Origin of the sequence: Mesorhizobium sp. L2C084A000 (assembly GCF_000502875.1) — a bacterium.
Classification (GTDB): domain Bacteria; phylum Pseudomonadota; class Alphaproteobacteria; order Rhizobiales; family Rhizobiaceae; genus Mesorhizobium.
Genome location: NZ_AYWX01000007.1, coordinates 115,343 through 173,013, shown reverse-complemented (window position 1 = coordinate 173,013; position 57,671 = coordinate 115,343). Strand labels below are relative to the sequence as shown.

The following is a 57,671-nucleotide window of genomic DNA, read 5'->3' as shown; positions in this document are numbered from 1 at the left end:
TGCCGGCGTGCTTGGCGTTTTCCTTGATGACGTCGTCGCGTCCGAGCAGGATGGCGGTGCCGAGCCGCTGGTTCACATAGGAGACGGCGGCGCGCATGACCTGCTCCTCCTCGCCCTCGGCGAAGACGATGCGCTTGGGCTGGCGGCGCACGCGGTCGTAGATGCGCTGCAGGGTCGATGCGATCGGGTCGCGGCGGGCCGACAGTTCCTGCGCGTAACGATCGAGATCGAGGATCGGCTTGCGGGCGACGCCGGAATCCATCGCCGCCTTGGCCACCGCAATCGGGATGGCCGAGATCAGGCGCGGGTCGAACGGCACCGGGATGATGTAGTTGGGGCCGAATTTCGGCCGGTTGCCCTGATAGGCGGCGGCGACGTCGTCGGGCACATCCTGGCGTGCCAATGCCGCCAGCGCCTGCGCGGCGGCGATCTTCATGTCGTCATTGATGGTGGTTGCCCTGACATCCAGCGCGCCGCGGAAGATGTAGGGGAAGCCGAGCACGTTGTTGACCTGGTTGGGGTAATCAGAACGCCCTGTGGCCATGATGGCGTCGGTGCGGATTTCGGCGACCTCCTCCGGCGTGATTTCCGGATCGGGATTGGCCATGGCGAAGATGATCGGGTTCTTGGCCATCGACTGCACCATGGCGGTGGTCAGCGCGCCCTTGGCGGAGAGGCCGAGGAAGACGTCGGCGCCGTCGAGCGCCTCGGCGAGGCTGCGCGCCTCGGTCTTGACCGCATGCGCCGACTTCCACTGGTTCATGCCTTCGGTGCGGCCCTGGAACACCACACCCTTGGTGTCGCACAAAGTGATGTTTTCGGGGGCAAAACCCATCGCCTTCATCAGCTCGATACAGGCGATGCCGGCTGCACCGGCGCCGTTGCAGACCATTTTTGTGGTCTTCATGTCGCGGCCGGTGATTTCCAGCGCGTTGATCAGGCCGGCGGCCGAGATGATCGCAGTGCCGTGCTGGTCGTCATGGAAGACCGGGATGTCCATCAATTCGCGCAGGCGCTGCTCGATGATGAAGCATTCCGGCGCCTTGATGTCCTCGAGATTGATGCCGCCGAAAGAGGGCCCGAGGAAACGCACACAGTTGATGAACTCGTCGGCGTCCTCGGTATCGACCTCGAGGTCGATGGAATCGACATCGGCGAAGCGCTTGAACAGCACCGCCTTGCCCTCCATCACCGGCTTGGAGGCCAGCGCGCCGAGATTGCCAAGGCCGAGAATGGCGGTGCCGTTGGAGATGACGGCGACCATATTGCCGCGCGTCGTGTAGTCGAAGGCGCGCGAGGGGTCTTCGGCGATGGCCAGAACAGGAACCGCGACGCCAGGCGAATAGGCGAGGCTGAGGTCGCGTTGCGTCGCCATCGGCTTGGTGGCAACGACCTCCAGCTTGCCGGGGCGACCCATGGCGTGGAATTCGAGCGCTTCCTGCGCACTGACGGACGGACCGTTGTTCTCGGTTTTCCTGGCCATGATGTTCTTGATTTCCTCACCGGTGCAGCACCTCGTTGAAGCGGGTGCTTTGTGTCGGACCGAATTAAGACCACGCGCCGCCGCGTGTAAACCGCCAGCGCGCTGGAATCGCCGTCCGCATCGGCAATTGCGGACAAGCTGCCGTCCCGTCGTCCCCTGTTTTTCGAAGCTCTGGCATTAAACCGCATCATCACATCTGCTAGCGTGCCGCGCATGAACATGCACAGCCCGAACGAGCCAGACGCCCCCGAGGCGATGACGCCGGTGCCGACCGCCCACGCCGGCGCCACGCCGATGATCGAGCAATTCATCGAGATCAAGGCGGCGAACCCCGATTCGCTGCTGTTCTATCGCATGGGCGATTTCTACGAGCTGTTCTTCGACGATGCCGAGAAGGCGAGCCGGGCGTTGGGCATCGTGCTGACCAAACGCGGCAAGTATCAAGGGCTCGACATTCCGATGTGCGGCGTGCCGGTGCATGCCGCCGACGATTATCTGCAAAAGCTGATCGGCCAGGGTTTCCGCGTTGCCGTCTGCGAACAGATCGAGGATCCGGCCGAGGCCAAGAAACGCGGCGGCAAATCGGTGGTGCGCCGCGACGTGGTGCGGCTGGTGACACCGGGCACCATCACCGAGGACAAATTGCTGGCGCCGTCGGAATCGAGTTTCCTGATGGCGCTGGGGCGGGTGAAAGGCGGAGCGGACCACTCCTTTGCGCTGGCCTGGATCGATATCTCGACGGGCGCCTTCCGCGTCACCGACACCACCGCCGACCGGCTTTTGGCCGACATTTTCCGCGTCGATCCGCGCGAGCTGATCGTCGCCGAGCCGGTGTTCCACGATCCGGAGTTGAAACCGGTGTTCGACGTGCTTGGCCGCGTCGCCAGCCCGCAGCCGCCGTCGCTGTTTGATTCGGCCTCGGCCACGGGACGCATCGCCCGCTTCTTCGATGTGGCGACACCGGATAGTTTTGGCGCCTTTTCGCGCGCCGAACTGTCGGCGATCTCCGGCGCCATCGCCTATGTCGAGAAGACGCAGAAGGCGGAGCGCCCGCCGCTATCGCGGCCCGAGCGCGAAGAGCAAGGATCGACCCTGTTCATCGATCCGGCCACGCGCGGCAATCTGGAACTCTTACGCACTCTGTCGGGTAGCCGCGAAGGCTCGCTGTTCAAGGCGATCGACCGCACGGTGACGGGCGGCGGCGCAAGGCTGCTCGCCGACCGGCTGATGGCGCCACTGACCGACCCGGTGGCGATCGGCGGCAGGCTGGACTCGGTTTCGTTCTTCCGTGCCGAAACGCGGCTGTGCCAGGCGGTACGGTCGAGCCTGAAGAGCGTCGCCGACATGCCGCGCGCGCTGTCCAGGCTGGCGCTCAACCGGGGCGGCCCGCGCGACCTTGGCGCGCTGCGCGCCGGTTTCGAGGCTGCCGGCGCGATCGCCGAGATCTTTGCCGCGACCGCCCTGCCCAGGGAATTGACGGCGGCACTCGCTGCCATCCACGCGCTGCCCCAGGCGCTGGCCCAGCACCTGACACAGGCGCTTGGCGACGAACTGCCGCTGCTCAAGCGTGACGGCGGCTTCGTTCGCGGCGGCTATCACCCCGATCTCGACGAGATGCGGGCGCTGCGCGATGAGTCGCGCAAAGTGATCGCCGGGCTGGAGCGCTCGCTGATCGACGAGACCGGCATCCGCTCGCTGAAGATCCGCCACAACAATGTGCTTGGCTACTACATCGAGGTGACCGCCAATCACCACGCGATCATGACCGGCAGCGACGGCGCCAAGGCTCGCTTCATCCACCGCCAGACCATGGCCAACGCCATGCGCTTCACGACGACCGAGCTTGCCGAACTCGAGACCAAGATCGCCAACGCCGCCGACCGGGCGCTCAGCATCGAGCTTGCCGCCTTCGACGCGCTGACGGCGGAAGCGGTCGGCGAAGCGGAGAAGATCCGCGCCGGTGCGGATGCGCTGGCCGTGCTCGATGTCTCGGCGGCACTTGCGCTTCTCTCGGAAAGCGAAGCCTGGTGCCGGCCGGTGGTGGATTCGAGCCTTGCTTTCGACATTTTGGGGGGCCGGCATCCGGTGGTCGAGCAGGCCTTGCGCCGTTCGGGCGAAGGCCCGTTCGTCGCCAATGATTGCGACCTGTCGCCGGAGGGCAGCGCCAAGAATGGCGCGATCTGGCTTCTGACCGGCCCCAACATGGGCGGCAAGTCGACGTTCCTGCGGCAAAACGCGCTGATCGCCATCCTGGCGCAGACCGGCTCGTTCGTGCCAGCGACCTCGGCCCATATCGGCGTCGTCGACCGGCTGTTCTCGCGTGTCGGCGCCTCGGACGATCTGGCGCGCGGCCGCTCGACCTTCATGGTCGAGATGGTCGAGACGGCGGCAATCCTCAACCAGGCCGGCGAGCGCGCCCTGGTGATCCTCGACGAGATCGGCCGCGGCACCGCCACCTTCGACGGCCTGTCGATCGCCTGGGCGGCGGTCGAATATCTGCATGAGAAGAACCGCTGCCGGGCGATCTTCGCTACTCACTTTCACGAAATGACCTCGCTGGCCGGCAAGCTGGCGCGGCTCCACAACGTCACCATGCGGGTCAAGGAATGGGAAAACGACGTCGTCTTCCTGCACGAGGTCGGCAAGGGCGCCGCCGACCGCTCCTACGGTGTGCAGGTGGCGCGGCTGGCCGGGCTGCCGGAAGCGGTGGTCGACCGGGCCAAGGAAGTCCTGCACCAGTTGGAGGAAGGCGAGGTTTCCGGCAAGACCAACCGGCTGGTCGACGACCTGCCGCTGTTTTCGGTGGCGGTGAAGCGGGAAGCGGCGAAGCCGGCCAAGGGCGACGCGTTGGGTGCCGCGCTCGGCGACATCAATCCCGACGAGATGACGCCAAGGGAAGCGCTGGAGGCGCTTTACCGGCTTAAGGGACTGGCGTAGCCAGTAAAGGTCGGCGGGACAGCACCCCCCTCTGCCCTACCGGGCATCTCCCCCGCAAGGGGGGAGATCGGACGTCACCTTGGCTTTCGCCAATCACCATGCAAGGAGAGCGGAGCGCGGAAGCTGCCTATCTCCCCCTTGCGGGGGAGATGGCCGGCAGGCCAGAGGGGGGTGTGACGGAACGCGGCCTTCGCTATCTGCGCGCCTAAATCATCTCCAGCCCGCGTTTGCGCGTCGGTGGCGGAAAGCCACGGTCGAGATCGGCGATGTCCTGCGGCGTAAGCTTGATGTCGAGCGCCGCGACGTTCTGGCGGACATGCTCTTGGCTGCTGGCCTTCGGGATGGCGATGACGCCCTCCTGATGCATCACCCAGGCCAGGGCGATCTGTGCCGCCGTGGCCTTGTGGCGGGCGGCAATGGCTTCCAGCCTGGCATTGCGCGCCAGCGCGCCCTGCTCGACCGGCGAATAAGCCATTAGCGGAATGCCGCGCTGCCGGCTCCACGGCGCCAGGTCGAATTCGAGGCCGCGCCGGACCAGATTGTAGAGCACCTGGTTGGTCTGGACATTGCCGCCATCCGACAAGCCGATCAGCTCTTCCATCTCGTCGGTGTCGAAATTGCTGACGCCCCAGTGACGGATCTTGCCCGCCTTTTTCAGGGCCTCGAAGGCCGCGACCGTTTCCGCCAGCGGCACGCTGCCCGGCCAATGCAGCAGATAGAGATCGATGCGGTCAGTGCGCAGGCGCTTCAGGCTGTTTTCGCAGGCGCGCTGCACGCCCGCGCGCGAAGCGTTCGATGGCAGAACTTTCGAGACCAGGAAGGTCTCGTCACGGCGCCCGGCAATAGCCTCTGCCACCACCTCCTCGGCGCCGCCGCTGGCATACATTTCGGCAGTGTCGATCAGTGTGATGCCGAGGTCGAGGCCGAGCTTGAGGGCATTCACCTCATCGGCACGGCGACTGATATCCTCGCCCATCTTCCATGTGCCCTGGCCAAGCACCTGAACGGCTTCGCCTGAGGGCAGTTTGGTGGTTCTGATGGTCGGCGGCATGGCGGGCTCCATTTGGGCCGATCGCATCACAGGCTGGACGAGAAATCCAGAGGCGTTCTCGCCGAGCTGGCGATGGCTGAAGACTTACTTCACCGGATGGGCGGCGAGCCAGGCCTGCATCTGCTTGATCTCGGCTTCCTGCGCGGCGATGACGCCTTCGGCCAGCTTGCGGATTTCCGGATCCTTGCCGTTGGCAAGCTCGACCTTGGCCATGTCGATGGCACCCTGATGGTGCGGGATCATGCCCTTGACGAAATCGACATCGGCATTGCCGGTATATTCAGATGCCATCATGTCGGCATGCATCTTGTCCATCGCTGCCTTGTAGCCCTCGGTCGAGGGGCTGGTCGCATCCGTCGCCATGGCGCCCATGTCGTGTTTCATCTCCTCACTTTGCGCCGGAACACTTTCGAGGAAGACGGCAACCAGCATTCCGGCCGCCATCAGCAGCAGCACGAGTTTTTTGGCCAAGGTCATTCATGGTCTCCTGTTGAGTGGGTTTCGTATTTGGGGGCTTTGGTCAGAGTTTCAATGTTCTCAGCCGCAATGCGTTTGCGATCACCGACACCGAAGACAGGCTCATCGCCGCCGCCGCCAGCATCGGCGACAGAAGCGTGCCGGTGAGCGGATAGAGCACGCCGGCGGCGACCGGCACGCCAAGCACATTGTAGAGGAAGGCGAAGAACAGGTTCTGGCGGATGTTGCGGATCGTCGCCTGCGCCAGCGTGCGGGCGCGCACGATACCGTTGAGGTCGCCCTTGACCAGAGTGATACCGGCGCTTTCGACGGCGACATCGGCGCCGGTGCCCATGGCGATGCCGACATCGGCAGCGGCAAGGGCCGGTGCGTCGTTGACGCCGTCGCCGGCCATGGCAACGCCGGCGCCTTTTGCGCGCAGTTCCTCGACAAGGGCTGCCTTCTGTTCCGGCAGCAGGCCGGCGCGGACCTCGTCGATGCCGAGGCTTCTGGCGATCGCGTTGGCCGTGCGTTCATTGTCGCCGGTTGCCATGATGATCCGCAAGCCGCTTTCATGCAGCGCCTTGATCGCCTCGGCCGTCGTTGCCTTGATAAGGTCGGCGACGGCGACGATGCCGGCCAGTTTTTTGTCGACAGCGACGAACATCGCCGTCTTGCCTTCGAGTTGCAACGCCTCGGCCTTGGCCGAGATGGATGCGATGTCGACGCCAAGGTCGGCCATCATCGCGGCATTGCCGAGCGCGACCGTCTTTCCCGAGACCGAACCGGACACGCCCTTGCCGGTGACCGCCTCGAAGGCGCTGGCCTCGGCAACTGTCACGCCGCGCGTAGCGGCGCCGTCGACGATGGCTTCAGCCAGCGGATGCTCCGACCCCTTCTCCAGACCGGCGGCAAGCGCCAGCAATTCCTCCTCGGAAAAACCGTTTGCCGCAACGACATCGGTCAGCTTCGGCCGGCCTTCGGTCAGCGTCCCCGTCTTGTCGACGATCAGCGTGTCGACGGAAGCAAAGCGTTCGAGTGCTGCGGCCTCCTTGATCAGCACACCGGCATGCGCTCCGCGCCCGGTGGCGGTCATGATCGACATCGGCGTGGCAAGGCCGAGCGCACAGGGGCAAGCGATAATCAGCACCGACACCGCCGAGACGATGGCAAAGATCAGGCTGGGCTCGGGTCCAAACACGGCCCAGGCGGTGAAAGCGACAATCGCGACAAGGACGACGGCCGGGACAAAGTAGAAAGAAACGCGATCGGCCAACCCTTGAATCGGGGCGCGCGAGCGCTGCGCCTTGGCGACGAGCTCGACGATGCGCGCCAGCGTCGTCTCGGCGCCAACCTTCTCAGCGCGCATGATCAGCGCACCATTCTTGTTGAGCGTGCCGCCGGTCAGCGCATCGCCCTCGACCTTCTCGACCGGCAACGGCTCGCCCGTGATCATCGATTCGTCGATCGAGGACCGCCCTTCCAGCACCGTGCCATCGACCGGCACGGCGTCACCGGGGCGTATGCGCAGGCGATCGCCGGCCTTGACGGCGTCGAGGGGCACGTCGTTTTCGGAACCATCGGCGGCAATCAGCCGCGCGGTCTTCGGCGCCAGATCGAGCAAGGCGCGGATCGCCGAACCGGTCTTTTCACGGGCGCGCAGCTCCAGCACCTGACCAAGGAAGACCAGCGCAACGATGACGGCGGCAGCCTCGAAATAGACGGGCACCGCACCGCCATGGCCGCGGAACTGATGCGGGAAAATGTCCGGAAACAGCGTGGCGACGACGCTGTAGAGATAGGCAGCGCCAACGCCGAGCGAGATCAGCGTCCACATGTTGGGGCTGCGGTTGACCAGCGAGTCCCAGCCGCGGTGGAAGAAGGGAAAGGCGGCCCAAAGCACCACCGGACTTGCCAGGACCAGTTCGATCCAGACCTTTGTCCGGTCCTCGACCAGGCCTTCAAACATCAAGCCGATCATGGGCGCCATTGCGATGATCAGAAGGGGGACCGAAAGGACAGCGCTCACCCAAAACCGCCTGGTGAAATCGACCAGCTCGGGATTTGGCCCTTCATCGCCCGTCGGCACGCCCATCGGCTCCAGCGCCATGCCACAGATCGGGCAGGATCCTGGCTTGTCGCGGATGATTTCAGGATGCATCGGGCAGGTGTATTGCGTGCCTTTGGGCATCGGCTGCGGTGCCGGCCTGTCGCCGAGATATTTTTGCGGCTCCGCCTCGAATTTCGCCTGGCAGGCGGCCGAGCAGAAGTAAAAGCCCTGGCCTTCGTGGCGGGCAAAGTGCCTGGCTGTCGCGCGATCGACGCTCATACCGCAGACCGGATCGGTGGCCGTCAGGAATTTTTCCGGCTCGGCGACGAATTTCGTGCGGCAGCCCTGGCTGCAGAAATGATAGGGATGGCCATCATGCTCGGTCGTCGGCTTGCCGGCGACCGGATCGACAGTCATGCCGCAGACCGGATCGCGGACGACGCTCTTCGTGGTGGGCACGGCGCCTTGTGTCGAGCAGCAGCTACTATGCGCGTGATGATCGTGATCGGAATGCGTCATTCGAAAATGCCTTGATTTATCGGCGTGTGACGTGGAGATAGGGCTTCCAGTAACTGGAAGGTCAAGGGCTGTTTCGACTTTTCTTCTCCGGTCCATGGCGCGTCCATCCTCCCCCAGAAAAAGTCTCACGCGGCAACACCACGCCTGCTAGAGAGCGAGCGTCCCGGGGGTGAGATTTTCTTTGGCAATGAAGCGTCTGGTCATCAATCTCGATCGGTCTCCCGATCGCCTTGCCCGTGTGACGGCGGAGTTTGCCCGCATCGGCGTCCCGTTCGAACGCGTTCAGGCCATCGACGCACGGGATCGGCCGGACCTGGACCAGCTGCCGCAAAATGTCGGATATCGGAACAGGCTGCCATTGACTGACGGCGAGATCGCCTGCCTGCTCAGTCACCGGGCCTGCTGGGCCGCCATAGCGCAAGGTCTTCAACCCCGAGTTTTCGGTTTTGCGAGGCGAGACAATCTATCAGCTTGTTCCTGCGCTCTGCGCGCAAGATCAGTTCCTTGGCGACAGGGCGCTCCAATTGCCAAGCCTGCTCAGGGAAAAGCGGGATATCCAGTGCGCCGCCGGGACCGGGAAACGCAGAAAGACAGCCATAGCGAAGGTCAAAGCCGAGGCTCGGCGGATAGGCAAGCGCATTGTCGATTTCTGTCGACTGAAGCGGAGAATGGTTATTCCATTTACTTATCCGAGCCAAAGCTCAACCGGGTCTTGAACCGGCTTTCAACGCCCCATACCCAGCGCCACGAAAACGCGCTATAGACGCCGCCGAACGGCAAGGCCGACTGGATATATGGCAAGAATCTCCCTGAAGCTCGACGAATTGATCGACGGCGAAGCCTTGCGCCGCGAGATGACCGCGCTGACCGCGGCCACGGCGGATGATGGCTCAGGGCAGGCCGCGCGCAATGGCGTGCTCCAACTGCTCAAGGGACGACTGGCGGAAGGGCGCGCCATTGCCGAACGAATGCTGATGGACGATGGCGGCGGCAGCGCCTGCGCGGCGCGGCTGTCGCATCTCATGGACGAGATCATCCGGGCGCTTTACGATTTCGCCGTCACCCATGTCTACCGGGTCAAGAACCCGTCCTCGGCGGAGCGCATGGCCGTCGTCGCTGTCGGCGGCTACGGCCGTGGAACGCTGGCGCCCGGATCCGACATCGACCTTCTGTTCCTGCTGCCCTACAAGCAGACGCCGTGGGGCGAACAGACAGTCGAATACATGCTCTACATGCTGTGGGACCTGGGGCTGAAGGTCGGCCACGCCACCCGTAACATCGACGAATGCCTGCGCCTGTCGCGCACCGATGTCACCATTCGCACCTCGATCCTCGAAGCACGTTTCCTGTGGGGCGAGGAAAAGCTCTATGATGAACTGATGCTGCGGTTCGATCATGAGGTGGTGCGCACGACCGGCCCCGAATATGTCCAGGCCAAGCTTGCCGAACGCGATGACCGCCATGCCAAGGCCGGCGAAAGCCGCTATCTGGTCGAGCCCAACGTCAAGGACGGCAAGGGCGGCCTGCGCGACCTGCAGACGCTGTTCTGGATCGGCAAATATTTCTATCGGGTGCGTACCGGCGAGGAACTGGTCGACAAGGGCGTCTTCACCGAGGGCGAATACCGCGAGTTCCAGAAGGCGGAGGATTTCCTGTGGGCGGTACGCTGCCACATGCATTTCCTCACCGGCAAGGCCGAAGAGCGGTTGCATTTCGACATCCAGCGCGAGATCGCCGAACGGCTCGGCTACACCACACACCCCGGCCTGTCGGCGGTCGAGCGCTTCATGAAGCACTACTTCCTCGTTGCCAAGGACGTCGGCGACCTGACCCGCATCTTCTGCGCGGCGCTCGAGGAGGAGCAGGCCAAGCACGTTCCTGGCTTCAACCGCATCTTCCTGACTTTCTCCAGGCGCAAACGCAAGCTGGCCGGCACCTCCGATTTCATTGTCGACAACCACCGCATCAACATCGCCGACGACCAGGTGTTCGAGCGCGATCCGGTCAATCTGCTCAGGCTGTTCTGGTTCGCCGACAAGCACGGTCTGGAATTCCACCCTGACGCGCTCAAGCTGCTGACCCGTTCGCTCGGCCTGGTCAACAAGTCGCTGCGGCGCGACGAGGAGGCCAACCGGCTGTTCCTCGACATATTGACCTCGGATCGCAATGCCGAACTCAATCTGCGTCGCATGAACGAAGCCGGACTGCTCGGCAAGCTGATCCCGGATTTCGGCAAGATCGTCGCCATGATGCAGTTCTCGATGTACCACCACTACACGGTGGACGAGCATCTGATCCGCTGCATCGGCGTGCTGGCCGAGATCGAGCGCGGCGACGGCGAAAAGGTCCACCCCCTCTCGCACACGCTGATGCCGAGCCTGAAGAAGAGCCGCGAAGCGCTCTATGTCGCCGTACTGCTGCACGACATCGCCAAGGGCAGGCCGGAGGACCATTCCGAGGCGGGGGCCAGGATCGCCCGTCGGATCTGCCCGCATATGGGGCTGTCGCCTGCCGATACCGAAACCGTGGCCTGGCTGGTCGAGAACCACCTCGTGATGTCGATGACGGCGCAGACCCGCGACCTCAACGACCGCAAGACCATCGAGGATTTTGCCGCGATCGTGCAGTCGGTCGAGCGGCTGAAGCTGCTTTTGATCCTCACCGTCTGCGACATCAGGGGCGTCGGACCCGGTGTCTGGAACGGCTGGAAGGGCCAGCTGCTGCGCACGCTCTACTACGAGACCGAATTGCTGCTGACCGGCGGGTTTTCGGAAGTGTCGCGCGCGCAGCGCACGGCGGCGGCGCGCGAGCGCCTGGCCGAGGCGCTTGCCGACTGGCCGGACAAGGCCCGCAAGCGCTATGTCGGCCAACACTACGAGAATTACCTTTTGACCGTCGATCTCGCAGACCAGTTGCGCCATGCCGAGTTCATCCGCGAAGCGGACGTGTCAGGCAACAAGCTTGCCACCATGGTCAAGACCCACCAGTTCGAGGCGGTGACCGAAATCACCGTGCTGGCGCAGGACCACCCCCGCCTGCTCTCTGTCATCGCCGGGGCTTGCGCCGGAGCCGGCGGCAACATTGTCGACGCGCAGATCTTCACGACGTCGGATGGCCGCGCGCTCGACACGATCCTGATCAGCAGAGAATTCGATCGCGACGAGGACGAGCGCCGGCGCGCCGAACGTGTCGGCCGGCTAATCGAGGACGTGCTGTCGGGCAAGAGCTGGCTGCCGGAAATGATCGAGAAGCGCACCAAGCCGCGGCGCGGCTCCAAGGTGTTCAAGATCCCACCGCGTGCCGAAATCCGCAACACGCTGTCGAACCGTTTTTCGGTCATCGAGGTCGAGGGCCTCGACCGGCCGGGACTGCTGTCGGAGATCACCGGAACGCTTTCCGACCTGTCGCTCGACATCGCATCGGCCCACATCACCACCTTCGGCGAAAAGGTCATCGACACTTTCTATGTCACCGATCTCACTGGCCAGAAGATAGATAGCCCGGCCCGCATCGCCACCATCCGCAATCGGCTGATGGCAACGCTCGAAGGCATCGTGCCCGAACGCGGCGGCAAGCCCAGGGCGGCGGCCGAGTGACAACGACCATCACTTTGTCCCAATTGCGCAGGCAGTTCCCAAAAGCATGAGCCTCGTCAAGAAATTCGCAACGGTCGCTTCCGGCACGCTGATGAGCCGCGCGCTCGGTTTCGGCCGCGAGATGCTGATGGCTGCTGCACTCGGTACCGGACCGGTTGCCGATGCCTTCAACGCCGCTTTCCAGTTTCCCAACACCTTTCGCCGGCTGTTTGCCGAGGGGGCCTTCAACGCCGCCTTCGTGCCGCTGTTCGCCAAGGAGATCGAGACCCACGGTACCGAAGGCGCCAAGCGCTTTTCCGAGGAAGTGTTCGGCGTGCTGTTCACGGCGCTGCTGGCGCTGACGATCATCATGGAACTGTCGATGCCGCTGATCGTGCGCTATCTGGTGGCGCCGGGTTTTGCCGGCACGCCGGGGAAGTTCGACACCACGGTGACGCTGGCAACGATCATGTTTCCCTATCTGATCTGCATGTCGCTGGGCGCGATGATGGCGGGCATGCTGAATTCGCTGCGCCGCTATTTCGCCGCCGCGGTGGCCCCGGTGTTCCTCAACATCATCCTGATCGGCGTGCTCGCCTATGCCTGGTACAAGGGCTCGGATGCCCTCACCGTCGGCTACGGGCTGTCCTGGGGCGTGCTTGCCGCCGGACTGGTGCAACTGGCGATCGTCTGGGTGGCGGTGCGCCACGCCGGCATCTCGATCGGCTTCCGCCGGCCGAAAATGACGCCCGCGGTCAAGCGGCTGCTGATCCTGGCGCTGCCGGCGGCCATCACCGGCGGCATCACCCAGATCAACCAGCTGATCGGCACGGCGATCGCCTCGGCACAGAACAGCGCGGTGTCCTCGCTCGCCTATGCCGACCGCATCTACCAGTTGCCGCTCGGCGTGGTCGGTGTTGCGGTGGCGATCGTGCTGTTGCCCGAACTGTCGCGGGCGCTGAAGTCGGGCAATCTGATCGAGGCGGCCAATCTGCAGAACCGCTCGGTCGAGTTCACGCTGTTCCTGACCTTGCCGGCAGCCGCGGCACTCTGGGTGATGTCTGAGCCGATCGTGCGGCTGGTCTATGAGCGCGGCGCGTTCGCCGCCAACGGATCGACGCCGACGGTGGCGGCGATCCTGGCGATCTTCGGCCTCGGCCTGCCGGCCTTCGTGCTGATCAAGGCGTTCACCCCAGGCTATTTCGCCCGCGAGGACACGCGCACGCCGATGATCTTTGCCGCCATCTCGGTGGCGGTGAACGTCACCACGGCGCTGACGCTGTTTCCACGGATGGGGGCGCCCGGCATTGCGGTGGCCTCGGCCGTCGCCGGCTGGGTCAACGCGGTGATGCTGCTCGGCGTCTTGATCCGGCGCGGCCATTGGGGCCGCGACGTACCGCTGATGAAGCGCATTCCACGTCTGGTGCTGTCCGCCGTGGTGATGGGCGCTGCGCTCTATTTTGCCGAACACTGGTTCGCCATCAGGCTTGGGCCGGGCTCGCCGCTGGTGGTCAAGGCGGCGACGCTGCTGTCGCTGGTTGCCGGTGGGGCGCTGCTTTATTTCATCACCGCGTTTGCCACCGGCGGCGCCGATTTCGGGATGATCCGGCGCAATGTCGGACGGAAAGGATCGCCGCCGACTAGGGAACAGTCTCCAGATCCGTGAGCCGGAATTTATTGCAATGTCCCACCCCTCATTGCGACGATAGCGGCTGCTTCGACAAACATTAGTCTTCTCCAGACAATTCGTCGTAGACGGAGGGTGGCAAGGTGTTGCGCGCCTGCCCCCTCAGTTCAATTCCGAGTTCGGCCCGAAGCCGTGCCGCGGTCTCCAGCGGCGTCTCGCGGCTGCGCCTGCGCTGCAGTGCCTCTTGCATACCGACCACGCCGGCGGGGCGCTTCTGACCTTCAGATCCGGTGGGCATTCAAGGCGTCTCCTCCAAGGTCGCTATGTAATGCACCCGGCTGCCGCTCGCGTACATGATGAAGTGCTTGTTGCCAAAGCGGTCGTTTTTGACAGTGAGCGACGTAGTGAAGCGCGGAGCGTTTCGTGGCAATGGGGTCGTGGCGACGGGTGGCAGATGGCTCGCGGCTAGCCGCGATAGAAGCACGACTAATTGCCCTTCGGCCAGCGACTTCTCTGGGATGGAATCCTCCCATTGATCGGGCGCCCCGTGGCGTACAATCTTCCAAACTCGCGCCAAGTCTCCGGCCCCTGCTTTCCGCGAAGCATATAGGTGCTTTTGCATATTTCAAATTTCAAACTGAGACACTCCCGGTTTCTTGTCTCTGTTCCTTGTAGTCTGCTCCAAGGCCCAATGGCCTCTTGATCCTCTCACCGCTCTCGTCCATAAGCGCGCCGTCGCAAGACTTTCGCCGCGCGCGGTTTCCAGCCGCGTGATTGGCTCCGAAAAGTCTGCAACTTTTCGGAATCACACTTATACGGCCCTCCACAAGCCATGAGGACAATCATGACCGCCTTCAAGCCACTCGTCTTTTCCGGTGTCCAGCCGACCGGCAATCTGCACCTCGGCAACTATCTCGGCGCCATCAAGAAATTCGTCGCCCTGCAGGACACCTCCGATTGCATCTATTGCGTCGTCGACCTGCATTCGCTGACAGCTCAACTCGTTCATGAAGACCTAGCCGACCAGACGCGGTCGATCACCGCTGCGTTCCTGGCCTCGGGCATCGACCCGAAGAAGCACATCGTCTTCAATCAGTCGCGGGTCATGCAGCATGCGGAGCTCGCCTGGATCTTCAATTGCGTGGCGCGCATCGGCTGGATGAACCGCATGACGCAGTTCAAGGACAAGGCCGGCAAGGACCGCGAGAACGCGTCGCTCGGCCTGCTAGCCTATCCTTCGCTGATGGCTGCCGACATCCTGCTCTACCGTGCCACCCACGTGCCGGTGGGCGAGGACCAAAAGCAGCATCTGGAACTCACACGCGACATCGCGCAGAAATTCAACAACGACTTCTCCGACCGCATCGCGGCCCTTGGCATCGGCGTCGAGATGCAGGTCGGCGAAGAGACCGTGAACGGCTATTTCCCGCTGACCGAGCCGGTCATCGGTGGGCCGGCGGCGCGCATCATGTCGCTGCGCGACGGCTCCAAGAAAATGTCCAAATCGGACCCGTCGGATTTGTCGCGCATCAACCTGACCGACGATGCCGATGACATCTCGAAGAAGATTCGCAAGGCCAAAACCGACCCGGAAGCGTTGCCGAGCGAGCTGGACGGCCTGGCCGGCCGGCCCGAGGCGGAGAACCTGGTCGGCATCTATGCGGGTCTCGCCGAGATGTCGAAGGCGGATGTACTCAAGGAATTCGCCGGCCAGCAGTTTTCCGTGTTCAAGCCGGCCTTGGCCGATCTTGCAGTGGAAAAACTGGCGCCGATCGCCAGCGAGATGCGCCGCATTTCGGATGACCGCGCCTATGTCGACGCGGTGCTCAAGGATGGCGGCGAGCGCGCCGGCGTGCTGGCCGAAGCGACGATGAAGACGGTGCGCGACATTATCGGCCTGCTGCAGGGCTGATCGCGACATCGGGTGCACTGGCACAAGGCCGGCGGCTTGCCGCCGGTCCCCCGCAGTGGCAGATTGCGGCCGCACGACACCGAGTAGATAGACATGGTCTCCAAACGCCTCAGCCGCGAAGCCGGCCATCGCAGGAAATTCCTGACGATCATCGACGACACGCCGGAATGCGAGCGCGCCGTCGCCTATGCCTCGAAACGGGCGCAGAGCACCAGCGGCACGCTGGTGCTGCTCTATGTCATCGTGCCGGACGATTTCCAGCATTGGCTGGGTGTCGAGAAGATCATGCGCGAGGAAGCCAACGCCACGGCGCGCGCCGCACTCGACAGCTATGCCAACAAGGTGCGCCAGAAGCTCGGCATCGAGCCCGAGATGGTGGTGCGCGAAGGCAAGCCGACGGAAGAGATCCACAAATTGATCGAGGAAGACCAGGACATCGCCATCCTGGTGCTGGCCGCCGGTGCGGGCAAGGAAGGCCCGGGGCCGCTGGTCGGCGCCGTGGCCGGCAAGGGTGCCGCCTTCCCGATCCCGGTGACTGTCGTGCCGCAGAACCTGTCGGACGAGGAAATAGACAGCCTGGCCTGAGATTTTGCTCTTCAGGTGATGCCGCTCCGATTTTGGGCGCGAAAAAACATTCCGCCAGCCAGCCGTTCCGGCGATGCGTTTCGCTTGAATGTCCATCCAATTGAGCCTATTTAGAATTGTTCCAAACTAGATGCCCAAACGGGCACGGAGACGGCCATGTTCATCCAGACCGAATCGACGCCAAACCCGGCGACGCTGAAATTCCTGCCCGGCAAGGAAGTGCTTCTGGAAGGCACCGCCGATTTCCGCGATGCCGACAGCGCCGCCGTCGCCTCGCCGCTGGCCGGCCGGCTGTTCGAAATTCCTGGCGTCACCGGCGTTTTCTTCGGCTATGACTTCATCACCGTGACCAAGGATGGCCCCGACTGGCAGCATCTGAAGCCGGCGATCCTCGGCGCCATCATGGAGCATTTCATGTCCGGCGCGCCTGTCATGGCCAAGGCTGGCCCGGCCGCAGAGACCAGCCAGACCGGTGAGTTCTACGACAAGGCCGACGAGGAGCTGGTCATCACCATCAAGGAACTGCTCGATACACGGGTGCGCCCGGCGGTCGCCCAGGATGGAGGCGACATCACCTTCCGCGGCTTCGAGAACGGCACGGTGTTCCTGCACATGAAGGGCGCCTGCGCCGGCTGCCCGTCCTCGACGGCGACGCTGAAGCACGGCATCCAGAACCTTCTGCGCCATTTCGTGCCGGAAGTGCAGCAGGTCGAGCAGGTCTCGTAGAGACCTCCTTCTCGAGGCATTAGAGGCAAACAACAAAAAACCGGGCCGAATTGCCCGGTTTTCTGCTTGGGACGTCCGTTGTTGCCTAGACGGTCCGCGTACGAAAACTGCCTCTAGAGAACGATGACCTTGGCGCCGACCGAGGCGCGGTCATAGAGGTCGATAATGTCCTGATTCATTAGGCGGATGCAGCCAGACGACATAGCCTTGCCGATCGAATTCCATTCCGGGCTGCCATGCAGGCGATAGCCCGAATCGCCGCCCTTGTTGAACAGGTACATGGCGCGCGCGCCGAGCGGGTTCTTCAGGCCCGGCTCCATGCCGCCGGCAAACTTTTCCAATTCCGGCTGGCGCTGGATCATCTGCCTCGGCGGTGTCCAGGTCGGCCATTCGCGCTTGAGCGCAATGTGGGCGGTGCCATGCCACTCGAAGCCCTCGCGGCCGACGCCGATGCCGTAGCGAATGGCCCTGCCGTCGCCCTCGATGAAGTAGAGGAACTTGTTCTGCGTATCGACTATGATCGTGCCCGGCTTTTCCGGGCTGTCGTAGTTCACTTCCTGCCGATGGTACTTCATCGGCACTTTCTCGATCGGGATCCGCGGCAGCTGATAACCGGCGTCGGTGACCGCGCCGTAGTCGTTGGAGAAGATCTGCGAGCCGATGGTGCTGCAACCGGCGATAGCAGTGGAGAGCGCCAGTGCGGCGATGATTGCAAACGACTTCATGCGCATCAGGTGATCCGGTGCCCCGCCCAACTTCGGCGGCACGAGTCGGCCGCTCTCTCATCGTCATTCATGCTGGCATTTGCTTTGCTTGCCAAGCGCGCGATGCCTATATGCCTGCCTTGACGTACCGGTAAGCGTATCACTATGGCATTTTGGCAACAGGACTCACAGGATTGTGAAGCAAATTCAAGGGGCCTGCTCCATGGGCTCCTGGAAATCGAGGAGAACCGTCATGAATGTCGGTGACGCCGCCCACCGCTCCGGCCTGCCGGCCAAGACTATCCGCTACTATGAAGAGATCGGCCTGATCGCCCCGGCGCGGGCCGCCAACGGCTACCGCGATTATTCCGGAGACGACATCCATCGGCTGGCCTTCCTGCGCCGCGCGCGCAATCTGGGCTTTTCCATCGACGATTGCCGCCAGTTGATGGCGCTTTACCAGGATCGCAGCCGCGCCAGCCACAACGTGCGCGAAATCGCCGCCGCCCATGTCACGGCGATCGAGGAGAAAGTGCGCGAGTTGCAGTCGATGCGCTCGACGCTGCAGAAACTGATCCATGCCTGCCACGGCGACGAAAGGCCGGATTGTCCGATCCTTGATGACATGGCGGGAGCGGCGTTGCTCAGCGACAGGGGCACCTCTGCGGCTGCATAATGACCCTACGTCGACGAGGCCCGACGCCTGGTCGACTCCTGCCGGGAGGACGTCCACAAATGGTCTCGATGAGCGTCGAACTGCGCAATATGGGGGGCACGCAGGCGGCCATGGGCTGGGCCGGCGGCCACACGATCATCGTCGACCGGCCCGAAGGCAAGGCCGGCGGCATGGGCCTGGGCTTCAATGGCGGCCAGCTGCTCGCCCTGGCGATCGGCGGCTACTTCTGCAACGACCTTCGCTACGTTGCCGAGGAAATGGGCATAACGCTCAACAAGATCGCCGTGACCGTGACGCTGAACCTCGAAGGCAAGCCTTTGCTCGCGACTTCGTCAACCATGACGGTTTCCTGCACGACGCTGGACGGCTCCGACCCGGCGGAGATCATCACAAGGGCCGCGGCGATTTCCACGGTCAGCAACTCCCTGCGCCAGGGCGTGCCGGTGAGCATCGAAACGGACGCAACGGCGACCGGCTTGTCGGAGGAATGATCCCCGGGAACAGGCGCATTTGGCCGCGTGGATTGTCAGAGATCGCTAAATAGGCCCACCGCCGGCACAGCAGAGCGATTGATCCAATTTTCTTCGGCATCTGGGCGCGTCAATCTGACGCGCTATGTCTTCCCTTGTTGCAATGATCAACGATGGAGATTGGCATGGATCGGCGATTGTTTCTGACTAGAATGCTTGGGCTGGCAGGGGCTGCGACCGTCGTCGCAATCGCGCGTCCTGCCACCGCCTTGGCCGGCATCCCCAATACGGGGCCGGGCATTCTCGATGAGCTCGACAAACCGTCCGACGACATTCTCGACCCGGATGGTCCCGATGTCCAGGACGGCGTCGAGTTCGTGCGGCACCGCAGGTGGCACCGCCGCCGTCGTCGACGCGGGTGGAGGCGGGTTTGCCGTCGCTATTGGCGCCACGGTTCCTGGCGCCGCAGGTGTTTCCGCAGATCCTTCTGGATCCACTTCTGACGAGACCTGCAACGCGAAGGTCCCGGAGTCCGCCGGCGCCTTCGCTATCGCTGCAGGCTTGAACCCAATCGGTAAAAAAGGCCCGCCGCCCCTCGGCAGCGGGCAGGTCCTGGAGTGCCGGGGGATCAACCCGGCATGGGTCAACGAGCGGGTCACCGGTTGGTTGCAGGGATCGGCCCGGTAGCCTTCCTTTGGGTGGACCGCCACCGGGCCTGACCGGAGCGGGGTGTATTGGGGGAGCCCCGGCTGCTTCGAAAATATCACCTTTCACTTATATTCGCTCTAGCTAATTAACAGGAGCGACGCAGCCCGGAGTGTAGCTGGGTGGGCCTCATCGGACAGGCGCGCGCCCTTGCAATCGACGAGACTCTGCGCCGCTCGCGGCGAGGCACGATCACGGGAAAGTGAACGTGACGCCATCGTAGCGTTCTGATCATTAGATGCCTCCCGCCACTGGAGGTTCATCGAATGCCAGCTTATGCCATTCTTGCCCTGGCTATTGTCGGTGAGGTCATCGCGACCAGCGCGATGAGGCCTCGGAAGGCTTCACCAGGCTTGGCCCGTCGATGTTGGTGCTGCTCGGTTACGCCACGGCGTTTTTCTTTCTGTCCCAGGTGCTGGACCGCATACCGGTCGGCGTTGCCTATGCAGTATGGGCGGGCGGCGGCATTGTTCTGGTCGCGCTGGTCGCTTGGATTGTCTACGGGCAACGGCCCGACGTGGCAGGTTTTGTCGGCATGGGCCTGATCTTGGCTGGAGTGCTGGTTTTAAACCTGCTGTCCAAAACGGGCGTTCATTGAGGTCCGACAACTACACGATCGCCTACATAAAGGCGGTTATATATTTGACAGGCCTAACGCCAAAATGGCCGGCGCAGGTTGCCGGATGAATGATGATCCGCGCCGGCCACTGCGGCTTCTTTGAGGGGTTGCCGCCTGCCGGGAGCTAGAGCGCGCGAATTGGCCGGCAATTGAGGCCCAGCCGCTTGGTTAAAAATGTACAGTGAATCCTTATTGAAGCCACCTCACAGCGTATTAAAATCCCAAGGTCACCGGCTACGGGTTAACGGCGCACCGGTGATTGAGAGTAACGCTAAGCTCCCGCCCTTATGGATGGGAGGTTGGCCATGTCTCAGTTCGATAGCTCGGTATCGGCTTTTGACTGCGATATTTTGCGCAGCGCGTTCATAAAAATCGTCATCCAGAAGAACATTCCAGAGGACAAATGGCGGGCCGAGGCCGAGCTTTTGATCCGGGAGTATACGGATAGCGACGACATTGAGCCCGGTTTAGCGGAATGGATCGCGCGGAAGTAGCCCGCGATGAAAGAGTGGAAGCCCGACGATTACCTGAAAGCGCCCACATAAAACAGGTTCAAACCGTGAACAGAATCTGGCATGGTGCCTGGCATGCCGATCATCTCCCCCATCCCCATCAATCCTCTCATCGACGGCCGCCAGTCCGAACGCGCCATGCTGGTGCGGCGCGGCGTACAGCGGCTGCTCATGGATATGGGCGCACATGTGTTGCCCGAGCTGTCGCTGGCCACGGGCCGCCGCGCCGACCTCGTCGCGCTGACCCGGCAGGGCGATATCTGGATAATCGAGATCAAATCCTCGATCGAGGATTTCAGGGTCGACCGCAAATGGCCCGACTACCGGCTGCATTCCGACCGCTTCTTCTTCGCCACCCATCCCGGCGTGCCCTCGGAAATCTTTCCGCAGGAATGCGGCTTCATCCTTTCCGACGGCTATGGCGCCGAGATCCTGCGCGATGCGCCCGAGCACCGCATGGCAGCGGCAACGCGCAAGGCGCTGATGCTGCGGGTCGCGCGGGCCGGCGCTTCGCGGCTGCTGGCGGCAGAGCTTGCCGGCGTGTCGGTGCCGGCGCTGGAGGGTGAGAGCGAGTAACGGCCCGTCCTTCAGTCTATGACCGGCTCTGCTCTTCATCGTCCTCCACGCCACCCTTGGCGGGCGCCATGAGCAGCACGGCAGCACCCAGAATGGCGGCGATGAAGGAGCCGGCGAGGATGCCGACCTTGACCGCGTCCTGCAGCGCCACGTCGCCGGCGAAGGCGAGCAGGCCGATGAACAGGCTCATGGTGAAGCCGATGCCGCACAGCAGCGATATGCCGATCATGTGCGTCCAGCCGGCATTGGCGGGCAGGTCGGCAAGACCGAGCCGGATCGCAAGTGCCGAGGAGCCGAACACGCCGACCAGCTTGCCAACCACCAGGCCGGCGGCGACACCCAGCGTCAACGGCTCGATCAGCGCACTGACGCTGAGGCCGGCCAGCGAAACGCCGGCATTGGCAAAGCCGAAGATCGGGATGACGACGAAGGCCACAATCTTGTGCAGGCCGTGCTCGAGCCGGTGCAGCGGCGAATGGTCGAGATCGTGGCCGATGCCGGCGGAGCGCTCAAGCGGGATGGTCAGCGCCAGCGCCACGCCGGCGAGCGTGGCATGGACGCCGGATTTCAGCACCAGCATCCACAAGATGACGCCGAGCACGAGATAGGGAACCAGCGTCATCACCCGCATGCGGTTGAGCACGACAAGCGCGGCAATGACGGCGAAGGCAGCACCCAGATAAGCCAGCGACAGGCCGCTGGTGTAGAAGATGGCGATGATGATGACGGCACCGAGGTCGTCGATGATCGCCAGTGCTGTGAGGAACACCTTCAGCGAAGCCGGCACGCGGCTGCCGAGCAGCGACAGCACGCCGAGCGCGAAAGCGATGTCGGTGGCGGTCGGGATCGCCCAGCCGGACAGGGCGGCCGCATTGTCGCGGTTGACGGCCACATAGACGAGTGCGGGAACCACCATGCCGCCGGCGGCTGCAATGCCGGGCAGCACGCGCCGGGGCCAGGTGGAGAGCTGGCCGTCCAGCATCTCGCGCTTGATCTCCAGTCCGACGAGCAGGAAGAACACCGCCATCAGCCCGTCATTGACCCAATGCGAGACGCTGAGCGGGCCGAGATAGGCGTGGAGCGCGGAGAAATAGGTTTCGGCGAGCGGCGAATTGGCGACGATCAGGGCCAGTGCCGCCGCCACCATCAGGATGATGCCGCCAGCCGCTTCACTATCGAGGAATTCGCGGAAGACGGAAACCGGCCGATGCTTCAAGTCCTGCATGTCGCCTCCGTCATGCCGTCTGTTTTGGCGGGCTTCGATCCCGCAAGATGGGAAACGGCGGCCTTAACGCGGCGCCCGCTTGGCCAGTATGCGCTGCAAGGTGCGTCGGTGCATGTTGAGCCGGCGCGCTGTCTCGGAGACGTTGCGCTCGCACATCTCATAGACGCGCTGGATATGCTCCCATCGAACGCGGTCGGCTGACATCGGGTTTTCCGGCGGCGCCGCGCGCTCGCCGGCGGTGCGGGTGAGTGCCGCGAAGATATCATCGGCGTCGGCGGGCTTGGAGAGATAATCGACCGCACCGAGCTTCACCGCGGTCACCGCGGTGGCGATGTTGCCGTAGCCGGTCAGGATGATGGTGCGGGAATCCTCGCGCTTTTCGCGGATGGCCGCGACCACGTCGAGGCCGTTGCCGTCGCCGAGCCGCATGTCGACCACGGCGTAGGCGGGTGGATTGGCGCGCGCCTTGGCAACCGCCTCCTCGACGCTCTCGGCCGTCTCGACCACGAAGCCCCTGGCTTCCATGGCGCGGGCCAGACGCGTGAGGAACGGCTTGTCGTCATCGACGACAAGCAGCGAGGTGTCCTCGCCTTCAACCATTGCGCCAATATTCTCGTCGCCTGTCATAGTCTCAAAATTCCTGCTGCCTTAATTTTACGCAAATATAGTTCCTGAGCCTCCTTGTCCAATTTTTAGAGGTCCTTCAAGGCTCTCAGGCGGTGTCGAACATGCTGGCCGAAGTGATTTCCGGATTGAGGAACACACCACGCGGCCACGATATCTGGACCATGGCGCCCTCGCCCAGGCCGCTCGAATTGCGGAAATCGAGCACGGCACCAGAGCGTTCGAGCAGGGTCTTGGCGATGAACAGGCCGAGGCCCAGACCGCCGCCTGTTTCATTGCCTTGGCGCGTCGACATATAGGGCTCGCCGATGCGGTCGATGATCTCGGCTGGAAAGCCGGGGCCGTCATCGATGATCGAGAAGGTGACGATGGCCTCGTCCCAACTCCAGCGCACGGTTACGCTTTTGCGGGCAAAATCGACGGCGTTCTCGACCAGGTTGCCGAGGCCGTAGATGACGCCCGGATTGCGTCGCCCGACCGGCTCGGGGCCGATGCGTTCGCCGGGCCGAAGCTTGATCGAGATGCCGAAGTCCCGGTGCGGCGCGGTGACCTCCTCGACCAGCGAAGTCAGTGGCAATCGCGAAAGATGCGCCTCGCCCTCGGAGGACAGGCTGGTCAGCCGCTTGAGAATCTCGCGGCAACGCTCGCTCTGCGAACGCAACAGCGTCACATCTTCCCCGTATTTCGGATCCTTGCCGAGCGCCTTTTCCATCTCCTTGGCGACAAGCGCGATGGTGGCGAGCGGCGTGCCGAGCTCGTGCGCGGCCGCGGCGGCCAGCCCGTCGAGTGCCGAAAGGTGCTGCTCGCGCTGCAGCACGAGCTCGGTTGCGGCGAGCGCATTGGCCAGAAGCCGGGCTTCGGCGGCCACCCGGAAGGCGTATATGGCGGTGAAGGCGATCGAGGACAGCACCGCCATCCACATGCCGGCGACATAGAGAAAAGGCATCGCCAGCGGCGCGTCCTCATGCCAGGGCAGCGGCAGATGGACAAAGACCAGAAAGGTCGCCGCCGACATGACCAGCCCGCCGAGGATGGCGGTCAGGCGCAGGGGCAGCGATGTCGCCGAAATGACGACAGGCACGGTCATCAGCAGCGAGAACGGGTTGGTGAGGCCGCCGGTCATGTAGAGCAGGCCGGCAAGCTGCAGGCTGTCGAAGATGAGGATGCCGAAGGCCGCAAGCGGCGTGAGCCGGTGCGCTGCCGGAAAGCGAAAGGCGAGAAACAGGTTCATCCAGGCCGAACAGGCGATTAGGGCAAAGCAGAGGCTGACCGGCAGTGGAAACTTCAGCCCATAGGCGACGACGAGCACCGTCAGGCTCTGACCGACAATGGCAAGCCAGCGCAACCGGATCAGCGTGTTGAGGCGCAGTCTCTGGCTCTGCTGGAAATCGGGCGAACGCAAAACGTTGATCATGGCCATGAATTACAGCCGCGAAGCGCTGAAGGCTAGGTCCCGCCCCAATCCGAGGAGTCGGATGGGGCTCTACTTCTTGTTTGAGCATGACCTTTCCAAAAACCGGTTTCCACTTTTTGGGATCATGCTCTGGGTTTTGCGCGGGCGGTGGCGGTCGCGAGCAGCGGGTTTTCCGGCCAGACGTGCTTGGGATAACGGCCGCGCATATCGGCGCGCACATCGGCCCAGGAGCCGCGCCAGAAGCCGGGCAGGTCGCGCGTCGTCTGGATTGGCCGGTGCGCCGGCGACAGGAGTTCGAGCGTCAGCGGCACACTGCCATTGGCGATGGCAGGATGGCGGTCGAGGCCGAACAGCTCCTGCACGCGAATCGCCAGCACCGGCCATTCGCCGTCATAGCGGATCGGCACATGGCTGCCCGACGGGGCATCGAAATGGGTCGGCGCCAGCGTATCGATCCTGCGCTGCAGATCATGCGGCACGAGGCTGGCCAGCCCGGCCGAGATAACGCCCGCATCTATGGCGGCAAACGATGCCGCGCCGGACAGGTAAGGCAGCAGCCAGTCATTGAGGCGCGCGATGAGAGCAGCATCCTCCATATCGGGCCAAGGCGCGCCAAGGCCGCGATGCAGCCAGCCAAGCCGCTGGCGCAGCGTTTGCGCCTCCTTGCTCCAATTCAGCAGCGACAGCCCGTGCTGGCGCACCGCATCGAGGACGGCGCGGTCGGCGTCGGGCCCCGTTGGCGGCGGCAGCATGCGTTCGGCGAGCGTGATGGCGCCAAGGCGCACGGTTTCACGCACACGCACGGCGCGCTTGTCGCGGTCGAAGCTCGTTTCGCGGCGGACCTCGATCCTGTCCGCCAGCGCAGCGCGGACATCGTCCTCGCCGATCGCCGCCGCCGCCGTGATGCGCGCATTCTGTGCCTTGCCCTGCAGGTCGGCGACGACCAGAAACGGCTCGCCCGCCAGCGGATCGCCGGCGTCGAGCATGGCGCCGGAGCCGTTGGCCAGCACGAAACGGCCACGCTCGCCACGCGCCTTCGCCACCCGATCCGGCCAGGCGTGGACGAGCAGGGGACCGGCTGACTTACCCTCCCCCTTGTGGGGANACCCTCCCCACAAGGGGGAGGGTGAAGAGGTGCCGGCCTGCCGCGCCAGCCGTTCGGCGAGCTCCTTGGCGGCGGTAGCGCGCGGAGATCTTTCCCCACGAAAGCGCATCAGCCGTCGCTCCAGATCGGCGCCGTCGCCACCAAGACCGCGTTCGGTGAGCAGCACCGCAAGCATCGCCGCCTCGAAGGCATGGCCGCTGCCGGCTGCCTCGGCAACCATGTGCGCCAACCGCACCGGCAGAGCGAGCTTGCGCATCGCTGCACCCGCCTCCGTCAGGCGGCCCGTCTCGTCGATGGCATCCAGCGCGCGCAGCAGTGCCCTTGCCTCACTAAGGGCCGGAACAGGCGGCGGATCGAGAAAGGCGAGCCCTGCCGGATCGGCAACGCCAAAGGCAGCGCAATCGAGCAGCAGTCCGGACAGATCGGCCTCGAGGATTTCCGGCGGCGTGAAAGTGGGAAGTGCAGCCGTCTGCTCGGCCCGCCACAGCCGGATGGCGACGCCTGGCTGCGTGCGTCCGGCACGGCCGGCGCGCTGGTCGGCGGAAGCCTTGCTGACGCGCACGGTTTCGAGCCGGGTGAGGCCGCTGGCCGGTTCGTAGCGCGGCAGGCGCGACAGGCCCGAATCGATGACGACGCGCACGCCGTCGATGGTGATCGAGGTCTCGGCGATCGAGGTGGCCAGCACCACCTTGCGGCGGCCTGCCGGCGGCGGCTTGATCGCGGCGTCCTGCGCCTTGCCGTCGAGCATGCCGTAGAGCGGCACGATGTCGGTATCGGTGCCGACCTTGCCGGCCAGCCGTTCGGCGGTGCGCTCGATCTCGCGCTGGCCGGGCAGGAAGGCAAGCACGCTGCCGCTTTCGTCGGCAAGGGCGGCGCGGATCGCCTTGGCCATCGCATCCTCGATNGGGCAGGAAGGCAAGCACGCTGCCGCTTTCGTCGGCAAGGGCGGCGCGGATCGCCTTGGCCATCGCATCCTCGATGGCGATGCCGGCGGGACGCTCGTCATAGCGGATGTCGACAGGGAAGGCGCGACCCTCGCTCTCGATCACCGGCGCGCCCGACATGAGTTTGGCGACACGTGCGCCGTCGAGCGTCGCCGACATCACAGCCAAGCGCAGATCCGGCCTGAGCGCCCCTTGCACGTCGAGGGCCAGAGCGAGACCGAAATCGCCGTCGAGCGAGCGCTCGTGGAATTCGTCGAAGATCACAGCCGAAACGCCGGGCAATTCGGGATCGTCGAGGATCATCCGCGCCAGCACGCCTTCGGTGACGACCACGATCCTGGTCTTTGCCGAAATGCGGTTTTCCATGCGCATGGCATAGCCGACGGTGGCGCCGGGCTCCTCACCAAGCAATTCAGCCATGCGGCGAGCGGCGGCGCGGGCGGCGAGGCGGCGCGGTTCAAGCAGGATGATCTTGCCGGCGCCGAGCCAAAGCGCGTCAAGCAGCGCCAGCGGCACCAGCGTCGTCTTGCCGGCGCCCGGCGGCGCCACCAGCACGGCGCTGTTGCCATCGCCAAGCGCTTCCCTCAGCGCCGGCAGCACGGCGGATACAGGAAGCTCCGGCAGGGGTTTTGTGGTCATGGCGCCCGCATATCAGCGGTTACGGCCACGGCGCAACCAGAGACGGTTCAAAGCCGGGTGCGCGAAAACGGGTTCCAGCGCACGGTGCCCAGCCGCGCTTCCTCCCGCACCATAGTCAACAGGCCGGCGCCGCCAACGACCGCCAGACCAACCAGCGACAGCCCGTCCGGATATTCCTGGAAGAACAACGCGCCGAGGACCACCGCCCAGGCGATCTGCGAATAATGCGTCGGCGCAACGCGGTTGGCGGGCGCGTATTTCATGGCCAGCAGTTGAAGGAATTGTCCACCTGCGGTGAAGGCTCCGGCCATTGCCAGCCACAGCAACTGCTTTCCGCTGGGAACAGTGAAGGCGGTGGCGGCGGCACCGATGCCGTTGAACAGCAGGCCGCAACCGACCAGCACGCCGAGCATGGTGGTGCGCTTTTCCTGCTGCGCCAGCGAGCGCATCAGGATGACGCTGATGGCGGCGAGGAAGGCAACGCCGAAGGCGGCAAGATGGCCGAGATTGAGCTCGCGAAAGCCAGGCCGCACCACCAGCATGACACCGGCAAAACCGGCGACCACCGCCAGCCAGCGCCAGGGGCCGACCTTCTCCTTGAGGATCACCGTGGAGAGGATGGTGACGCAGAGCGGCGCCAGGAAGATCAGCGCATAGGACTCGGCCAGCGGAATGGTGGTGAAGGCGTAGACGCTGAGCACGCCGGAAGCGATACCCGCCCAGGCGCGCGCCTGCACCGCCCATGGCCTTTTGGTGCGCCAGAAATCGCGCCAGCGTTCGCCCGCAGGTCGCGTGAAGAATAGGAAGAAGCCCGCGAACAAGGTTATGAAAAAGCCGATCTCGAAGATCGTGAGCTGACCGCCCAGGCTTTTGACAACGGCATCGCTGCCCGAATAGCTTGCGTAGGCGATCAGGGCGAGCAGGATTCCGTTCGTCACGTTGTTCCAGTTCCGGGGAGAGAGTGATTTGAAAATCCTAGCGCTCGGTGCGCATCCGGACGACATCGAGATCTTCATGTTCGGTACGATGGCCGCCTATGCCGCGCAAGGCGCAGAGCTCACTTTTGCCATGGCCACGGATGGTGCCAGGGGCGGCACGAGTGATCCCGCTGTTCTCGCTCGTGTCCGTCGCGATGAAGCAACGGCCGCGGCTGCGCTGGTAGGCGCAATGCCACGCTTCCTCGACTTCCCGGACGGCGAGTTGGTGGCCGATGCAGCGCTGATCGGAGCTCTGAAAGCACTGATTGGTCAAACCGGCCCGGATCTGGTGATCACGCATGCGCCCAACGACTATCACGCCGACCATCGCGCGCTGTCGGACGGCGTGCGCATCGCGGCGTCTTTCGCCGTCCCGGTGCTGCATGCCGACACGATGGGCGGCACCGGTTTTTCGCCGACGCACTACGTCGACATTTCCGGGTATGCCGACGTCAAAGCTGAGGCGATCCGAATGCATCAGTCGCAGGATCCCGACCGCTTCGTCGACATCGCGCGGACACAGAACGCCTTTCGCGCCGGCCAGTGCAACAGCGCGCAAGGCTCATCGGCCGAAGCGTTCCGTTTCGAACCGTCGTTCCCGTTCGCCGATATCCGCGCGCTGCTGCCGCCGGCGCCGCCAATCCGCAAGGTGATGGTGAGCACCAGAAGGGTGGATTGAAAACCGCGGCTGCCCCACGTCCTGGTCAGAATCGGCCTGAAGAGCTTCGGTAGGCCGACCAGCGACCCGCGCTTTTCCCAAGGTTTTCAGACATCGCCATAAGCATGCTGCGGCGCAGCAACGAATTCGCTTGCCTTGTTTAGTAAAAATTGCATCACTAAACAAATTACTAAACATCCGCAGCGTGACCGCGCCGCCATGTTTGGGCCCCTGAGGAGAGGGGTTGAGGGCTTTTTGAAACCGTCATCCGGGCGCGTTTCGCAAATGGGAGGAAGTCATGAAATCGAGCTTGAAACTGGCGTTGGGACTGACCTCGGCGATCACAGCGTCGACAGCCGTCTCGAATGTCGCGCACGCTGAAGACCTGACGCTGTGCTGGGCCGCTTGGGACCCGGCCAACGCGCTTGTCGAACTGTCCAAGGATTTTACCAAGGAAACCGGCATCGGCATGAAATTCGAGTTCGTGCCGTGGACCAATTATGCAGACCGTTTCCTCAACGAGCTGAATTCGCACGGCAAATTGTGCGACCTGATCATCGGCGACAGCCAGTGGATCGGCGGTTCGGCCGAGAACGGCCACTATGTCAAGCTGAACGACTTCTTCGACAAGGAGAAGATCAGCATGGACGACTTCGTGCCGGCAACCGTCGTCGGCTATTCGGAATGGCCGAAGAACACGCCGAACTACTGGGCGCTGCCAGCCATGGGCGACGTCGTCGGCTGGACCTATCGCAAGGACTGGTTCTCCAAGCCGGAGCTGCAGAAGGAATTCAAGGAGAAGTACGGCTGGGATCTCGGTCCGCCGACCACCTTCGACCAGTTGAAGCAGGTCGCCGAGTTCTTCCAGAAGCGCGAGATTGACGGCAAGACCGTCTACGGCGCCTCGATCTATACCGAGCGCGGCTCGGAAGGCATCACCATGGGCGCCATGGACGTGCTCTACAGCTACGGCTTCCAGTACGAAAACCCGAAGAAGCCCTACGAGATGGAAGGCTTCGTCAACTCCGACAAGTCGGTGAAGGGCCTGGAATTCTACAAGGCGCTTTATGATTGCTGTACCCCTCCGGGCGCGTCGAACAGCTACATGGGCGAAGGCGTCGATGCCTTCAAATCCGGCCAGGTGGCGATGCACATGAACTTCGCCTTCACATGGCCGGGCCTGCAGAAGGACGAGAATGTCGGCGGCGACAAGATCGGCTACTTCGTCAACCCGAAGGGTCCCGACGGTGAGCAGTTCGCCCAGCTCGGCGGCCAGGGCATCTCGGTAGTGTCCTATTCCGACAAGCAGGAGGCGGCGCTGAAATACATCAAGTGGTTCGCCAACAAGGACGTGCAGGCCAAATGGTGGTCCCTCGGCGGCTATTCCTGCCTCAACGCGGTGGTCAAGGATCCGAAGTTCCCGGCCAGCCAGCCCTACGCGCAGACCTTCCTCGACTCGATGGCCATCGTGAAGGACTTCTGGGCCGAGCCGAGCTACGCACCGCTGCTGCAGGCTTCGCAGAAACGCTTCCATGACTATGTCGTGGCCGGCCAGGGCTCGGCCAAGGATGCGCTCGACGGCCTGGTCAAGGACTGGACGCAGGTCTTCCAGGACGACGGCAAGATGTAACCCCGGCTCCTCCCGAGCTAGGGCCCTAGCGTCCCGTGCCGCCCTTGGCACGGGACGCAGTTCAGATAAATTCCATGACAGAGACGACCAAGTGACCGAAGCAGGACTCACCATGCTCAATCGGACTGCGGAGAACGTTGCCCGGGCGACCCCGGAACCGTTGGCCGGCAAGGTCCGGGGCATCAGCGACAAGGGCCTCGCCTGGCTGTTCATCTCGCCGACAATCCTGTTGCTGCTGGCCATCAACATCTTTCCGCTGTTCTGGGCGATCTATCTGTCGTTCACCAACTACCGGGCCAACCGGCCGAACGAGGTGGTGAAGAATCTCGGCTTCGCCAACTACCAGCGCATCCTCGGCGACAAGGATATCTGGATCGCCATGCAGACGACGGCGCATTTCGTGTTCTGGACCATCCTGTTGCAGACGCTGATCGGCTTCACGCTGGCCTGGCTGATCGACAGGAAGTTTCGCGGCCATGCCTTCTGGACGACGCTGATCCTGGTGCCGATGATGCTGTCGCCGGCGGTGGTCGGCAATTTCTGGCGCTTCCTCTACGAGCCGCAGATCGGCCTGTTCGCCTACGCCATCTCCTTCGTCACGAGGATCCCGCCAACCGATATCCAGATGCTCTCCAACGTGTCGCTGGCGCCGTGGTCGATCATCATCGTCGACACGTGGATGTGGACGCCCTACGTGATGCTGATCTGCCTCGCCGGCTTACGCTCGATCCCCGAATACATCTACGAGGCGGCCGAGGTCGACCGCGCCTCCAACTGGCGGCAGTTCTGGTCGATCACGCTGCCGATGGCGCTGCCCTTCATCATGCTGGCGGTGCTGTTTCGCGGCATCGAGAACTTCAAGATGTTCGACATGGTCAACCTCTTGACCGGCGGTGGGCCGGGCTCGACCACCGAGGTCGCCTCGATCACGCTGAAGCGGCAGGCTTTTGAGAGCTGGCGCACCGGCTACTCCTCGGCCTTCGCCATCATCCTGTTCGTCGCGGTGTTCGGGCTGGCCAACATCTACGTCAAGGCGCTCAACAAGGTGAAGCAGAGATGAGCCTGACCACTGCCCACTCGGTCGTCGCACCGTCCACGAATTCGAAGCGCATCGCCGGCACGATCATCGTGCTCTACGCGCTGATCTCGATCGTGCCGCTGCTGTGGATCTTCGCCACCAGCTTCAAGACGCCGCCGGATTCGATCGCCTATCCGCCCAAGATCCTGTTCCAGCCCAGCCTCGAAGGCTACTGCAATCTGTTCACGACGCGGACGCGGCAGACGCCGGAATACATCAACTCGCTGGGTCCCGCGACGGGCTTCTGCGACGAGACCACGCGCAAGCGCAACATGGTGATCGCCGGCCCGTCCAACTTCCTGCCGCGCTTCGTCAATTCGCTGATCATCGCCTTCGGTTCGACCTTCTGCGCCGTGTTCCTCGGCACGCTGTCTGCCTATGGCTTCTCGCGCTTCAAGGTGCCGCTCGCCGACGACCTTTTGTTCTTCATCCTGTCGACGCGCTTCATGCCGCCGATCGCTGTCGCCATTCCGATCTACCTGATGTACCGCGAGCTTGGCTTGTCGGACACGGCGCTCGGCATGATCCTGCTCTACACGGCAGTCAATGTGTCGCTGGCTGTATGGCTGCTGAAAGGCTTCATCGATGAGATCCCGCGCGAATATGAGGAGGCGGCGATGATCGACGGCTATACGCGGCTGCAGGCCTTCTGGCGCACAGTGCTGCCGCAGGCGACGACCGGCATTGCCGCGACCGCCATCTTCTGCCTGATCTTCGCCTGGAACGAGTATGCGTTCGCGGCACTCCTGACTTCCGGCACCGCGCAGACTGCGCCGCCCTTCATCCCGACCATCATCGGCGAAGGCGGCCAGGACTGGCCGGCGGTGGCGGCAGGCACGACGATCTTCCTGGTGCCGATCCTGGTCTTCACCATTCTGCTTCGCAAGCAATTGCTGCGCGGCATCACCTTCGGTGCGGTGCGCAAATGAGCATGACCAAGCCACAGAAAAGCAAATCGCGCTGGCCGGTCTGGGCGAGGCGCGGGCTGATGGAAAACATCGCGACGGCACTAATCGCCATCGGCTTCCTGATGCTGTTCCAGCCCTTCGCGCTGTCGCTCTACACCTATTCCTTCATCACCATGCTCGCCGGCACCGTGATGTTCATCATCGTCTCGAAATTCCCGGAATAATCATGGCCGAAATTCGCGTCCAGCACCTGAGAAAGGCCTTCGGCGATTTCGTCGCCGTGCAGGATTCCAACTTCGTCGTCGAGGATGGCGAGTTCTTCGTCATGCTCGGCCCGTCGGGCTGCGGCAAAACGACGACCTTGCGCATGATCGCGGGGCTCGAATTGCCGACCGGCGGCCAGATCCTGCTCGGCGGCGACGACGTCACCATGCTGCGGGCCCGCGAGCGCGACATCGCCTTCGTCTTCCAGCTCTTCGCGCTCTATCCGCACATGAATGTGCGCAAGAACATCGGCTTCCCGCTCCTGGCGCAAGGCATGCCTTCGGCCGAAATCCGCACCCGTGTCGAGGAGACGGCGAAGCTGCTGCGCATCGACCATCTGCTCAACAAATCCGTCTCCGGCCTGGCCGGCGGCGACCGCCAGCGCGTCGCGCTCGGCCGCGCCATCGTGCGGCGGCCAAAATGCTTCCTGATGGATGAGCCGCTCGGCACGCTCGACACCGAATTCCGCGATCTGATGGTCCGCGAGCTGCGCGAGCTGCACAACCGCATCCACGCCACGACGGTCTATGTCACGCACGACCAGATGGAAGCGATGTCGATGGCCGACAAGATCGCGGTGATGAACCATGGTGTCATCGAACAATTCGGAAGCCCACGCGAAATCTACGACCGCCCGGCGACCATGTTCGTCGCCGACTTCATCGGCTCGCCGCCGATGAACTTTCTGGGATTTGGCGGCGGACTCGCCAAGGGCGCCAGGGAGATCATCGTGCAAGGTGCAAAGGTGGCGGTGCCGGAGGTGCGCGAGGACATCGCACCGAGCGACATGGCGCTCGGCATCCGCCCGGAGCACATACGCTTCGACGACGCCTCCAAGCTGCGTGGCGCCATCTATGGCACCGAATATCTCGGCACCACGCAGATCGTCGCGGTGGAGACGGCGGACGGCATCATCAAGGCGCGCGTGCCGGCTGAAATCCGGCTCTCGACCGGCGATCATGTCGGCCTGACGCTGAGCAGCGCGCGGCTGTCGCTGTTCGAGAAGGGGTCCGGCCGCGCGGTGAGAACCGCGATCCACGATGTCGCCTCGGAGCGGAGGGCCCAGCATGGCTGAGGTGCACATCAAGAACGTGACCAAGAGTTTCGGCGACCATGTCGCCGTCGACGGCCTCGACCTGCACATAGCAGATGGTGAATTCGTCGTGCTGCTCGGGCCGACCGGGGCCGGCAAGACAACGACGCTGCGGCTCATCGCCGGGTTGGAACGGCCGGATACCGGCACGATCGAGATCGGCGGACACAATGCCACGACACTGTCGCCGGCGGAGCGCGACACGGCTTTTGTGTTCCAACAATATTCGCTCTATCCGCATCTGTCGGTGTTCGACAATCTCGCCTTCCCGCTGCGCTCACCGGCCCGAAAGATGCCGGAAGAGCAGATCCGCCGCCGGGTCGAGGAGGTGGCCAGGATGGTGCGCATCCATCACAAGCTCGCCAATCGCTCGACCAAGCTTTCGGGCGGCGAAATGCAGCGCGTTGCCATCGGCCGGGCGCTGGTGCGCAAGCCCTCGATCTACCTGATGGACGAGCCGCTGTCGTCGCTCGATGCCAAGCTGCGCGGCGATCTCAGGCTCGAGCTGAAGCGCATCCAGACCGAACTCGGCGCCACCATGCTTTATGTCACGCATGATCAGATCGAGGCGATGACCATGGCCGACCGTATCGGCATCCTTGCCGATGGCGTGCTGGTGCAGATCGGTTCGCCGCGCACCATCTATTCCGAGCCGGCAAACCTGCATGTCGCGGCAAGGCTCGGCCAGCCGGCGATCAATCTTCTGCCAACCGGACTGCTGCCTGACGGCGGCGCACCGGCCGGGACCAAGACGATCGGCGCGCGCACCGAACATCTTTCGATCGCGAAGGCCGCGAATGGTCACGCCGACGGCGTTGTCGACTGGGTGGAGCATCTCGGTGATCAGAACCATTTGCATGTGACGGTAGGGACCAAGAAACTGGTGACGCTGACCGATCCCGACACGGATCTGGCGCAGGGCGACAGAGTGGTGATCCGCTACCGGGCGCCGCTGTATTTCGACGCCGATGGACAGCGATTGATGTGAGCGGTTTTCGGTGATTCAGCACCGGTTTTGACTTTGCCAGTACGGGACGAATTCGATGAAGCACTTTTTCAATCGCAGGGAAACGATCGTCACCGAGGCGCTCGACGGCCTGTTACGGACCATTGGCTCCGGCGATCTCGCGCGCCTCGACGGCTATCCCGAGATCAAGGTCATCCTGCGCACCGACTGGGACAGGACGAAAGTCAGCGTCGTCTCCGGCGGCGGGGCCGGGCACGAACCGTCCCATGCCGGCTTCGTCGGCAAGGGCATGCTGACGGCGGCGGTTTCGGGCGAGATCTTTGCCTCGCCAAGCGTCGAGGCGGTGCTGGCAGCGATTCGCGCGGTCACCGGTTCGGCCGGCTGCCTGCTGATCGTCAAGAACTACACCGGCGACCGTCTCAATTTCGGCCTCGCGGCAGAGAAGGCGCGCGCCGAGGGTTTTGCCGTCGAGATGGTGATCGTCGCCGACGACATCGCGCTGCCCGACATTGCCCAGCCGCGCGGCGTTGCCGGCACCTTGTTCGTCCACAAGATATCAGGCCACCTGTCGGAGACCGGGCACGATCTTGCCGATATAGCGGCTGTCGCGCGAGCGGCAGCGAAGGACGTTGTTTCGCTCGGCATGTCGCTGTCGTCCTGCTCGATTCCCGGCCAGCCGCACGAAGACAGGTTCGGCGAGAACGATGGCGAGCTCGGCCTCGGCATCCATGGCGAGCCGGGCGTCGAGCGGATTGCGGTGCAGAGCGCCGACAGGCTGGTGGCGATCATGGCGGCGCGCCTAGCGGCACGGCTTGATCCCAAGGCCGGCCACGCCTTGCTGATCAATAATCTCGGTTCGGTGCCGCCGCTCGAAATGTCCGTTATCGCCAACGCAGTGCTTGCCTCGCCGCTGGCCAAAACCATCAAGCTGGCGATCGGCCCGGGCCCGCTGATGACGGCGCTCAACATGAACGGCTTCTCGCTGTCGCTGATCCGGCTCGACCCCGCGCGCGAGACGGCCTTGCAGGCGCCGGTCGGTCCGCACGCCTGGATGCCGGCAAAGCCGGTTGTGCCGCCTGCCGTGGTGCCGATGGCGAAAGCGGCCGGACAGAGCGCGGCACGCAAGCCCAGCCAGGATGCACGGACCCGCTCTCTTCTCGTCACCATCTGCGAACGACTGATCGCGCTGGAAACCACGTTGAACGGGCTCGACGCCAAGGCGGGCGACGGCGACACGGGCTCGACGGTGGCGACCGGCGCGCGCAGCATCCTCGAGCGGCTTGATGCGCTGCCGCTTGCCGAGCCGGCGGCGACCCTTGGCGCGATGGGCGACATTCTGAGCGCCTCGATGGGCGGCTCCAGCGGCGTGCTGCTGTCGATCTTCTTCACGGCGGCGGCGCAGGCTCTGGATAGCGGCGCGAGCTTGGCCAAGGCGCTGCTTGCCGGCCTTGAGCGGATGACCTTTTATGGCGGCGCAAGGATGGGGGATCGTACAATGGTCGATGCCCTGGAGCCTGCCCTCAGAGCGCTCGATGCCAAGAGCCTGGACGAAGCGGCTATCGCGGCTCGCCATGGTGCCGAGGCCACCGCTGCCATGGACAGGGCAAAATCCGGGCGGTCCGCCTATGTCGGCAGCAAGCTGCAAGGCGTGGCCGACCCCGGCGCCTATGCAGTGGCCGAGGTTTTCGCGGCGGCGGCCGCGCTCCACGAAGCGGCCTGATTCATGCTCCAGTTGTCGAATGAGCGTTCTTTCGATACTGCGGGCGGCATGGAAACCGGGAATGCGGGTGACATGGCGGCATTGAACCTTGCCCGGCTGATCGCGGCCGCTGCGGATACCATTGCCGCTCACGCCGAGGAGTTGACGGCGCTCGACCAGGCGATCGGCGACGGCGACCACGGGCTGAACATGAAGCGCGGCTTCGAGGCCGTGCGCGCCGAAGCCGAAGCATTTTCGGCCAAACCGCTGCCCGATGCCCTGAAGGCGATCGGCACCAAGCTGGTGATGACGGTCGGCGGCGCCTCCGGCCCGCTATTCGGCACCCTGTTCCTGGCGCTCGGCAAGGAGATTTCAGCGGCGCCTAATCGCGCCAATCTGACGGCAGCGTTCGGCAAGGCGATCGAAGCGGTGGCCGCGCGGGGCAAATCGCAGATCGGACAAAAAACCCTGCTCGACGTGCTGCAGCCGGTGCATGACGCGCTGCTGCAGGGAAAGACAGCTCTTGAAATCGCCGATATCGCCGACGCGGCGGCCGAGGCGACCGTGCCTATGAAAGCCTTGCGTGGCCGCGCCTCGTTCCTTGGCGACCGCTCGATCGGCCACATGGATGCCGGTGCACGTTCGACCGCGCTTCTGGTGCGCACGATCGTCGAAACGTTGGAAGGTCAGCCATGAGCAATGTCGGCATCGTCATCGTTTCGCATTCGCCGCTGGTTGCCGAGGGCACGGCCGACATGGTGCGCCAGATGGTGGGCGACGAAGTGCCGCTTGCATGGTGCGGCGGAAACGGCCATGGCGGGCTCGGCACCAATGTCGAGGCGATCATGGGCGCCATCGACAAGGCCTGGTCGGAAGCCGGTGTCGCCATTCTGGTCGATCTCGGCGGTGCCGAGACCAACTCGGAAATGGCGGTGGAGATGATCGGCGAGCCACGCTCGCACAAGATCATCGTCTGCAACGCCCCGATCGTCGAAGGCGCGGTGATGGCGGCGACCGAGGCCTCAGGCGGCGCCTCGCTCAGGGAAGTGGTGGCGACGGCGCACGAATTGTCGCCGTCGTGAGTGAACGGGAAGCTTGAAGACATGTCCGCATCCGCCGAAGCGACCGTTGTCGTCACCCACGAGGTGGGCCTGCACGCGCGTCCTTCGGTGAAGTTCACCAAGCTGGCCAAGACTTTCGCCGCCGAGGTGGAAATAGCGCTGGCCGCCAACGGGCCATGGTTCGACGCCAAGAGCATCGTCAAGGTGATGGCGGCCAAGGCGCCGAAAGGCACGCTGCTGCATATCAGGGCCAGCGGCGACGGCGCCGATGATGCCGTCGATGCGCTGGTCGAGCTGGTGCGCCGCGATTTCGACGAAGGCACGGACCATGTCCGAACCGCTTAGGCTGCAAGGCATTTCGGCCTCGGCCGGCTATGCCGAAGGGCCGCTGTTCGATCTCGACCAGACTGTCGGCTCCTATGTCGGCAAAGAAACGGCCGACGACGAGAAGGCGGCGCTCGAAACCGCAATCGCCATCGCGGCGGGCCGCCTCACCGCATTGATAGACGCGGCTGAAGGCGACGCCGCCGACATCCTCGAGTTCCAGATCGCCATGCTGGAAGATGATGCGCTGAGCAGCCTGGCCTTTGCCGCTATCCACGCCGGCCAGCCGGCCGATCAGGCATGGCGGCAGGCGCTCGACGCCGAAATCGCCGGCTACGATGCTTCCGACCAGGATTACTTTCGCGCACGTGCCGCCGACATACGCGACATCAGGGATCAGGTGCTGCGGGCACTGACCGAGGCTGGTGACGTCCAGGTTCCAGCCGGCGCCATTCTCTACGGCGAGGACATCGCGCCGACGCGCTTTCTCGAAACCGACTGGAGCAGCGGCGGCGGCATCGCGCTGAAGGCGGGCAGCACAGCCAGCCACGTCGCCATGCTGGCGCGCTCGCGCGGCGTGCCCATGATAGTCGGGCTTGGTGCTTTGCCGGCTCACTTTGCCGGCATTGTACTGCTCGATGCCGAACATGGCGGCATCGTGCTGTTGCCGTCCAAGGCTGAAATCGACGCCTTCCGCCAATTGTCTTCGTCGTTCACGGTGCGCCGCGACCAAGCCGGGACTTTCCTGGCGCGGCCGGCGGCGACCAGGACCGGCACGCCGGTACGCGTGCAGGTCAACATCGCCGACCCGTCCGAAGTCGACGGCATCGACATCGCCACCTGCGACGGTGTCGGCCTGATGCGCACCGAATTCCTGTTCGGCAAGTCGCTGCCGGATGAGGAGACGCAGTATCGCGCCTACCGCAAGGTGCTGGAGTGGGCCGGCGACAAGCCGGTGACGATCCGCACCGTCGATGCCGGCGGCGACAAGCCGGTGCCAGGCTTCACGGTCGACGAGAGCAATCCGTTCCTCGGCCAACGCGGAATCAGGCTGTCGCTGGCAAGACCGGAGGTGTTTCGTGTACAGATCCGTGCGCTGCTGCGCGCCGCCGTGCATGGCAGTCTGAAAGTGATGTTCCCGATGATCGCCATTGTGGAGGAATACCGACAGGCTGCGGCGATGTTCGCCGAGGAACAGGCAGCACTTGCCGCGCGCGGTATCGCGAACAAGATGCCGCCGCTCGGCATCATGGTCGAGGTGCCTTCGGTGGCGATCGTGCCGGAAGCCTTTACAGAGGCCGCCTTCTTCTCGATCGGTTCCAACGACCTCACCCAATATGTCATGGCGGCCGCCCGCGACAACGCTGCCGTGGCCCATCTCAATTCGGTCCGTCATCCAGCCGTGCTGCGGCTGATCGCTGCCGTGACCGCGTTTGGCGAACGAGAAAAAATACCGGTCAGCCTGTGCGGCGATGCCGGCGGCGATCCCGCCTCGATACCGTCACTGCTCGAGGCCGGCCTGCGCGATCTTTCCGTCGCTCCGGCGCAACTCGCCATGGCCAAGGCAGCCATCGCGGACGTTTCTGTCTAGGCGCGGCTGGCATGGTCGACATCAAACCCGAACCTGGCTCCGAGGAGGCGATCCGCGCCTACAAGACGATCCTGTCGCACGTCATCGACCAGCGCCCATCCGGCATGCGCCAGCGCCTTGCCGATGCGCTTGGCAAGCACCGCAGCTTCGTCACGCAGATTTCCAGCCCGGCCTATTCGATCCCGATTCCGTCAAAACATTTGCCGGCTATCTTTTCGGTGTGCCATTTCAGCCCGGCCGAGCGTGACCAGTTTCTCGCCGCCTACCATCAGGCGCATCCGGGAAAAATTTCGATCGCATCAGGCATGCGCAAGACGCGGCATGTCTCGCTGATCGTGCCGGATTTCGGCGACGACAAGCAGAACGCCGCGCTCGACAAAGCGGTAAACGACTTCATCCAGAAGATCACCAGCATCACTGGCAAGGGTAGCTGATCGAACGCTTTGTTTTACGCAATTCCGGAAAAAACGCGACACACTTTTCCTGGAATTGTTTGGAAGGCCTATTTCCGGAGGAGACGATCGTGAAGAAGTTCATGAACTCGGTGGACACGGTGCTGACCGAGAGCCTCGACGGATTCGTGGCCGCCCATGCCGACATCCTGGTGCTTGGCGACGCGCACAAATTCATCCGGCGCAAGACCTTGCGGCCGGGCAAGGTGGCGCTGATCTCGGGCGGCGGCTCCGGCCACGAGCCGCTGCATGGCGGCTTTGTCGGTCACGGCATGCTGGACGCCGCCTGCCCCGGCCAGGTGTTCACCTCGCCGACACCGGACCAGATGCTGGCGGCGGCGCAAGCCGTCGACACCGGCGCCGGCTGCCTGTTCATCGTCAAGAACTATGAGGGCGACGTGATGAACTTCGACATGGCGGCCGAGATGTCGGACGGCGTCCAGCAGATCGTGACCAATGACGATGTCGCCGTCGAGAATTCTTCTTATACGACGGGCCGGCGTGGCGTCGCCGGCACGCTGGTGGTGGAAAAGATCGTCGGCGCGGCGGCCGAACATGGCCTGGCGCTGGCGCCGTTGAAGGCGCTGGGCGACCGCGTCAACACGGCAACCCGCTCGATGGGCGTGGCGCTGACCAGTTGCACGGTGCCGGCGGCGGGCAAGCCGACTTTCGGCATCGGCGACGGCGAGATGGAATTCGGCGTCGGCATCCATGGCGAGCCCGGCCGCCGGCGCGACACGTTGAAAAGCGCCGATGCGATCGCGCAGGAGATTTGTGCCGCGATCCTGGGCGATCTCGGCGACAAGGCGAAAGGCCCGGCGCTGCTGTTCGTCAACGGCTTCGGCGGCACGCCGCTGATGGAACTCTATCTGATGTACAACAGCGCACGGCTGATCTTCGAGAAGCGTGGCGTGACGGTGGCCCGTTCGCTGGTCGGCTGCTACGTCACTTCGCTCGACATGGCCGGCTGCTCGATCACGCTGACCATGCTCGACGACGAGACGACCGGATTTTGGGATGCGCCGGTACACACGGCAGCGCTGCGCTGGGGTATGTAAAGCTGGCTTCCACCCTGCTTTTCTGCAACATCTTTCCCTTCAATCGCAACATTGTCCGGGTTGATGCTGCCACCGCTTACCCCTGCCGAAGAAAAGCTGCTGCTGCGCTACGCAGATCCGGAAGCGCCGACTGTCGACGTCGATAATTTGTCGGCAAAGACGCTGATGTCGCTGCTCGACAACGCCGAATTCCATGGCGTCCTGCCGATCATGCTGCGCAAGCTCAGCGGCGACGCGCAACTGCCATCGGATCAGGAGTTGGGAGACAAACTGGAGGACCTGCGCCAGAAAGCGACGATCGCCACCGGCCAGTCGATGCTGTTGAAGTATCATGGCGACCGCATCATGAAGGGACTGGCGGCGGACAATATTCCGGCGCGGATCGTCAAGGGGCCGGCCTTCGCGCGAAAGCTCTACCGCAACGTCGCCGACAGGCCGTTCACCGATATCGACATCCTCGTCGAACCCGCCAATCTGGCCAGGGCAAACCGGGTGATCGCGGCATGCGGCTTCGAGCTTGGCAGCAACGAGGCCGAATCCTACGAATTGCAGGAATTCAAATGGCTCGAAAAGGAGAATTCCAGCCTGCTGGTCGAACTGCATGGCGACCTCGTGCATGACACCGGCATGCGGCGGCGCCTGTCGCTGGGTTTCCCAGAATTGCGCGCCATTGACGGCGACGCGACCGACACGCCGGCGGCTCTTCTGACGATCGCCATCGTTCACGCCGCCGGCGGCCACAAATTCCACCGGCTGCAGCTTTGCGTCGACGTGCTGCAAGGGGTGCGGGCGCTGCAGTCGCCGGAAGCGGAAACATGCCTGTTCGATGCTGCCCGCATGACCGGCATCGAACTCGAACTGGCTGTTGTGCTCGATGTGACGGGCCAATTGTTCAAGGAGAGCCGAGCGCTTGAACTCGCCGCCCGGATCAAGCCCGATCTCTCGATACGGCTGGCCAAGCGGTTGATCACCACGAATACGCTGCTCGGCGTCAATTCCAGGGACAGACTGGGCTCGCGCCTGCGCCGCGACGCCTTCCGGTGGATCCAGAGATTGGCCAAGGCCAGGCCGCAAGTAGCCTGACTTGACGTCAATCCAGGGTGGCGCTGATCAGCGCCGCAGCGTCAGCCGGGCGCGCGCCCACCTCCAGCCGGAAGGTCGGCACCGCATTGACCAGCCCGCCGATGGTCGCCAGCCGGCGCTTCTGCATGGGCAGCAGCCCGGTCATGCCCGTGCGGACATTGTCCACTGCCAGCGCCACCATTGCGTCGGTCCCGGCCATGGCGACGAGCCGGGTCTGGCTGTCGGCGGAACGCGCCAGGTGCAGGAGGGCCGCCACCGGCCGGGCGGTCGCGTTTTCGACCCGAACGATCCCACTCAGCCTTTCAAGCGGGACGGGCTGTTCGCTGTTGCGATCCCACGTCTGGCCAAGGCATCGCGCCACCTGCGGGATCATTTCGGCAGTCTTCTGGTGGATTTTTACGGCGCGCGGCAAGCCCCAGGCGACGACCTTGCCAGAAGCGACATTCAGGATCATGGCGTCGTCGGAGCAGAGGCCAAAGCCCTGTGTTGCCAGCGCGAGCGACGTCGTGGTCTTGCCGGTGCCGCTCGGAGCATGGATCAGCACCACCGCATCGCTGTCCGGCAACGTCAAGCCGGCAGTGTGCAGCATATGCTGGCCACCGGCGTCGAGCGCGGCGTCGAGCACCAGCATTGCCGGTGTCCACGCGGCTTTCGCGCCAGGGCGGATCCGGAGTTCGGCCCAGCCCGCCACGCCATTGATGGCAACGGTCTGACGCTCGGGAAAGACCAGATGGATGATACCACCATCCTCGATCATCCGGCAGTGACCATCCTCCGGCACCTCGCCATCGAAGACGAGGGATCCGTTGGGTGCCTCGTCCAAGGTGACTGTCTCGGCGATCTCGAGACGAAAGTCCGGCTCGACGGGTTCCGCGATACGCAGGCTGCCCAGCATCCGGTCGAAATCCTGCCACAGCTCGGGGCGCTCGGCCGATATGCCAAGGATCAGGCCGTTGAGGCCATAGCAGGCTGAAGGTCTGGTCAAGCGGGGCGCGCCTTTACGGCATCGGCATGATGACGATAGATTTCGACCATGCCGGGAAGCTTGTCGCTGACCACCGGCCTGCCATCGAGGCAGACCCAGCAATGCGCTGCCAGGCGCTGCGCTTGCATCGACTGCGGATCGACGCCGAAGCGCAGGTCCGGATCGAAACCGGCTAGGCGCAGGAAACGATGACCTAGCAGACCCTCCCTCAGGCACCTGCGGTCACGCATCAGCCAGGGATGGCGGACGGCGCGGTTGACACTCGCGACGATGTAGGCGGACGGCAGACCGCGATAGGGCGTCGACGAGGCGAGCGGCGCCCATTTGAGCACCTCCTCGAAGCTCCGGTTGGTGACAAGGACCGGCATCAGCCGCGCGCTTGCCCAGAGATGGCAGCGAAACAGAGCGCGCAGGAGCGGGCCGTCAGCCATCAAGCACCTGGCGCGGCGAGGATACCTTCAGAGATCAGATCCGTGGCCAGTGCCGCCATGTCCTGATCGAGCGTCCCCTTGTCAACCTCGAACTCCTCGCAAAGCAGGTCGACGATCTGGTCGAGGTTGCGCGCGCCGTCCACCTTGTCGAGAAAGGCTTCGGTCGTGCCGTTGCATGTATAAAGCTGGCCGCTGCGCGCCAAAAGCACGACTGCGCCATCGCCCACATGCTGCACGGAGGCATCCTCGGCTAGCCGCAGAACGGTTCCAGAGACTATTTCCACCACGCCCCTCCAAGCCACGCTCATCCCGGAAATCAGATAGCGCGGAGGTGGAGCGCTGTCTATCAGCCGATCATGGGAGCCCAGTGCACCGGACCAACGGCTTTGCTGACAGATTCTCCGCCCCAGTCGCGTTAGAACCTGCTCGGTTGCGTCTTCCCGGCCGCATTCGTCCCAGAAATAGTCATCGGTGAAATGTGACAAGCAGCGGGCCGGCCGGCAGCGGACGTTGCATTTCTTCCCCTAAGTAAGATAAAACCTGTCCGGGTATTGGGGAGATAGCGTATGCGTTACAATTGGGAGCGAGCTCCGACGAGCTTCGAACGTCACAGAAAAGCGCTGGCTACAGCCATTTTGATCGCTGGCGGCATTGGCTTCATGCTTGTGGCCCTGCCGATCTAGAAACAACCTTCAGACACAGCGGCTGCCGGCGCCTGGGCGCAACCTCTCAGCGTGGCTGCCCGGTCACCGCGAGGAAGCGACGATCGCGCCCCTCGAAACCCTGGCTGAAACGCTGGACCAGCACGACGATCACCGCCGGCTTGCCGGCCGGGGTGAATTGGTAGGATTCCGACAGGCTGTAGGAGGTCGGGCAGTTTCTTGAGCCCGGCACGGTCTTGTCCTCGTGCAGGATCTTGATCGGCTTGCCATCCTGGCCTTGGAGCGTCAGCCGGAAGCCGAGCGCCTTGCCTGCCTTCTCACCTTGAAGTGGCTTTTCCCCTTGAAGTGCCTGGTCGCCTTGCTGCGTCGCATCGAAACTCGCCGAACAATCGGTCGCGCTGGCCGCCAGGATTTCGTCGAGCTGGATGGTCGAAATGCCTGTTTCGCCATGGAGCGGCGCCAGCCATTTCCGCGACACCTGTTCGAGGCGGGAGATGTCGTTGTAGGCAACCATTTCGCCCGGGAAGGTAAACTTGTCGGAAGCGGCCTGCTCGGCCACAGATGTGATCGCATATTGGGCGAGAACGGGCGCTGCCTGAGCGGCGGCCTGCGCCCTCGCCTGCTCCAGGGTCAGTGTCGCTTCCTCCGTCTCGTCGACGACGAGGATCGGCTTGCCGCCAACCACCTGATCCGTACGGGTATCGATGATGTCGATCTGCGACCAGCCGGAGTCCGAGACACCGGCGTCGAGCGTTCCATATTGCTCGAAGGCGAAATAAGCGCCATCCGGCGAAAAGCCGATGATGTGCCGTGCCGCGGCATCGCCGGCTTCAGCGGTTCCGGTGGACATAGCAAGTAGGGCGCCCGTGACCGATGATTGCGCAAAGCGCCCGATGAACCGCACAGCAGCAAACATCACCAACCCCAATCCTGTCTCGCAATTCATAGCTGCTTGCCCCCAAGCGCCAGGTCGATGCCGTCGCCACAATGGCGTGGATTTGCGGCCAAGGTTAGAGCGCGCTATCTGGAAGGAAGAAAACATTTCCCGGGGAGGTACGGATGGCTTCACGCTATCACGAGGTCTATGAAGGCTGGAAGCGCGACCCGGAGCGCTTCTGGGCGGACGCGGCTAGCGGCATCGACTGGTATTCGCCCTGGGACAAGGTGTTCGACGCCGCGGCCGGCGTCTATGGCCGCTGGTTCACCGGCGCCACCTGCAACACCTGCTACAACGCCATCGACCGCCATGTCGCGGGCGGGCGCGCCGATCAGATCGCGCTGATCCATGACAGCGCCATCACAGGAATGGTCAGGAAGTTCACCTATGCCGAGCTGAAGCGCGAGGTAGTTGCACTCACCTCTGTGCTGAAGAATCGCGGCATCGGCAAGGGCGACCGCGTCATCATCTACATGCCGATGGTGGCCGAGGCGGCCATCGCCATGCTCGCCTGCGCCCGCATCGGCGCGGTGCATTCGGTGGTCTTCGGCGGCTTTGCCTCGCATGAGCTTGCCACCCGCATCGACGATGCCAGGCCGAAGCTGATCATTTCGGCATCCTGCGGCCTGGAGCCGGGCCGCGTCGTTGCCTACAAGCCGTTGCTCGACAAGGCGATAGAGATCTCCCGCCATAAGCCGGACGCCTGCCTGATCCTGCAGCGCGACCAGTTGCGCTGCGAGATGAAGGAGCATTTCGACATCGACTATGCCGATGCGGTCGCCCGCGAACGGGCAGCGGGCGCCAATGTCGATTGCGTGCCGGTGCTGGCCACCGATCCGCTCTACATCATCTACACATCGGGCACGACCGGCCAGCCCAAGGGCATCGTGCGCGACAATGGCGGCCACATGGTCGCGCTGAAATGGACGATGGAAAACGAGTTCGGCGTCAAGCCGGGCGAGGTGTTCTGGGCGGCGTCCGATGTCGGCTGGGTGGTCGGCCATTCCTACATCGTCTACGGACCGCTGCTGCATGGCTGCACCAGCATCCTGTTCGAGGGCAAGCCTGTCGGCACGCCCGATGCCGGCACCTACTGGCGGGTGATAGCGGAGCATGGCGTGGTCGCGCTGTTCACCGCGCCGACCGCATTCCGCGCCATCAAGGGGCAGGACCCGAAGGGCGAGTTCATTGCCAAACACGACCTCTCGAAATTCCGCACGCTGTTTCTTGCCGGCGAGCGCGCCGACCCGGAAACCATCAAATGGGCGGAGCAGAAGCTAGGTGTGCCTGTGGTCGACCATTGGTGGCAAACCGAGACCGGCTCGCCGATGACGATCAATCCCGCCGGCCTTGGCCTGTTGCCGGTGAAATACGGCTCGCCCGGCGTGCCGATGCCCGGCTACGACATCCGCGTGCTCGACGATGCTGGCCATCAGGTGCCTCGCGGCACACTGGGCAATGTGGTGGTCAAACTGCCGCTGCCGGCCGGCTGCCTGCCGACGCTGTGGCATGCCGACGCACGGTTCCGCCAAGCCTATCTCGACGAGTTCCCCGGCTTCTACAAGACGGCGGATGCCGGTATGGTCGACGACGACGGCTATCTCTACGTCATGGCCCGCACCGACGACATCATCAATGTCGCCGGCCACCGGCTCTCCACCGGCGCCATGGAAGAGGTGCTTTCGGCCCATCCCGATGTCGCCGAATGCGCGGTCATCGGCATTGCCGACGCCATGAAGGGCCAGGTTCCGCTGGGCTTCGTGGTGTTGAACGCAGGTGTAACCCGCGATGTCGGCTCCATCGAGAACGAGGTGGTCGGCCTGGTGCGCGAACGCATCGGCCCGGTAGCCGCCTTCAAGACGGTGGTGACGATCAAGCGCCTGCCCAAGACGCGTTCGGGCAAGATCCTGCGCGGCACCATGCAGAAGATCGCCGACAAGGAAGAATGGACCATGCCGGCGACGATCGACGATCCGATCATCCTCGAGGAGATCACCAAGGCCCTGAAGGACCGTGGGATCGGCCTTTGAGCGGCTGAAGGCTTTGGCTTGTCGAGGCCGCTTTTCGGATCGACGAGCAATCTTTTATTGTGCAACGCAGCAATGCGCCCTACAGTGCTTGCGGGGGGCCATCGACACAGGTCGCATGGCTCAAAAGAAGATTACATTTGGCGGCGTCGACATCCTGCGCTTTCTCGCCGCCCTCATGGTCATGGTTTACCACTATGGCTTCTGGGTGTGGGCGTATCCGGACGGTGTTTCGGCGCGCGCGACGGGCGGCGTTCCCCCGCAGCCGGCAATAGGCGCCTGGGTCGAATCCGGCTGGGTCGGCGTCCAGATCTTCTTCGTCATCAGCGGTTTCGTCATCGCCTTCAGCGCCGAAAGGTCGACACCCCTACAGTTTTTCGAAGCAAGGGTGAAACGGCTGGCGCCGGCGGTTTGGATCTGCGCACCGGTCACGGCGGTGGTGCTGCTGCTTGTCGGCCTCAGTTGGCCGACCGATGCCGTTATCAGGCTCCTACGCACCGGCCTGTTCGTTCCGTACGCGCCTTGGGTGGACAGCGTCTACTGGACGCTGGGCATCGAGATCGCCTTCTATGCTATCGTCTGGATCTTACTCAGCCTTGGCCGCTTCCATCTGATGGAGATTGTGGCCGTCGCCATCGGCTTGGTCAGCACGCTGTTTTGGTGCCTGTATTACCCGCTCGGCTGGGCCGATCTTGCCGAAACACGCACGCTCGCCCTGCTTCTGGTGCATCACGGCGTTTTCTTCGCCACCGGCGTCATGCTGTGGCTGATGCGCTTCAAGGCGGTGACAGGCGCCCGACTTGCCTTCTGCGCCCTGTTCCTGGCCGGTGGTGTGCTGCAGATCGCTAGTTCGGTCGACGTTCATATCCTGAAGGTCGGGCGGGATATGCCGTTCGCGCCGCCGATCCTCATCTTCCTCATCGGCATCGCGCTGATGGCATGGTCGCTGCGGCTCGACCTTTCGTGGAGCGGCTGGCGCCGGATCGGCCTGATGACCTATCCGCTCTACCTGCTGCACGATGTCGTCGGCGCGGCCCTGCTCGGCATCCTGGTCCGCGCCGGTCTGCCACATCTGTTCTCGATGGCGGTCGTCGGCGCGACGATGATCGCGGCAAGCTGGCTGGTGGCGATCGAGGCCGAACCACGCATCCGGCTGCTGCTCGACCACACCGTTTTCCGTTATCGGCTCAAGGCAGCCTGACGACGATCCGGCATTACCGGCCCAACGGCCGACGTAAAGCATGTCGCGCCTGAGCGGATTCAGGCTTTGTTTCCACACAGGCCGTTCTTCCAAAACCGAGCTCATTTTTGGGCGACATGCATTGGCGGTCCCAACCCGGCGTGGTTGCATTTTCCACGATTGCGGAATTCTCCGTTTCGGGCAAGATATCAGGCGCTTATGCCTTCCGCATGAGAGTTCGCCTCGAGACGCCGCACGTGACCCTGTTCCAGCGAAAACCCCGCATCGCGGCGCGTCCGCGCCTGGATATCGACATGCAGGATGCCGTTGTCTACGCGATCGGCGACGTGCATGGCTGCTACAAGGAACTCCGCGCCCTGGAGCAGAACATCCTGCTCGATTCGCTGCGCTTCCAGAGCCGCAAGATCATCGTCATGCTTGGCGACTACATCGACCGGGGGCTCCAGTCGGCGCGGGTGCTCGATCACCTTCTGGCGCCGGCGCCGAAAGGGTTTCAGCGCATTTGTCTTGCGGGCAACCACGAAGTGGCCATGCTGAACTATCTCGACGGACATTTGTCGCGCGAGCCCTGGCTGGCGACGGGCGGCCTGCAAACCCTGTTTTCCTACGGCATCGATCCGGCGCGCCTCACCAGCCTCTACGGGAGCAGCGCGCAGATCGACAGGCGCATAAGGGAGATCATTCCAGAGGATCACGTCAGCTTCCTACGCGGGCTGCCGATCATGGTCCGCTCGCGGAAGTTCGTGTTCGTCCACGCCGGCATCAGGCCCGGCGTCGACCTTGCGGCGCAAACCGACCACGACCTAATTACCATCCGTTCGGACTTCTTCGAGGCAACACACCTGCTCGACCGCTGGGTGGTGCACGGGCATACGCCGGTGGATGTCCCGAAGCTCGAAGGGCGCCGGCTCGGCATCGACACAGCCGCCTTCCAGAGCGGACGCCTGACCGCCGTCAGGATCGCCGACAAGCAAGGCAGGCTGATCTTCTCCTGACGCATCGATGTTCAGGTGTGCTGACCTGAAGATCGATACACCTCAAAGTGGCCCCACGCGCGCAATGACCGATGTCAGACCGGCGCCTTGCCGCGCACTTCCGACTTTTCCAGATAGTAGCTCGAATATTTATCGAAGAACTTTTCCGAGCCACCGAACGATCCGTATTTGGCCAGTTTCTTCAAATCGACCTTGTTCAGCACCGCGCCGACGATCTTGTTGGCGACATAGGGTTCGGATTCCAGCATCGACCTGACCATCGCGCGAGGCGTGCGCCCCCACTCGGTGACCAGGACAAACCCGTCGACCAAGGGGGCGAAGGCCTTGGCGTCGACCACCGGTCCGAGCGGCGGCAGATCGACGACGATGTATTCGAACGTCTCCTTGGCGTTCTCGATGAAGCGCCGCATGCCGGCCGAGGAGAGAAGTTCGCTGGTATGCGAGAAGTGACCGCGCAGCACCGCCGGGATGATCGCCAGCTTCGTCTGCCTGTCGATCTTGCCGACAGACTGCCAAGTCTGGCCGCTGACAACCGCTTCCATCAAACCCTGCTCGGCTTCCATGCCAAGGCCCCGGCTGAGGCCGGGATTGCGCAAGTCGCCGTCGATCAGCAGCGTCTTGGCGCCATTGGCGGCAAGCAAGCCCGCGAGATTTGCCGCGACCGTCGACTTGCCCTCGCCGGGAAGCACCGAGATAATGCCGATGACGCGGCTGCCTTGCCCTTCCATCACGACGTCGAAGGCGATCTTGGCGCTGCGCAGCGTTTCGGAGAACATCGAGGCTGGAGAATCGATGCTGACCCGCATGCGCGCCCGCCTTTCGGCCGCCGACAGCGATTGAGTGGTCTTGGCGTCCACCTGGGTATCGCCCGGCTTTTCTTCCTTGCCGAGCTTGCCGCCGATCGTCGGCAGATAGCCGAGGAATTTCAGGTTGACGCGGTCGCGCACGTCCTCGCCGGTCCTGAAGAAGCGTTCGTTGAACTCGTTCAGCCCACCAAAGCCGGCGCCCATCAGCAGGCCAAGCACCAGCGAAAGTCCGAGCACGACGATGGTGCGCGGGCTTGACGCGGCAAACGGCATCGAGGCGTCCGAGATGATGCGGATTTTGCCGACCGGGAAGGATTGCTGCTGCGCGGCTTCCTCGTAACGACCCAGGAATGTCTGATAGAGCGTGGTGAGCGCCGTCGCCTGCTGATCGAGTTCACGCAGCTTGACTTGCGTCTGGTTGTCGACGGAACTCTTGCCTTGCGCGGCCGCGACGTTGGCCCTGAGCGCGGTCTCGCGTGCCTGCGCCACCTCATACTCGTTGCGATAGCTTTCGGTCAGCTGCTTCAGCTCGCCGAAAATCTGCGTCGATATGTCGGCCTTCTCCTTGGAGAGAGCCACCGCCTGCGGGTGCTCGGGGCCGAAATTCGCCTCGACGTCCTGCAGCCGCTTGGCCACTGTGAGGTAGCGGGTCTTGAGCGCCGATATGACCGAACTGCTTGGCTGGTCGCTCGATATGGCGGCATCCTTGAAGGCGTTTTCGGAGCCGCTGTCGACAATGGCCTTGTACTGCTGGTAGCGGGCGCTGGCGCGTGCGGTGTCGGCCTGCGCCACGATAAGCTGGGCGTTGAGGTCGGAAAGCTGCTTGTCGCTCATCAGCTGGCCATCGCTGTTGGCGGCCAGCCCATGTTCGGCCCTGAATTTCTCAACCGCGAGCGAAGCTGCCTGCGAACTCTGGCGCAGCTCCGTCAACCGGCCCTGCAGCCACACCGCAGCCCGCTCGGTGGCATCGAAGCTCGCATCGAGCTGATCGGCGAGATAGGCATCGGCATAGGCCTTGGTGATGGCGTTTGCCAAGGCCGGATCCGTCGCCTGATAGCCGAGCGCGATGACGTAGCTTCGGCCGACGCGTTCCGCCCGGATCTCGTTCTGCAGCTTGAGGATAGCGTAGTCGCGGCGCGACGTGGCGATCAGCGCATCGCGGGCGGCGGGGTCGAGCTTGCTGAAGTCGGCGCCACCCGGAAGGGAAGGGCTGGGGCGGACATACTGAATCACGCTGCGGATAAGGCCTATGCCTTGGGCAAGCGCCGACTGGGGCGGATTCATGAACGTGTCGTTCTGGTCGAGCTTCAGCTTGTCGACGACCACGGCGGCAAGCCGCGTCGAGGTCAGGATCTCGATCTGGCTCAGGATGGCGGAATCGGTCTGCATGGTTGTCGACGCCGCCGAGATATCGTCGACAATCTTGTTCAAGCCTTCGTCGATCAGCACGCTCGCGACCGACTGATATTTGGGCGGCGTTGTCTGCAAATAGAACAGGCCCAGGAAGAGACCGATGACGGCACACACGGCAACCACCTTGGCCTGCCGTGCGGCCATGCCAAGCAGCCGCTCGATATCGATGAAGTCTTCGCCGTCTCCTGCGTCCGAATTCGGCAATGGCATCCTCTTGTCGAGAGGAAAATTGGCATAATTCATCTTCGGTCCAATTCTAGAGCCGGTCCGTCGCAATGGGCTCTATCTCACTGTTTCAACATGATCTTTTCCGGAAACCGGGACCCACTTTCCGGGATCATGCCTTGGCTTGCAGGCGCCTCGAAGATCGGGAGCATCGCCAGAAGCGAAGCAAGCGTCGTGCCAGACGGCGAGAACCTGCCGGCCCCTCTTCGCCAGCCATCTGACCATGCTCCCGAAAGATGGGCATTATGCGGCTTCTTCCTGGCGTTCATGCGACCGGACGAACTCCTGAAGCATCTCGAAAACCGGACCCTTCATGTCATCGCGCGCCAGCGCGAAGGCGATGTTGGCCTGGATGAACCCTTCCTTGGAACCACAGTCGAACATGCGGCCGAGGAAAGGCTGGGCGAAGAACGGCTGATCCTTCGACAGACGAACCATGGCATCCGTCAACTGGATCTCGTTGCCGGCGCCGCGCTGCTGATTGCCCAGAAGAGCGAAAATCTCGGGCTGCAGGATGTAGCGGCCGTTGATGTAGAAGTTCGACGGCGCATTGGCCGGCGCCGGCTTCTCGACCATGGCCGTCACCTCGAAACCGCCACCGATCTCGGCGCCACGGCCAACGATGCCGTATTTGTTGGTCTCGCTCGGTTCGCAACGCTCGACGGCGATCACGTTGCCGCCCGTGCGCTCATAAAGCTCGACGGTTTCGGCTAGGCATCCGCGCCCGCCGAAGGACACCATGTCCGGCAGCAGCAAGGCAAAGGGCTCGTTGCCGATAACCTCGCGCGCGCACCAGACGGCATGGCCGAGGCCTTGCGGCGATTGCTGGCGGATGAAGCTGGTGGCACCGGCCACAGGCAGCATGCTTTCGAGCGCCTCCAGCTGGGTCTTCTTGCCGGTCTGCTCCAGGGTGCCGATCAATTCCGGATGCAGGTCGAAATAGTCCTCGATCACCGCCTTGTTGCGACCGGTCACGAAGACGATGTGCTCGATGCCCGCTTCGAAGGCCTCGTCCACCGCATATTGCACGACAGGCCTGTCGACCACGGGAAGCATTTCCTTCGGCATCGACTTGGTCGCCGGCAGGAACCGTGTTCCAAGCCCCGCCACCGGTATCACGGCCTTCCTGATTTTCTTCATCGCAAATTCCTTCTGAGGAGATCGACTTCAGTCCATTCACAGGCCACGAAAAATCCCTCCATGTGCCTGCATCTTCACCTCCCCGCCCCAACGGCAAATTGTGCCGCTATTCTTCGCAACCGCACGGCGATCGGCATGCCCATATGCCTGACCGCCGCCGGGTCGCTGAGCGCTGTCCGGATCGCCTTGAGCGGGGACCGCGCCTTGATGTGCTGTACCAGTGACAGAAACGATGCCGCCTTGCGCAGGCTGCGGCCGCGCCGGGCAAACGCGGCCTGCGCGGCCTCATCCATCCGATGGGTTTGAGCGAACACGGCATCCGCCCTGCGCATCGCTTCGACGTGGTGAAGCTCGAGCACGCGCGAAATGGAGCCGCTGCGAATATGGTAGACATAGCCGATATCGGGCTCGACCACGCATTTGCCGCCCTTGGCCAGGGCTTCGGCAAACAGGACGTAGTCTTCGCCGATCCTCAGCTTTTCGTCGTAGCGAAGCCGGTTTTCGTTCAGGAACTCGCGCTGGAAGATCGGCTTGAGATAGCCGAGGTTGAACTTGGATTCGAAGACAACGTTGCCGGCGATGTAGGTGGCCAGCGAAATCTCGCGCAAGCCTTCCAGATACTGCCGCGGAAACATCGCGTCCTCGATGACGCCATCTTCGCGAACGACCTGCAGATTGTCGACGGCGATCTGGGCATCCGCGCTTTCGGCACGAGCGATCATGGCCGCGAGCCGGCCGGGAAAGACCGCGTCGTCGGAATCGAGAACCGCGATCCATCTGCCTCGGGCGGCGTCGAGGCCGGCATTCCTGGCGCCGCCGGGGCCGCGGTTGCTGGCCAGGGCGACGACACGGACGATATCCCCTGGATAGGCCCGCGCCACGTCGAGCGTAGCATCGCGCGACTTGTCGTCGACGACGATGATTTCGACGCTGACACCCTTCTGGGCGATGGCGCTGGCAATCGCCCGATCAAGGGTCGCCTCGGCGTTGTAGGCGGCAATGACGAAGGAAACATCGGGGACAGAGCTGACGTCAGACTGCACGCTTGCCTCCCTCCTGTGGCGACGGCTGGCCATAGAGGCGGATTTCGCGGATGCCGACGAGGCCGCTGACGACACCGACATGCATAATGCCGCGCAGCACGCTGCGGTTCCTGCGGACCGGACTGACGACGACCGGAAGTGCCGAGGCGAAGCAATAGATGGCCTTTGCCGAGGCCAGGCCGACCTGCTTGACCAGGCCGATGCCGCTGGCGCTGCTGCCCAGGAGATGGCCATGCGTCTGGCCGACGCGGAAGCGGCGGCGGCCGAGCCAGTCGAATGCCGCCCTTGAGCGCGGCACCACCTCGTCGACCCAGGCCTCGGGCGAGAACGCGATGCGGCCGCCCGCCTTGTGCATCTGATCGAAGAATTCGGTGTCCTCGCCGCCGGTCTGGCCACGCGCCAGGCTGAAGCGGCGGCCGCGCAGGCTATCCGAGCCCATCCGCAGCAGAACATTGCAGGTGTAGCCGGTGCGGATCTCGCCGCGCACCCAGACGGGCAAGGTCGAATGGAAATCGCCGCGCCGCATCCAGTCCGGCGCATCTGGGCGATAGCGCGCCCTGACCGGGCCGAGCACGACGGCGACACCGCTTTGCTGCGCCATCACGACCAGTTCGGCGAGCCATTGATGCGTGGCCGTCTCGTCGTCATCGATGAAGGCGACGAAATCCGCTGTGCTCGCATCGAGGCAGGCATTGCGGGCGATCGAGATGTTGCGCGCCGGGGCATGCCGATAGTGGATCGGCACCGTCAATTCCCGCGACAGCGCCGCCACCAGGTCACGGGCCGTCGGGGTGTCGTCATTGTCGGCGACGATAATGCGGATATCGAATCCCGCCGGCATCTCCATGGCGTCGAGCGAGCGCAGCGTGTCAGCCAGCTCCGGCCGGCGGAACGTGCAGACGCCGATGTCGATGCTGCGGTTCTTTGCCGACACTGCCATCAGGCCACTCCGCGTCGCGAGCCGAGGCCGAGAAGCTGCAGCCAGAAGCCAACCGACCAGCCAAGATGCATGACCATGGCCGAGACACCGGCCAGCGCAACGTCAGCCTTGCGCTGGCGGATAGCCGCCACCAGTCCGTAGCCCAGGCACACCGACACCCACAGCAACAAAGGCACTGCCGCAATCCAATGCACGAAGGAGAAGGCCGCAAGAAGAACCACCGGGAACACCGCCAGCGGCACCATCTGCCGGATCTTTGGGATGACGCGGTGCTTCAGCACATTCTTGGCACGCCCGCGACCGTAGCCGAGATACTGGAAATAGAGGCCTGAGAGCGAGGCGCGCGGATAGTAGACCATCTGCGTCTTGCCACTCATCCAGATCTTGTAGCCGGCCTTGCGCAGGCGATAATCGAGCTCGGCGTCCTCGTTATGGCTGAACGTTTCGTCATAGCCGCCAACAGCGCCGAACGCCGATATCCGCATCAGTGCATGATGGCCGTGATCGATCCACTGTCCCTGCGAAAGATGCCTATGCTTCGAGCCGCCGGTGCCGAGCTTGGAGTTCTGCGCCGCAGCGGCCGCCTTCTGCACGGCACCGCTGCCGCTGGTCAGCATCGAAACGACAACCGAATCCGCTGATGTAGCCAGGGCTTCCTCGACCAGCCGGTCGCAATAATCGTCGGGATAACCGCCATGCGCATCGATGCGGATGAGATAGTCGGCACCATCGCCGAAGGTACCGACGGCGAGATTGATCGCCGCGCTCTGGATGCGCCGCTTGTTGTGGAGCAGGATAACCCGCGGGTCCTTGGCAATCACGTCCTCGACGATGGAAAGCGTGCCGTCGGTGCTGCCGCCATCGGCGACGATGATCCGGGCGCCAAGCCGGGCGGCCGCGGGCCGCAATTGATCGAGCAGCGCACCGATATGGGCGGCTTCATTCAGGCACGGAATAACGATCAGGTTGGATGAGGGTCTTTCGGTTTGCGTCATCAACCCCTGTCCATCTTGCCTCTGTCCATCCCCGGCCATCCTATGCCAATGCCTCGGCGGCAAAGGAGCCGGGCACGGCCGTCAGGCTGCGCAGCCGCTCGACAAGCGCCCGGCAGTCGCTGCGATCGTAGCTCCAGGTCCTCGGATTGCGCGCCAGAACACGCCCTTTCAGCCTGGCGAAGCGATGCTCTTCCATCTTGCCTAGCGCGGCTTCGAGTGCCTCGGGCGAAGCCTGCGGCAACAGCACGCCGATGTCCTGCTGTTTGAGGAACCGCCCGGTCTCGGTGTTGCCCATAGAGATCGGCACCGCGCCGAAACGGCAGCCTTCGTAGAGCCGGTTGGGCAGAAGCCATTCGGAGTTCTGCCCCGCTTCGAAGAAATCGATCGCCCAGGAAAAATGGACATCGTTGTAGATCGCCGCCATGTCTTCCGGATTGCGGTAGGGCCCGAGAAACGACAGCCACGGCTCGGCTTCGACAAAGCCGTGAAAGTCAGGGAATTCCGACAAAGCCGGACGTCCGCGCAGCACGATTTCAAAGCGGCCCTCCATGCGGCGGGAGAAATCGGCCAGCAGCTCGAGCGAGCGGCGGCAGCGCAGCGCACCGAACCAGCCGATCCGCCATGGCGGACCGGCCGGGCTCTCTTCAGCCTCCGGAGCGCCGGGCAAGATCGTCGCGGCCTCGAAATATTTGTTTTCGACCAGCTCGATGGGTGCCGCGACCTGGCCGAACGGCTTGAAATAATTGGCGATAAAGGCAGGAGAACTGGTCACCAGCAGCTTCACATCCCTGGCCAGAAAGCGTTCGGTGGCGCGCAGCGCCTTGCCCAGGACATCGTTGCGCAGCACAAGCCGATGAATGTCGAGGCACTCGTATACGATCGGGACCGATGCACCGAAGGCTGACCTGGCGCGGCGGGCAAGCGCCAGCATTTCCAGGTTGCGCGCGATGATGAGATCCGGTTTTGGCATGCCGCCAAGCTTCGAGCCTGTCGAAACGGCTGCTTTGGCGATGGCCGCGAGGCGTTGGCCGAATCGCCCGTCACGCGTCGCGCCGAGGTCGATCGGCCGCAGTCCCTCGATATCCGCAATCGGATTCGCGGTGCGACGGAAGCCGGCCAAAGTGACCTGGGCCCCACCTGCCCTGAGCATCGTGATCCGCCGGCGCACCGCCGGGTCGGAAACGTCGTGCACAAGGTACAAGACATGCAGCATAAACACTCGACCGCTGTTGGCCCACCCGAGGGAATGCTAGTACAGCTCTTGCTGCATCGCAACATTTTTGCTGCACACATCGACGTTTTCTGTTGCACTGCAAAATTATTGCCGTAGTTTGTAGTCGGCGGCGGTCGTGGATTTCGGGCTCGGAAATCCACGTAAAAAATCAGGAATCCTGAATTTGGAAGCCAATGCATTCGATCCGCCAGAAGGCTCCTTGCGCAAATCGGTTGGGCGCGGCGCGGTTGTCACGGCCATGGCGCAATCGGTGCGGGTCGCGACACAGATCCTGTCCGTCATCGTGCTGTCGCGGTTATTGTCGCCACAGGATTTCGGTGTCGTGGCGATGTGCGCGCCGGTGCTTGCCTTTATCGCCCTGTTCCAGGATTTCGGCCTGACCCAGGCGACGATCCAGAAATCAGGCATCCGGCATGAGGAGGTGAACTACCTCTTCTGGATCAATGTCGCCGTCAGCGCTATCCTGGCTTGCGTGCTTGCGGGTGCGGCGCCGCTGGTTGCTGCCTTCTACGGCGAGCCGCGCGTGACGGGCCTGGTGGCTGCGTTCGGGCTGCAGATCATGGCCTATGGGCTGGGCGCCCAGCATCTGGCGCTCTTGACACGCCGCATGCAGTTCGGCCGGCTGGCCGTCATCGACGTCGCCAGCGCCATTGCCGGGCT

General features: G+C 63.6%; 50 protein-coding genes and 2 pseudogenes (2 of these 52 running past the window's edge). 31 read left to right on the top strand and 21 right to left on the bottom strand.

Annotated features, from left to right (window positions below):
- Positions 1-1,483 carry the 5' portion of an NADP-dependent malic enzyme gene (locus X735_RS149390; RefSeq protein ID WP_023811643.1) on the bottom strand. 797 nt of this gene lie to the left of the window's left edge, so only the first 1,483 of its 2,280 coding nucleotides appear in the window; it begins with the start codon at positions 1,481-1,483; its stop codon lies beyond the left edge, outside the window.
- A gap of 213 nt (positions 1,484-1,696) precedes the next feature.
- Between X735_RS149390 and mutS the strand changes: the two genes are divergently transcribed.
- Positions 1,697-4,420: a DNA mismatch repair protein MutS gene (gene mutS / locus X735_RS149395; RefSeq protein WP_023811642.1), complete on the top strand. Its 2,724-nt coding sequence runs from the start codon at positions 1,697-1,699 to the stop codon at positions 4,418-4,420.
- A gap of 205 nt (positions 4,421-4,625) precedes the next feature.
- On the opposite strand, the gene X735_RS149400 is transcribed toward mutS, so the two are convergent.
- The 3 genes from X735_RS149400 to X735_RS149410 form a co-directional block, all read right to left on the bottom strand.
- Entirely contained in the window at positions 4,626-5,471 is an 846-nt protein-coding gene (locus X735_RS149400; RefSeq protein ID WP_023811640.1) for an aldo/keto reductase, read from the bottom strand.
- Positions 5,472-5,555: 84 nt separating this feature from the next.
- Positions 5,556-5,948, bottom strand: a complete 393-nt coding sequence (locus tag X735_RS149405; RefSeq protein WP_023811639.1) for a DUF305 domain-containing protein — start codon at positions 5,946-5,948, stop codon at positions 5,556-5,558.
- Positions 5,949-5,991: 43 nt separating this feature from the next.
- The gene (locus tag X735_RS149410) at positions 5,992-8,496 is read right to left on the bottom strand and encodes a heavy metal translocating P-type ATPase (RefSeq protein WP_023811638.1); all 2,505 of its coding nucleotides are present in this window, start codon (positions 8,494-8,496) and stop codon (positions 5,992-5,994) included.
- A 187-nt stretch (positions 8,497-8,683) separates the two neighbouring features.
- Here X735_RS149410 and X735_RS1000000167585 point away from each other — a divergent pair, with 187 nt between their 5' ends.
- From X735_RS1000000167585 to murJ, 3 genes are read left to right on the top strand one after another with little or no spacing between them, the layout of a single operon-like run.
- Positions 8,684-9,259, top strand: coding sequence for a glycosyltransferase family 25 protein (locus tag X735_RS1000000167585; protein ID WP_348625593.1), 576 nt, complete (start codon positions 8,684-8,686; stop codon positions 9,257-9,259).
- A gap of 31 nt (positions 9,260-9,290) precedes the next feature.
- Entirely contained in the window at positions 9,291-12,092 is a 2,802-nt protein-coding gene (locus X735_RS149415; RefSeq protein WP_023811636.1) for a [protein-PII] uridylyltransferase, read from the top strand.
- A gap of 46 nt (positions 12,093-12,138) precedes the next feature.
- Positions 12,139-13,737 (top strand): murein biosynthesis integral membrane protein MurJ, encoded by a 1,599-nt coding sequence (gene murJ, locus X735_RS149420; protein WP_023811635.1) that lies wholly within the window; start codon positions 12,139-12,141, stop codon positions 13,735-13,737.
- Positions 13,738-13,798: 61 nt separating this feature from the next.
- Here murJ and X735_RS149425 read toward each other — a convergent pair whose 3' ends face one another.
- Positions 13,799-13,996 carry a hypothetical protein gene (locus X735_RS149425; RefSeq protein WP_050592693.1) on the bottom strand — a complete coding sequence of 66 codons (198 nt, stop codon included), beginning with the start codon at positions 13,994-13,996 and terminating at the stop codon, positions 13,799-13,801.
- A gap of 546 nt (positions 13,997-14,542) precedes the next feature.
- Here X735_RS149425 and trpS point away from each other — a divergent pair.
- From trpS to X735_RS149445, 3 genes are all read left to right on the top strand, one after another.
- On the top strand, positions 14,543-15,610 hold the full coding sequence (gene trpS, locus X735_RS149435) for a tryptophan--tRNA ligase (RefSeq protein ID WP_023811632.1): 1,068 nt from the start codon (positions 14,543-14,545) through the stop codon (positions 15,608-15,610).
- 93 nt (positions 15,611-15,703) lie between these two features.
- A complete protein-coding gene (locus X735_RS149440; protein WP_013528063.1) occupies positions 15,704-16,195 on the top strand; it encodes a universal stress protein in 492 nt (163 codons plus the stop codon).
- A gap of 156 nt (positions 16,196-16,351) precedes the next feature.
- The gene (locus X735_RS149445) at positions 16,352-16,921 is read left to right on the top strand and encodes a NifU family protein (protein WP_023811631.1); all 570 of its coding nucleotides are present in this window, start codon (positions 16,352-16,354) and stop codon (positions 16,919-16,921) included.
- Between the two features lie 113 nt (positions 16,922-17,034).
- On the opposite strand, the gene X735_RS149450 is transcribed toward X735_RS149445, so the two are convergent.
- Positions 17,035-17,652, bottom strand: coding sequence for a L,D-transpeptidase (locus X735_RS149450; RefSeq protein WP_013528066.1), 618 nt, complete (start codon positions 17,650-17,652; stop codon positions 17,035-17,037).
- 226 nt (positions 17,653-17,878) lie between these two features.
- Between X735_RS149450 and cueR the strand changes: the two genes are divergently transcribed.
- The 5 genes and pseudogenes from cueR (at position 17,879) to X735_RS149470 (ending at position 21,183) form a co-directional block, all read left to right on the top strand.
- A complete protein-coding gene (gene cueR, locus X735_RS149455; RefSeq protein ID WP_023811630.1) occupies positions 17,879-18,301 on the top strand; it encodes a Cu(I)-responsive transcriptional regulator in 423 nt (140 codons plus the stop codon).
- Positions 18,302-18,360: 59 nt separating this feature from the next.
- Positions 18,361-18,792 (top strand): OsmC family protein, encoded by a 432-nt coding sequence (locus tag X735_RS149460; RefSeq protein ID WP_023811629.1) that lies wholly within the window; start codon positions 18,361-18,363, stop codon positions 18,790-18,792.
- A gap of 950 nt (positions 18,793-19,742) precedes the next feature.
- Positions 19,743-20,074, top strand: a pseudogene (locus X735_RS01000000165915) (SMR family transporter).
- Between the two features lie 326 nt (positions 20,075-20,400).
- Positions 20,401-20,589 (top strand): hypothetical protein, encoded by a 189-nt coding sequence (locus X735_RS13805; RefSeq protein WP_127289952.1) that lies wholly within the window; start codon positions 20,401-20,403, stop codon positions 20,587-20,589.
- Between the two features lie 93 nt (positions 20,590-20,682).
- Entirely contained in the window at positions 20,683-21,183 is a 501-nt protein-coding gene (locus X735_RS149470; RefSeq protein ID WP_023811626.1) for an MmcB family DNA repair protein, read from the top strand.
- Positions 21,184-21,199: 16 nt separating this feature from the next.
- Here the strand turns inward: X735_RS149470 and nhaA are convergent, their stop codons facing one another.
- The 5 genes and pseudogenes from nhaA to X735_RS149490 all read right to left on the bottom strand — a co-directional run bounded on the left by nhaA (position 21,200) and on the right by X735_RS149490 (position 28,072).
- A complete protein-coding gene (nhaA, locus tag X735_RS149475) occupies positions 21,200-22,408 on the bottom strand; it encodes a Na+/H+ antiporter NhaA (RefSeq protein ID WP_023811625.1) in 1,209 nt (402 codons plus the stop codon).
- A gap of 63 nt (positions 22,409-22,471) precedes the next feature.
- The gene (locus X735_RS149480) at positions 22,472-23,035 is read right to left on the bottom strand and encodes an ActR/PrrA/RegA family redox response regulator transcription factor (protein ID WP_013528072.1); all 564 of its coding nucleotides are present in this window, start codon (positions 23,033-23,035) and stop codon (positions 22,472-22,474) included.
- A gap of 85 nt (positions 23,036-23,120) precedes the next feature.
- On the bottom strand, positions 23,121-24,452 hold the full coding sequence (locus X735_RS149485; RefSeq protein WP_032909257.1) for an ActS/PrrB/RegB family redox-sensitive histidine kinase: 1,332 nt from the start codon (positions 24,450-24,452) through the stop codon (positions 23,121-23,123).
- A gap of 116 nt (positions 24,453-24,568) precedes the next feature.
- Positions 24,569-27,134 (bottom strand): annotated as a pseudogene (gene hrpB, locus X735_RS01000000165910) (ATP-dependent helicase HrpB).
- A gap of 47 nt (positions 27,135-27,181) precedes the next feature.
- Entirely contained in the window at positions 27,182-28,072 is an 891-nt protein-coding gene (locus X735_RS149490; RefSeq protein ID WP_023811623.1) for a DMT family transporter, read from the bottom strand.
- Positions 28,073-28,100: 28 nt separating this feature from the next.
- Here X735_RS149490 and X735_RS149495 point away from each other — a divergent pair, with 28 nt between their 5' ends.
- The 15 genes from X735_RS149495 (at position 28,101) to X735_RS149565 (ending at position 41,977) form a co-directional block, all read left to right on the top strand.
- A complete protein-coding gene (locus tag X735_RS149495; RefSeq protein WP_023811622.1) occupies positions 28,101-28,790 on the top strand; it encodes a PIG-L deacetylase family protein in 690 nt (229 codons plus the stop codon).
- Positions 28,791-29,067: 277 nt separating this feature from the next.
- A complete protein-coding gene (locus tag X735_RS149500) occupies positions 29,068-30,399 on the top strand; it encodes an ABC transporter substrate-binding protein (RefSeq protein ID WP_023811621.1) in 1,332 nt (443 codons plus the stop codon).
- 91 nt (positions 30,400-30,490) lie between these two features.
- Positions 30,491-31,459, top strand: a complete 969-nt coding sequence (locus X735_RS149505; RefSeq protein ID WP_031213403.1) for a sugar ABC transporter permease — start codon at positions 30,491-30,493, stop codon at positions 31,457-31,459.
- Positions 31,456-32,406 carry a carbohydrate ABC transporter permease gene (locus tag X735_RS149510; RefSeq protein WP_023811619.1) on the top strand — a complete coding sequence of 317 codons (951 nt, stop codon included), beginning with the start codon at positions 31,456-31,458 and terminating at the stop codon, positions 32,404-32,406. The genes X735_RS149505 and X735_RS149510 overlap by 4 nt, the downstream gene beginning before the upstream one ends.
- Positions 32,403-32,609, top strand: a complete 207-nt coding sequence (locus X735_RS149515) for a hypothetical protein (protein WP_031213400.1) — start codon at positions 32,403-32,405, stop codon at positions 32,607-32,609. The genes X735_RS149510 and X735_RS149515 overlap by 4 nt, the downstream gene beginning before the upstream one ends.
- A gap of 2 nt (positions 32,610-32,611) precedes the next feature.
- Positions 32,612-33,724: an ABC transporter ATP-binding protein gene (locus tag X735_RS149520; RefSeq protein WP_023811617.1), complete on the top strand. Its 1,113-nt coding sequence runs from the start codon at positions 32,612-32,614 to the stop codon at positions 33,722-33,724.
- Positions 33,717-34,730, top strand: a complete 1,014-nt coding sequence (locus X735_RS149525; protein ID WP_023811616.1) for an ABC transporter ATP-binding protein — start codon at positions 33,717-33,719, stop codon at positions 34,728-34,730. Before X735_RS149520 ends, X735_RS149525 begins: the two co-directional genes overlap by 8 nt.
- A gap of 55 nt (positions 34,731-34,785) precedes the next feature.
- Entirely contained in the window at positions 34,786-36,429 is a 1,644-nt protein-coding gene (locus X735_RS149530; RefSeq protein WP_023811615.1) for a dihydroxyacetone kinase subunit DhaK, read from the top strand.
- A 72-nt stretch (positions 36,430-36,501) separates the two neighbouring features.
- Positions 36,502-37,104 carry a dihydroxyacetone kinase subunit DhaL gene (dhaL, locus tag X735_RS149535; RefSeq protein WP_023811614.1) on the top strand — a complete coding sequence of 201 codons (603 nt, stop codon included), beginning with the start codon at positions 36,502-36,504 and terminating at the stop codon, positions 37,102-37,104.
- Positions 37,101-37,490 carry a dihydroxyacetone kinase phosphoryl donor subunit DhaM gene (gene dhaM, locus X735_RS149540; protein ID WP_013528085.1) on the top strand — a complete coding sequence of 130 codons (390 nt, stop codon included), beginning with the start codon at positions 37,101-37,103 and terminating at the stop codon, positions 37,488-37,490. Before dhaL ends, dhaM begins: the two co-directional genes overlap by 4 nt.
- Before the next feature lie 21 nt (positions 37,491-37,511).
- Positions 37,512-37,814: an HPr family phosphocarrier protein gene (locus tag X735_RS149545; protein ID WP_023811613.1), complete on the top strand. Its 303-nt coding sequence runs from the start codon at positions 37,512-37,514 to the stop codon at positions 37,812-37,814.
- Entirely contained in the window at positions 37,798-39,384 is a 1,587-nt protein-coding gene (gene ptsP, locus X735_RS149550) for a phosphoenolpyruvate--protein phosphotransferase (RefSeq protein WP_023811612.1), read from the top strand. Before X735_RS149545 ends, ptsP begins: the two co-directional genes overlap by 17 nt.
- An 11-nt stretch (positions 39,385-39,395) precedes the next feature.
- Positions 39,396-39,818: a hypothetical protein gene (locus tag X735_RS149555; RefSeq protein WP_023811611.1), complete on the top strand. Its 423-nt coding sequence runs from the start codon at positions 39,396-39,398 to the stop codon at positions 39,816-39,818.
- A gap of 89 nt (positions 39,819-39,907) precedes the next feature.
- Entirely contained in the window at positions 39,908-40,894 is a 987-nt protein-coding gene (gene dhaK / locus X735_RS149560) for a dihydroxyacetone kinase subunit DhaK (RefSeq protein ID WP_023811610.1), read from the top strand.
- A gap of 63 nt (positions 40,895-40,957) precedes the next feature.
- Entirely contained in the window at positions 40,958-41,977 is a 1,020-nt protein-coding gene (locus tag X735_RS149565; RefSeq protein ID WP_023811609.1) for a nucleotidyltransferase family protein, read from the top strand.
- Between the two features lie 7 nt (positions 41,978-41,984).
- On the opposite strand, the gene X735_RS149570 is transcribed toward X735_RS149565, so the two are convergent.
- The 4 genes from X735_RS149570 to X735_RS149585 all read right to left on the bottom strand — a co-directional run bounded on the left by X735_RS149570 (position 41,985) and on the right by X735_RS149585 (position 44,905).
- Entirely contained in the window at positions 41,985-42,872 is an 888-nt protein-coding gene (locus X735_RS149570) for a serine kinase (RefSeq protein WP_245273227.1), read from the bottom strand.
- 86 nt (positions 42,873-42,958) lie between these two features.
- Complete coding sequence (locus X735_RS149575) at positions 42,959-43,393, bottom strand: lasso peptide biosynthesis B2 protein (protein WP_023811607.1); 435 nt, start codon at positions 43,391-43,393, stop codon at positions 42,959-42,961.
- Positions 43,393-43,878, bottom strand: a complete 486-nt coding sequence (locus tag X735_RS1000000169810; protein ID WP_245273226.1) for a PqqD family protein — start codon at positions 43,876-43,878, stop codon at positions 43,393-43,395. Before X735_RS1000000169810 ends, X735_RS149575 begins: the two co-directional genes overlap by 1 nt.
- A 244-nt stretch (positions 43,879-44,122) precedes the next feature.
- Positions 44,123-44,905, bottom strand: coding sequence for a DUF2259 domain-containing protein (locus X735_RS149585; protein WP_031213397.1), 783 nt, complete (start codon positions 44,903-44,905; stop codon positions 44,123-44,125).
- Positions 44,906-45,114: 209 nt separating this feature from the next.
- On the opposite strand from X735_RS149585, the gene X735_RS149590 reads away from it, so the two are divergent.
- The 3 genes from X735_RS149590 to X735_RS149600 all read left to right on the top strand — a co-directional run bounded on the left by X735_RS149590 (position 45,115) and on the right by X735_RS149600 (position 49,215).
- A complete protein-coding gene (locus tag X735_RS149590; RefSeq protein WP_023811605.1) occupies positions 45,115-47,022 on the top strand; it encodes a propionyl-CoA synthetase in 1,908 nt (635 codons plus the stop codon).
- A gap of 115 nt (positions 47,023-47,137) precedes the next feature.
- Positions 47,138-48,220 (top strand): acyltransferase, encoded by a 1,083-nt coding sequence (locus X735_RS149595; protein WP_023811604.1) that lies wholly within the window; start codon positions 47,138-47,140, stop codon positions 48,218-48,220.
- A gap of 140 nt (positions 48,221-48,360) precedes the next feature.
- A complete protein-coding gene (locus X735_RS149600) occupies positions 48,361-49,215 on the top strand; it encodes a metallophosphoesterase family protein (RefSeq protein WP_348625592.1) in 855 nt (284 codons plus the stop codon).
- A gap of 74 nt (positions 49,216-49,289) precedes the next feature.
- Here the strand turns inward: X735_RS149600 and X735_RS149605 are convergent, their stop codons facing one another.
- From X735_RS149605 to X735_RS149630, 6 genes are all read right to left on the bottom strand, one after another.
- Positions 49,290-51,677, bottom strand: coding sequence for a polysaccharide biosynthesis tyrosine autokinase (locus X735_RS149605; RefSeq protein WP_023811602.1), 2,388 nt, complete (start codon positions 51,675-51,677; stop codon positions 49,290-49,292).
- A 225-nt stretch (positions 51,678-51,902) separates the two neighbouring features.
- Complete coding sequence (locus X735_RS149610) at positions 51,903-52,799, bottom strand: UTP--glucose-1-phosphate uridylyltransferase (protein WP_013528099.1); 897 nt, start codon at positions 52,797-52,799, stop codon at positions 51,903-51,905.
- 74 nt (positions 52,800-52,873) lie between these two features.
- A complete protein-coding gene (locus tag X735_RS149615; protein ID WP_023811601.1) occupies positions 52,874-53,842 on the bottom strand; it encodes a glycosyltransferase family 2 protein in 969 nt (322 codons plus the stop codon).
- Positions 53,832-54,782 carry a glycosyltransferase family 2 protein gene (locus X735_RS149620; protein WP_023811600.1) on the bottom strand — a complete coding sequence of 317 codons (951 nt, stop codon included), beginning with the start codon at positions 54,780-54,782 and terminating at the stop codon, positions 53,832-53,834. The genes X735_RS149615 and X735_RS149620 overlap by 11 nt, the downstream gene beginning before the upstream one ends.
- On the bottom strand, positions 54,782-55,777 hold the full coding sequence (locus tag X735_RS149625) for a glycosyltransferase family 2 protein (protein WP_023811599.1): 996 nt from the start codon (positions 55,775-55,777) through the stop codon (positions 54,782-54,784). Before X735_RS149625 ends, X735_RS149620 begins: the two co-directional genes overlap by 1 nt.
- A gap of 40 nt (positions 55,778-55,817) precedes the next feature.
- Positions 55,818-56,990 carry a glycosyl transferase family 1 gene (locus X735_RS149630; protein WP_023811598.1) on the bottom strand — a complete coding sequence of 391 codons (1,173 nt, stop codon included), beginning with the start codon at positions 56,988-56,990 and terminating at the stop codon, positions 55,818-55,820.
- Positions 56,991-57,174: 184 nt separating this feature from the next.
- Here X735_RS149630 and X735_RS149635 point away from each other — a divergent pair, with 184 nt between their 5' ends.
- Positions 57,175-57,671: the 5' portion of a lipopolysaccharide biosynthesis protein gene (locus X735_RS149635; protein WP_023811597.1), read on the top strand. The gene runs 1,000 nt beyond the window's last position; the window shows 497 of its 1,497 coding nt (coding positions 1-497); its start codon is at positions 57,175-57,177; the stop codon falls past the right edge of the window.

Bases quoted from the DNA above. Each gene is read 5' to 3' on its own strand.
- mutS (WP_023811642.1), top strand. From the start codon at position 1,697: ATGAACATGCACAGCCCGAACGAGCCAGACGCCCCCGAGGCGATGACG.
- X735_RS149400 (WP_023811640.1), bottom strand. From the start codon at position 5,471: ATGCCGCCGACCATCAGAACCACCAAACTGCCCTCAGGCGAAGCCGTT.
- X735_RS149405 (WP_023811639.1), bottom strand. From the start codon at position 5,948: ATGACCTTGGCCAAAAAACTCGTGCTGCTGCTGATGGCGGCCGGAATG.
- X735_RS149410 (WP_023811638.1), bottom strand. From the start codon at position 8,496: ATGACGCATTCCGATCACGATCATCACGCGCATAGTAGCTGCTGCTCG.
- X735_RS1000000167585 (WP_348625593.1), top strand. From the start codon at position 8,684: ATGAAGCGTCTGGTCATCAATCTCGATCGGTCTCCCGATCGCCTTGCC.
- X735_RS149415 (WP_023811636.1), top strand. From the start codon at position 9,291: ATGGCAAGAATCTCCCTGAAGCTCGACGAATTGATCGACGGCGAAGCC.
- murJ (WP_023811635.1), top strand. From the start codon at position 12,139: ATGAGCCTCGTCAAGAAATTCGCAACGGTCGCTTCCGGCACGCTGATG.
- X735_RS149425 (WP_050592693.1), bottom strand. From the start codon at position 13,996: ATGCCCACCGGATCTGAAGGTCAGAAGCGCCCCGCCGGCGTGGTCGGT.
- trpS (WP_023811632.1), top strand. From the start codon at position 14,543: ATGACCGCCTTCAAGCCACTCGTCTTTTCCGGTGTCCAGCCGACCGGC.
- X735_RS149440 (WP_013528063.1), top strand. From the start codon at position 15,704: ATGGTCTCCAAACGCCTCAGCCGCGAAGCCGGCCATCGCAGGAAATTC.
- X735_RS149445 (WP_023811631.1), top strand. From the start codon at position 16,352: ATGTTCATCCAGACCGAATCGACGCCAAACCCGGCGACGCTGAAATTC.
- X735_RS149450 (WP_013528066.1), bottom strand. From the start codon at position 17,652: ATGCGCATGAAGTCGTTTGCAATCATCGCCGCACTGGCGCTCTCCACT.
- cueR (WP_023811630.1), top strand. From the start codon at position 17,879: ATGAATGTCGGTGACGCCGCCCACCGCTCCGGCCTGCCGGCCAAGACT.
- X735_RS149460 (WP_023811629.1), top strand. From the start codon at position 18,361: ATGGTCTCGATGAGCGTCGAACTGCGCAATATGGGGGGCACGCAGGCG.
- X735_RS13805 (WP_127289952.1), top strand. From the start codon at position 20,401: ATGTCTCAGTTCGATAGCTCGGTATCGGCTTTTGACTGCGATATTTTG.
- X735_RS149470 (WP_023811626.1), top strand. From the start codon at position 20,683: ATGCCGATCATCTCCCCCATCCCCATCAATCCTCTCATCGACGGCCGC.
- nhaA (WP_023811625.1), bottom strand. From the start codon at position 22,408: ATGCAGGACTTGAAGCATCGGCCGGTTTCCGTCTTCCGCGAATTCCTC.
- X735_RS149480 (WP_013528072.1), bottom strand. From the start codon at position 23,035: ATGACAGGCGACGAGAATATTGGCGCAATGGTTGAAGGCGAGGACACC.
- X735_RS149485 (WP_032909257.1), bottom strand. From the start codon at position 24,452: ATGGCCATGATCAACGTTTTGCGTTCGCCCGATTTCCAGCAGAGCCAG.
- X735_RS149500 (WP_023811621.1), top strand. From the start codon at position 29,068: ATGAAATCGAGCTTGAAACTGGCGTTGGGACTGACCTCGGCGATCACA.
- X735_RS149510 (WP_023811619.1), top strand. From the start codon at position 31,456: ATGAGCCTGACCACTGCCCACTCGGTCGTCGCACCGTCCACGAATTCG.
- X735_RS149515 (WP_031213400.1), top strand. From the start codon at position 32,403: ATGAGCATGACCAAGCCACAGAAAAGCAAATCGCGCTGGCCGGTCTGG.
- X735_RS149520 (WP_023811617.1), top strand. From the start codon at position 32,612: ATGGCCGAAATTCGCGTCCAGCACCTGAGAAAGGCCTTCGGCGATTTC.
- X735_RS149525 (WP_023811616.1), top strand. From the start codon at position 33,717: ATGGCTGAGGTGCACATCAAGAACGTGACCAAGAGTTTCGGCGACCAT.
- X735_RS149530 (WP_023811615.1), top strand. From the start codon at position 34,786: ATGAAGCACTTTTTCAATCGCAGGGAAACGATCGTCACCGAGGCGCTC.
- dhaL (WP_023811614.1), top strand. From the start codon at position 36,502: ATGGCGGCATTGAACCTTGCCCGGCTGATCGCGGCCGCTGCGGATACC.
- dhaM (WP_013528085.1), top strand. From the start codon at position 37,101: ATGAGCAATGTCGGCATCGTCATCGTTTCGCATTCGCCGCTGGTTGCC.
- X735_RS149545 (WP_023811613.1), top strand. From the start codon at position 37,512: ATGTCCGCATCCGCCGAAGCGACCGTTGTCGTCACCCACGAGGTGGGC.
- ptsP (WP_023811612.1), top strand. From the start codon at position 37,798: ATGTCCGAACCGCTTAGGCTGCAAGGCATTTCGGCCTCGGCCGGCTAT.
- X735_RS149555 (WP_023811611.1), top strand. From the start codon at position 39,396: ATGGTCGACATCAAACCCGAACCTGGCTCCGAGGAGGCGATCCGCGCC.
- X735_RS149565 (WP_023811609.1), top strand. From the start codon at position 40,958: ATGCTGCCACCGCTTACCCCTGCCGAAGAAAAGCTGCTGCTGCGCTAC.
- X735_RS149570 (WP_245273227.1), bottom strand. From the start codon at position 42,872: ATGCTGGGCAGCCTGCGTATCGCGGAACCCGTCGAGCCGGACTTTCGT.
- X735_RS149575 (WP_023811607.1), bottom strand. From the start codon at position 43,393: ATGGCTGACGGCCCGCTCCTGCGCGCTCTGTTTCGCTGCCATCTCTGG.
- X735_RS149585 (WP_031213397.1), bottom strand. From the start codon at position 44,905: ATGTCCACCGGAACCGCTGAAGCCGGCGATGCCGCGGCACGGCACATC.
- X735_RS149590 (WP_023811605.1), top strand. From the start codon at position 45,115: ATGGCTTCACGCTATCACGAGGTCTATGAAGGCTGGAAGCGCGACCCG.
- X735_RS149595 (WP_023811604.1), top strand. From the start codon at position 47,138: ATGGCTCAAAAGAAGATTACATTTGGCGGCGTCGACATCCTGCGCTTT.
- X735_RS149605 (WP_023811602.1), bottom strand. From the start codon at position 51,677: ATGAATTATGCCAATTTTCCTCTCGACAAGAGGATGCCATTGCCGAAT.
- X735_RS149610 (WP_013528099.1), bottom strand. From the start codon at position 52,799: ATGAAGAAAATCAGGAAGGCCGTGATACCGGTGGCGGGGCTTGGAACA.
- X735_RS149620 (WP_023811600.1), bottom strand. From the start codon at position 54,782: ATGGCAGTGTCGGCAAAGAACCGCAGCATCGACATCGGCGTCTGCACG.
- X735_RS149625 (WP_023811599.1), bottom strand. From the start codon at position 55,777: ATGACGCAAACCGAAAGACCCTCATCCAACCTGATCGTTATTCCGTGC.
- X735_RS149630 (WP_023811598.1), bottom strand. From the start codon at position 56,990: ATGCTGCATGTCTTGTACCTTGTGCACGACGTTTCCGACCCGGCGGTG.